Here is a 57,671-nt window from a genome sequence, read left to right as displayed (position 1 = left end):
ACGTTTTTCATCTCGCCCCATCGGTTCAGCGGGCGCCAGATCCCTGGGCGGCTGCGGGCTGCCGGGGAATAACCAGCAGATTAAGCCAATCAGAATCCCCCCTTTGAGAATACCGAGCACCGGCGTGTGCAGCAGCAGATAAGGAACGTAGTTCAGATGAATGCCGTATGATCCTTCTGCCGCGCCGCTCATCACCAGGTTAGGGACGTTGGCAGGCAGGATGGTGGCCGAAAGCTGGAACGTGCCGAACCCGACAGCCAACGCCAGTCCAAACCAGGCGCGTGACCCGTCGGCAATACCGGCGCGTTTTGCCATGGCAGCAACGATGGGCATCAGCAGCGCGATACGCCCCATGTTCGATGGCATCACAAATGCCAGGGCATAGCTCAGCAGAACCACGCTGGCTACCATCAGCACCCAGGAGTCGGTAAGCCTGGCGGAGAGCGCCCGCGCGGCCCTGTCAGCCAGACCGGTTTTGCGGATCGCCACGCCAAGTACAAAGCCGCTGAACACCAGCCAGAAAGCAGACGAGGCAAAACCGCCAAAAATAACCTCCGGCGGGGCTATTCTGGCGGTCATCGCTGCCGTGAAGAACAGCAGCGCGGTGATGAATTCCGGTAGTAGCGACGTCGCCCATAACACAATGGTGACGCCGACTATCGCTGAGGGCACAAACAGAGGGTGGGTTAACCAGAGCGACATGCCTGTCTCCTGTCGTTTTTTTCAGCAAGTCTACGGCGACAGGCAGGACGAGTAAACGCTATTTATGGTGGGGTTACTTGAGGATATCGCATTGATGATCCTGCAATTCCTCAGCCGACGCGCGGTTAAGCGTAAGCAGATTCCGTTCAGTCGCCAGCAACACAAACGAGCCATCCGACTGCTGAGCCATCGCCAGCGCGAAGCGCCCCATATGATCACGCGCTTCCGGTAACTCTTCTGCCAGCATCATAAACGGGCTCCGCTGTACCAGCTCGTTCTCCGTCACCCGGCGGGCGAGATATTCATGCCCTTCCAGTCCGCCAGGAAGTGGCAGCCATTGGGTGCTGATTTGCCCCTGCACGGCATTGAGCTTCTCGCGCACGTCCGGGCGCAGGCAGGAGATGTGAATATGGAAATGGTTCTGCGTGCGGCCCGTGGGTGAGTTGATGGTCAATGATATTGCGCTGTCCGGCACCTCGGATCCATGCTTCATGCTCATAAAGCTCCTGGCCTGCCATGCCAGCCAGAAGAAATTGGGTGTTTGAGGCTGTGTCAGAAGCGGGCTTTCGGTGCCGTTGATGCGGTAGGTCGGCATCAGCAGGTACTGCAGTGGCCCGTTGCGATCCTTGAACACCACATAGCCCGCGTCAGGTTTCACCTGCGCACACGGCGCCGGATGACGATGTTGGATCTGATTGGGTACACACTGGTCGAGCACGATGTGACGCAACGCATTTGGATTACCTGCTTTCATCCAGTACACGCCACCCGCGGCAAGGGCGATAACGATCAGAATCAGTAAGATAATTTTTTTCACAACGCGTTCCCTGTTTTCAATAGAGGCCAAAGAGTAACGCAAAATGATGACCAAATAAAAAACCCGGTGGATTTCTCACACCGGGTCACCGTGTCGTTCGTTACAAAACGTTAGCGTTTGCTGATCTGATCGAAGGTTCCGCCGTTAGAGAAGTGCTCTTTCTGCGCTTTCGTCCAGCCACCGAACACGTCATCAATAGTGAAGAGTTTCAGTTTAGGGAATACGCTTTCGTATTTCTTCGCCACTGCCGGATCGCGTGGACGATAGAAGTTCTTCGCCGCAATTTCCTGGCCTTCTGGCGAGTAGAGATACTTCAGGTAAGCTTCCGCCACCGCTTTGGTCTCTTTTTTCTCAACCACTTTATCCACCACAGAAACGGTCGGCTCCGCGAGGATAGATTCGCTCGGGGTCACGATCTCGAATTTGTCTTTACCCAGTTCGTTGGTCGCCAGCAGGGCTTCGTTTTCCCAGGCAATCAGCACATCGCCAATGCCGCGTTCTACGAAGGTATTGGTTGCGCCACGCGCGCCGGAGTCCAGCACCTCAACGTTTTTATACAGCGCTTTGACAAACTCCTGAGCTTTGGCTTGATCGCCATTGTTGTGATGCAGGGCGTAGCCCCAGGCTGCCAGGTAGTTCCAGCGTGCGCCACCTGAGCTTTTCGGGTTCGGCGTGATGACCGACACGCCGGGTTTCACCAGATCGTTCCAGTCATGAATCTGTTTCGGGTTGCCTTTACGCACCAGGAAAACGATGGTCGAAGTGTATGGCGCGGAGTTATCCGGCAGGCGTTTAATCCAGTTTTTATCAATACGGCCACGTTCGGCAATCGCGTCCACATCGTAGGCCAGCGCCAGCGTCACCACATCCGCTTCAATGCCGTTGATGACGGACGTCGCCTGCTTACCAGAGCCGCCGTGAGACTGGCGAATCACCACATTGTCGCCTGTTTCCTGCTTCCAGTGTGCCGCAAAGGCTTTGTTGTACTGCTCGTACAGCTCACGTGTCGGGTCGTAAGACACGTTCAGTAACTGGATATCCTTAGCCAGAACGCTGGTCGATGCCAGCAATAATGTTAAACCCACGCCCCATTTATTCATCGCCCAGCTCTCATGTGTAGTGTTTTGATGAATGCAGCGTGCCAGAAACGGAATTGATGATTAAAGAATAAAAAAAGATTGGCTATAACTTTGAGGAATAAATAGTGGATGAGTGGCCTGATGCCCTCACTCCAGCCCTCTCCCACGGGAGAGGGAGCAAACATAAAAAAACGGTAACCCAGGGGTTACCGTTTTGCATTTACCCTGGATGCCGATCAGTACAGTTTTTTCGCGCAGTCCAGCCAGTCACCTTTGAACGGACGCTTCATGTTTTCGATGGCGTCGATGATGTCATGGTGAACCAGTTTTTCGTTCTGAATACCGACGCAACGACCGCCGTGGCCCTGCAGCAGCAGTTCAATGGCGTACGCGCCCATACGGGAGGCCAGGATACGGTCGTATGGCCCCGGGGAACCACCACGCTGGATGTGACCCAGAACGGTCGCGCGGGTTTCGCGTTTGGTTTCTGCTTCAATGTACTTCGCCAGCTCATCAACGTCACAGATATGCTCGGTGATCGCGACGATGGCGTGTTTTTTACCTTTGGCGATACCGGCTTTGATTTCAGCGACCAGATCTTCACGGCTGAATTCCACTTCCGGTACCACAACAAACTCACAGCCACCCGCAATAGCCGCAGCCAGGGTCAGATCACCACAGTAACGGCCCATCACTTCAACGATGGAGATACGCTGGTGAGAAGAAGAGGTGTCACGCAGGCGGTCAATCGCTTCCACAACGGTTCCCAGGGCGGTGAAGTAACCGATGGTGTAGTCAGTGCCTTTGATGTCGTTGTCGATGGTGCCAGGCAGACCGATGCACGGGAAGCCCATTTCAGTCAGACGTTTTGCACCCATGTACGAACCATCACCACCGATAACAACCAGTGCGTCGAGGCCGCGTTTTTTCATGTTCTCGATAGCCACTTCACGTACGTGTTCGTCGCGGAATTCCGGGAAGCGCGCAGAACCGAGGAAGGTACCACCACGGTTGATCATGTCGGACACGCTGTAACGGTCGAGCTGAACCATACGGTCTTCATACAGACCCAGATAACCATCATAGATACCAAAAACTTCCAGACCTTCCGTCAGCGCTGCACGAACAACCCCACGAATTGCCGCGTTCATGCCCGGCGCATCACCGCCGCTTGTCAACACACCGATTTTCTTAATCATGACTACCTCTGAACTTAGGAATGCAAAATTGAAATCTGTTGCCGGAAGAAACTTGTCGACCAACGAATACTGCAAATAGTATATCAACCACTTCCAGCTGAATTGATTCAGGTCAGACCAAATGGCGGTAATTTATACACAAAATGCTGGCCTGGCTCACTTTTTTACAACGAATTACGAAAGCCCAACATAACCGGGTACAACCGAGCAGGGATCCTGGTGAATAATGACGTCCGATCCAGGAAAACGCTGCAAAATCGCCTGCTCCACCTGCTCAGCAATAACGTGAGCCTGAACCAATGGCAGGTTGTCTTCCATTTCTATGTGAATCTGAATAAAGCGGGTCGGCCCTGACTGCCGCGTACGAAGATCGTGAGCACCACTGACGCCCGGCCAGGAGGTCACGATAGTATAAATTTCATCGCGTTCTGCGTCGGGAAGCGCACGGTCGAGAAGCGATTGCACCGCGTCATACCCCATCCGCAAGGCGCTATATAAAATATAGATGCCAATCCCTAACGCAAACAACGCATCGGCCCGATGCCAGCCATACCAGGCCAGACCGAGCGCAATAAGAATAGCGCCATTCATCATAACATCAGACTGATAATGAAGCATATCTGCCCGTACGGCCTGGCTTTGGGTTTTGCGAACCACCCAGCGCTGAAATGTTACAAGAACGAGGGTGCATATAAGTGCAACCACTGTCACAATCACGCCCACACCGGGATCGTTCATCGGCGATGGCGAAACAAGATGCTGAATGCCGGTTAAAAACAGGAACAGCGCAGAGCCGGAAATAAACATGCTTTGCGCCAGCGCCGCCAGCGACTCGGCTTTGCCGTGTCCGAAGGTGTGCTCTTCATCCGCCGGTTGCAGTGAGTAACGCACCACCAGCAGGTTGGTCAGCGAGGCGGCAATATCCATCAGCGAGTCCACCAGCGCCGCCAGAATACTGACCGAGCCCGTGTACCACCACGCGAATATTTTGATGACCAGCAAGCTCGATGCCACGACCGTTGCGGCAATGGCGGCCCGGCTGACCAGTCGTCCATAGGATTGATTCATAAATACTCCTGTCATGCCATGCCGCTAGTATAACGGAAGGTTACGGAGTCAAAGGATGAATAAACGGTTAACACATCAGAATGAAGGGCAAAAAAAACCCCCACATCATGTGGGGGAAGACAGGGATGGTGTCTATGGCAAGGAAAACAGGGTTTACTGGTTACTACGGGTACTGCTATTGCTACTGAAAAACGTCGCTTCTGAGCTTCGCTGCATCCGTGCAACCTCACGCAACTGGTCCATTCGTTGCTGATGTTTCTGGTTCAAAACCGCTTGCTGCTCGGGCGATAACAGGTGGAACATCTGGTTGCGGACCTTCGCCATTTCTACCTGGCGGGCAACCTGCTCCTGTGCCATTTTTTCGGCCTGAGCGCGTACAGCGCTTTCGTCAAAATTTTCTGCGGTGACAAGGCGATGCATTATCTCCATTTCGCTAACATTAACAGGGGGCTGATCGTGTCGTGCCCTCTGCATCAGATCTCGCATCTGTTGACGCTGATGTTCGGTTAAACTTATGCCGTCAAACATATGGCTTTGGCTGCTGTGCTGCGTTATGCCCTCTTGTGAGGACTCGTTATCGCCGATGATAGCTACAGCGGCCTGGCTAAAAGCACTGAACGCCAGCGTTGAGGCCATGACGGCAGCGGTAACTTTGCGCATCACTTGCTCCCAAAATCTTTCGTGTCGCGATTCAACGAGAGACAGTCTACGATTCAGGCTGCAAACATGCGTCAGGGGGTGTAAAACAACGTAAAGTCATGGATTAGATAGCCTTGATGTCGTAATTTCTGCCTCGGAGGTATTTAAACAATGAATAAAATCCTGTTAGTTGATGATGACCGAGAGCTCACATCTCTTTTAAAGGAGTTGCTCGACATGGAAGGTTTCAACGTTCTGGTCGCCCATGATGGCGAGCAGGCGCTGAGTCTCCTTGACGACAGCATCGATCTACTTTTGCTCGACGTCATGATGCCGAAGAAAAACGGCATTGATACGCTGAAAGAGCTTCGCCAGACACACCAGACCCCCGTTATCATGCTGACCGCGCGCGGCAGCGAACTAGACCGTGTACTTGGCCTTGAGCTGGGTGCGGATGACTATCTACCGAAGCCGTTTAACGACCGTGAACTGGTCGCCCGTATTCGCGCTATCCTGCGTCGTTCCCACTGGAGCGAACAGCAGCAGAATACTGACAACAGTTCACCAACGCTGGAAGTGGACTCCCTGAGCCTGAATCCGGGCCGTCAGGAAGCGAGCTTTGACGGTGAAACGCTGGAGCTGACCGGCACCGAGTTCACGCTGCTGTATCTGCTGGCGCAACATCTCGGCCAGGTGGTATCGCGTGAACACCTAAGCCAGGAAGTGCTGGGTAAACGCCTCACACCGTTTGACCGCGCTATCGATATGCATATCTCGAACCTGCGTCGCAAGCTGCCGGAGCGTAAAGACGGTCACCCGTGGTTTAAAACCCTGCGTGGTCGCGGCTATCTGATGGTCTCCGCTTCATGATAGGAAGCTTAACCGCCCGCATCTTCGCCATCTTCTGGCTGACGCTGGCCCTGGTTTTAATGCTCGTTTTGATGTTGCCAAAACTCGACTCACGCCAGATGACGGAGCTTCTCGACAGCGAGCAACGTCAGGGCGTGATGATCGAGCAACACGTAGAAGCCGAGCTGGCAAACGATCCGCCAAACGATTTGATGTGGTGGCGCAGGCTGTTTCGCGCTATCGACAAATGGGCACCTCCCGGACAACGCCTGCTGCTGGTGACCAGCGAAGGCCGCGTGATTGGCGCAGATCGCCACGAAATGCAGATTATCCGCAACTTCATTGGCCAGGCGGATAACGCCGATCATCCGCAGAAGAAAAAATATGGTCGGGTTGAGATGGTGGGTCCTTTCTCCGTCAGAGACGGGGAAGATAATTACCAGCTCTACCTGATTCGCCCTGCGAGCAACTCCCAGTCCGATTTTATTAACCTGCTGTTTGACCGTCCGCTTCTGCTGCTGATTGTGACGATGCTGGTCAGTTCACCGCTGCTGTTATGGCTGGCGTGGAGTCTGGCAAAACCGGCGCGTAAGCTGAAAAATGCCGCGGACGAAGTGGCACAGGGCAACCTGCGACAGCACCCTGAGCTGGAAGCCGGACCGCAGGAATTTCTTGCCGCCGGGGCCAGTTTCAACCAGATGGTCACCGCACTTGAGCGCATGATGACCACGCAGCAACGTCTGCTGTCGGATATCTCGCACGAACTGCGTACGCCGCTCACGCGACTCCAGCTGGGCACCGCGCTGCTGCGCCGCCGCAGCGGTGAAAGCAAAGAGCTGGAACGTATCGAAACCGAAGCCCAGCGTCTGGACAGCATGATCAACGATCTGCTGGTGATGTCGCGCAATCAGCAGAAAAACGCGCTGGTGAGTGAAACGGTGAAAGCCAATCATCTGTGGCATGAAGTGTTAGACAACGCGGCGTTTGAAGCGGAGCAGATGGGTAAATCGTTCACCGTCAACTTCCCGCCGGGGCCATGGCCGCTGTACGGTAACCCCAACACGCTGGAGAGCGCGCTGGAGAATATCGTGCGTAACGCCCTGCGCTACTCGCATACAAAGATTGAGGTGGCCTTCTCGGTGGATAAAGACGGCATCACGATCATTGTCGATGATGATGGTCCTGGCGTAAGTCCGGAAGACCGCGAGCAAATTTTCCGTCCGTTCTACCGCACCGACGAGGCGCGGGATCGTGAATCTGGCGGCACCGGGCTGGGTCTGGCGATTGTTGAAACCGCCATGCAGCAGCATCGCGGCTGGGTGAAAGCCGACGACAGTCCGTTGGGCGGGCTGCGGTTAACGCTGTGGTTACCGTTGTATAAGCGCGCGTAATCCCCTCACCCTATCCCTCTCCCCTTTGGGGAGAGGGCCGGGGTCAGGGGCACTATTTCCCCCACAATCTCCGCGAATTATCCTCGATCTGCCGGCTACTGCGGCGTTTCTGCATTGTTCTGGTCCAGCTGGTGGATAACCCTGCCGCCGACAACAGGCGATGATACTGCTCGTCATCAAACGGCATATGCCAGGCAATGGCGCAGGCGTCATACACCGACACATCGCTGAGGCGCGACACCAGCTCCAGCGGCGCATCCACGGATACCTGACCCGCCAGCACCACCCGGTACAACCAGCCCGTTTTGCCGGCGCTCTGCAACCGTGCGGACATGTCGTTGATGCCGAAATGGAAGTTAAGTTTGAAGCACGGTGAGCGTGGCTGCGTCACCTGAATAAGCGCCTCGCCCCAGCGGAAGATATCGCCGATGAAGACATTCTTCTCGGTCAGCCCTTCGGTGGAGAGATTTTCCCCAAACGCGGGGGCAACGAAAAGGTCCGCCTGCTCGGGGAATTCGGTAATCCAGTATTGATAGTGCTCGCGCGGATAGTGGCACAACGCGCGCTCGGGCCCGCCGTGGATTTTCTTCTCGGCCTGCTCGTCCCCCGCAAGCCCAAGATCGGTTAACGTCAGCTCACCGTCAACCTGCACTTTGGCGATGGCGCTCGGGCGGCTGCCGTCGTATTCCCTTACTTTGCCTGTAAACACATTCACCGGGTAATGCATCTCTACTCCTTCAGATACAAAAAAAGCGAGTCATCAGACTCGCTTCTCACAGGCGTCAATGCAACCTTATTTTTTCGCAGCGAAACGTGCTGCTGCTTCGTCCCAGTTCACCACGTCCCAGAAGGCTTTGATGTAGTCCGGGCGACGGTTCTGGAACTTCAGGTAGTAAGCGTGTTCCCACACGTCCAGACCCAGGATTGGGAAACCGGATGCGCCAGAGATCGCTTCACCCATCAGCGGGGAATCCTGGTTAGCGGTAGAAACCACCGCCAGTTTGTCACCTTTCAGTACCAGCCACGCCCAGCCGGAGCCGAAACGGGTTGCAGCGGCTTTCTCAAATTCCGCTTTGAAGTTGTCAACGGAACCGAAGTCACGTTCGATAGCCGCTTTCAGGTCGCCCTGCAGGGTAGTACCGGTTTTCAGGCCTTTCCAGAACAGGCTGTGGTTCGCGTGACCACCTGCGTTTTTACGCAGTACGGTTTTCTTGTCCGCTGGCAGTTGGTCCAGTTTGGTGATCAGCTCTTCAACAGGCAGGCTAGCGAACTCTGGCAGGCTTTCCAGCGCAGCATTCGCGTTGTTCACATAGGTCTGGTGGTGTTTAGTGTGATGGATTTCCATCGTCTGCTTGTCGAAATGCGGTTCCAGTGCGTCATAGGCATACGGCAGGGATGGCAGTGTATAACTCATAATCCTCTCCATTAGTGTCGGGCGGCACAGCTGTTAATGCCGCGTAAGCAGTTGGTTCATTATAGTTAATTAAATGATATTGAAAATGATTATCAATGCCGTAGTTTTTATAAGGTTATTCAGGTTTTGCATGATGACAAAATTGTGAGACTGCTCACCCGGTTAACGTGCTGATTGCCATCCAAAACAGAAGTGCGGCAACCTTCTGAAGGTTCATGAACCGCCTAATTTTTACACTCATCAAGTCGGCGGGAAGCCACCGACTATAAAAACGATGAGGACGTAAAAATGAATCATGCGATTACGATGGGTATCTTCTGGCATTTGATAGGCGCAGCCAGTGCAGCCTGTTTCTATGCCCCGTTTAAAAAGGTGAAAGGGTGGTCGTGGGAAACCATGTGGTCAGTTGGCGGTACCGTGTCCTGGCTGATTTTGCCGTGGACCATTAGCGCCATGCTGCTCCCGGATTTCAGGGGCTACTTCACCTCCTTCAGTGCCTCCACCCTGCTGCCGGTGTTTCTGTTCGGTGCGATGTGGGGCATCGGCAACATCAACTACGGCCTGACCATGCGCTACCTCGGGATGTCGATGGGTATCGGCATCGCGATTGGCATTACCCTGATCGTCGGCACGCTGATGACGCCCATTCTTAACGGCAATGTCGACGTGTTGATCAACACCAAAGGCGGGCAGATGACGCTGCTGGGCGTGCTTGTCGCGGTGATCGGCGTGGGTATCGTCACCCGTGCGGGTCAACTGAAAGAGCGCAAGATGGGCATCAAAGCCGAAGACTTTAACCTGAAGAAAGGGCTATTGCTGGCAGTGATGTGCGGCATCTTCTCGGCGGGCATGTCATTCGCCATGAACGCCGCGAAACCTATGCACGAAGCGGCCGCCGCGCTGGGCGTCGACCCGCTGTACGTGGCGCTGCCAAGCTACGTGGTCATCATGGGCGGCGGTGCGCTGGTCAACCTCGGCTTCTGCTTCATTCGTCTGGCAAAGGTGAAGGATCTGTCGGTAAAGGCCGATTTCTCACTGGCAAAATCCTTAATCCTCACCAATGTACTGCTGTCGATGCTGGGCGGCCTCATGTGGTACCTGCAGTTCTTTTTCTACGCCTGGGGTCACGCCAGCATTCCACCGCAATACGACTACATAAGCTGGATGCTGCACATGAGCTTTTACGTGCTGTGCGGCGGGCTGGTTGGGCTGGTACTGAAGGAGTGGAATAACGCCGGGCGTCGTCCGGTGGGCGTACTGAGCCTGGGCTGCGTGGTGATCATCATTGCCGCTAACATTGTCGGCCTCGGCATGGCGAACTGATTACGCTGCCTTTCGACTACGATGACGCCACTGAACCGGCGTCATCCCCACCTCGCGGTTAAACACCACCGAAAAGTAGTTACTGTCCTCAAATCCACAGCGCATCGCCACTTCACTGACCATCAGCTCCGTATGCTGGAGCAGATACTGGGCGTGGCAGATGCGCAGCTGGCGCAGGTAGTGGTTCACCGTCATCCCCGTCTGGGTGCGGAACTGCTGGCGCAGCGCGCGCTCGCTACACTGCTCCTGCTCGCAGAACTTTTCCAGCACAAAACTTTTGTTAAGGCTGCCCGCAAGCCGGGTGATCAGCTTATCCAGCAGCGCTTCCTGCGCGGTCGCGGAGGGGTTATCGGTGGCATAACGATGGCGTTTGAGGGTCATGACCAGCTGGGCGAAAAGCAGTTCTGACATCGCATTTGCCTCCGGATCGCTCTTCTGACTCTCCTGCTCCAGCTGGGAGATCGTCTGGCGCACCTGAGCCATGCCGTTACTGCTTAAGCGCCAGTGCGGTTCACCTCTGGCATTAAGAAAACCGGGGATATGGGCCGCCCAGTCGACATTCAGTTTGAGTCGGTCCGGGCAGTAGATGACGTTCTGCAATACCAGATCGTTAACCGAGGCGTAGGCGTGTTTATCTTCGGCGCGAATGTAAAACAGATCGCCACGCGTGATGCGGTAGGGTCTGTCGTTGAGGATATGTAAACCATTGCCGCGCCACACCAGCACCAGCTCGCAAAACTCGTGGGTATGCACGGCAAAGACATTTTGCGGGTAGCGGTCGGCCACCGCGACGGCCTGACTCGCGGAGGCAAAAAAATCATCTTTGCGAAGGATTAACTGAGCGGCCACACCCTAACCTCTACGGCGAATAACCGGACATTATTAGCCTTTTTGCGGCAATAAAACGGTGATTGCCTTCGCGTTACTGGAGTGAAGTATCCTTCCCCTGACGGATATCGCGTGGGGACCAGTTAAATTCGCGGCGAAAAAGGGTCGAAAAGTGATTACTGTCGCCAAAACCGCAGCGATAGGCGATATCCGTGACGCTTTCATCGGTGTGACGCAAAAGGTGACGCGCTTTAATCAGGCGCAGGCGGTTGAGGTAGCGCTGCGGCGTCAGCCCCGTGTGCTGCTTGAGCTGACGATGGAGCGTACGCAACGACAGCGAAAAATCATCCGCCAGCGTTTCCCAGCAAATGTCCTCGGCGAAATGGTCCTCCAGCCAGGCCATCAGCTGGTTCAGCCGCGCGTCGTTATTTTCCAGCCCTTCCACCAGGCTACTGCGACGCAGCAGTACCAGCAGCTGCATAAACAGCAGCTCGCGGGTGGCAATGGCATGCATCGCCTGCCCGTCCTCGCTCTGCTCCAGTTGATTCACCAGTTGGCGCACCTGCTGCAACGTGGACTGATTGACCCGCCAGTGCGACGGGTAGTGTCCATCCTGCTCCTGGGGCAGGAGCTTGTTTAACCCCGACAGAAACTGGAATGCGTCCGGCGAACGATAGAGCACGTTGGTCAGGCACAGGTTGTCGGTATGTTCATACAAATGCCTGTCGTGATCGCGCACAAAGCACACCGTACCGCCGCTGATGGTGTACGGCTGGCCGTTAAAGACGTGAATGCCTGTCCCATGATCGACAATCACAATTTCATGAAAATCATGATGATGTTCAGGAAACGCAGCCTGCGGGAGCCGTGGCTCAATCGCGACCGGAGACGTTCCCGACGGGAAAAAATCGACGCTGTGCAGTACGGTCATAACGGCCCCCACCAATGAGAAAAGTTCTCAAAATAGTAATTAAGGCCTTCCACACTCACCTTAAATTTTTGACAGCAAACGTCGCAAAAGCTGTCCATTTTTCAAGAAACAGACGGAAAAATCGGGAAATGCGGTCAGCGTCACATTGCCCGAAAACCCCGCCCTGACTGGAAATTGTGAACTCCCTCACGTTCATCTTTGCTTTCTTGCCAGCGCGAGATTCGGGCTGTCAGTGACGAGAAGGTGGTCTTTTCTTCCCTTTTTTACACTCAACACCAATGACTTAAGAAGGGACCTGACCATGACTTTTCGCCATTGTGTGGCTGTCGATTTAGGCGCATCCAGCGGCCGCGTAATGCTCGCCACCTGGGACTGCGGCCAGCACACACTTACGCTTCGCGAAATGCACCGTTTCGCCAACTGCCTGCAAAAACAGGACGGTTTTGATACCTGGGATATTGATGCCCTGGAAGCGGAGATCCGCACCGGGCTGAACAACGTCTGCAATGACGGCATACGCATCGACAGCATCGGCATTGATACCTGGGGCGTGGACTACGTTTTGCTCGACAGCCACGGCGACCGCGTCGGCCTGCCCGTCTCGTATCGCGACAGCCGCACCGACGGGCTGATGGCACAGGCCATCGCGCAGCTTGGCAAGGACACCATCTATGGCCGCAGCGGCATTCAGTTTCTACCCTTTAACACGCTGTATCAGCTGCGCGCGCTGGTTGAGCAACAGCCGGAGCTGGTCAAAAAGGTGGCGCACGCGCTGCTGATCCCGGACTACTTAAGCTACCGGCTGACCGGCAACATGAACTGGGAATACACCAACGCCACCACCACCCAACTGGTCAATATCAACACCGACAGCTGGGATGAACACCTGCTGGCCTGGACAGGCGCCTCACCGTCCTGGTTCGGCACGCCGACCCATCCGGGTAACGTAATCGGTTACTGGATTTGCCCACAGGGAAATGAAATCCCGGTGGTCGCCGTCGCCAGTCACGACACCGCCAGCGCGGTGATTGCCTCCCCGCTGGTCAGTAAAGATGCGGCTTACCTCTCTTCCGGAACCTGGTCGCTGATGGGCTTTGAGAGCAAAACGCCCTACACCAGCGACGCGGCAATGGCGGCGAACATCACTAACGAAGGCGGTGCCGAAGGACGCTACCGCGTGCTGAAGAACATCATGGGCCTGTGGCTGCTCCAGCGAATGCTGAAAGAGCAGCACATTTCCGACCTGCCGGCGCTTATCGCAGAAACCGAAAAGCTGAAGGCCTGTACGTTCCTGATCAACCCGAACGACGACCGCTTTATTAATCCGGTGCATATGAGCGCTGAAATCCAGGCCGCCTGTTTTGAAGCCGGGCAGCCGGTGCCGTCCAGTCCTGCCGAGCTGGCGCGCTGCATTTTTGACAGCCTCGCCCTGCTCTACGCGGATGTTCTGAGCGAGCTGGCGAACCTTCGCGGTAAACCGTTCAGCCAACTGCATATCGTGGGCGGCGGCTGCCAGAACCAGCTGCTGAACCAGCTCTGCGCCGATGCCTGCGGCATCACCGTGGTGGCGGGTCCGGTGGAGGCGTCCACGCTCGGTAACATCGGCATTCAGCTGATGGCCCTGGACGAACTTTCAGACGTCGACGAATTCCGCTCGGTGGTCACCGCGAATACCCGCCTGACCACCTTCATTCCTAATCCCTGCCATGAAATTGCCCGCTACCGGGCGCAGTTTCAGCAAAAACGACTGACTAAGGAGCTTTGCGCATGACCACTCAACTTGAACAAGCCTGGGACCTGGCTAAACAGCGTTTCGCCGCCGTCGGCGTGGATGTCGACGCGGCGCTGCGCCAGCTCGACCGTCTGCCGGTCTCCATGCACTGCTGGCAGGGCGATGACGTCGCCGGCTTCGAGAACCCGGGCGGTTCCCTGACGGGTGGCATTCAGGCGACGGGTAACTACCCAGGCAAAGCGCGCAACGCCACCGAACTGCGTGCGGATCTGGAGCTGGCGCTGAGCCTGATCCCGGGACCAAAACGCCTGAACCTGCACGCGATCTATCTGGAGTCTGACGAGCCGGTGGCGCGTAACGCAATCAAACCGGAGCATTTCAGGAATTGGGTGGAGTGGGCGAAAGCCAACAAGCTGGGTCTGGACTTTAACCCGTCCTGCTTCTCGCATCCGCTGAGCGCGGACGGGTTTACCCTCGCGCACGCCAACGACGACATTCGTCAGTTCTGGATCGACCACGTCAAAGCCTGCCGCCGCGTCTCGGCCTGGTTTGGCGAGCAGCTTGGCACGCCGTCAGTGATGAACATCTGGATCCCGGACGGCATGAAAGACATCACCGTCGACCGTCTCGCCCCGCGTCAGCGCCTGCTGGCCGCGCTGGATGAGGCCATCAGCGAAAAACTCAATCCGGCGCACCACATCGACGCGGTGGAGAGCAAACTGTTCGGCATTGGCGCGGAGAGCTACACCGTTGGCTCGAACGAGTTCTACATGGGTTACGCCACCAGCCGTCAGACCGCGTTGTGCCTGGACGCCGGTCACTTCCACCCCACAGAAGTGATCTCCGACAAAATCTCCGCCGCCATGCTCTTCGTGCCGCGCCTGCTGCTGCACGTCAGCCGTCCGGTGCGCTGGGACAGCGACCACGTGGTGCTGCTGGATGACGAAACCCAGGCGATTGCCAGCGAAATCATCCGTCATGACCTCTTCGACCGCGTGCACATTGGCCTCGACTTCTTTGACGCCTCCATCAACCGCATCGCAGCGTGGGTGATCGGCACCCGCAATATGAAAAAAGCCTTGCTGCGCGCGCTGCTGGAGCCAACCGCAGCGCTGAAACAGCTGGAAGCAAACGGTGACTACACCGCGCGCCTGGCGCTGCTGGAAGAGCAGAAATCCCTGCCATGGCAGGCCGTGTGGGAGATGTACTGCCAGCGCAACGACGCGCCTGCAGGCAGCCAGTGGCTGGAAAACGTGCGTGCGTATGAGAAAGACGTATTGAGTCAGCGCGGGTAATTTTGCCCTCACCCTACCCCTCTCCCACAGGGAGAGGGAACTTTTACCCCCTCTCCCTGTGGGAGAGGGCTGGGGTGAGGGATTCAACCTCACCGCGATAACTGGAAAAGAAAACTATGCAGACCATCACCACCTCCTGGTTCGTCCAGGGCATGATCAAAGCCACCTCTGACGCCTGGCTGAAGGGCTGGGACGAGCGTAACGGCGGTAACCTCACGCTGCGCCTGGACGACGCGGATATCGAACCCTACACCGCCGATTTCCACCAGACGCCACGCTATATTGCCCTGAGCCAGCCCATGCCGCTGCTCGCCAATACGCCGTTTATCGTCACCGGCTCCGGCAAGTTCTTCCGCAACGTTCAGCTCGATCCGCAGGCCAACCTTGGCGTGGTGAAAGTGGACAGCGACGGCGCGGGCTACCACATCCTGTGGGGCCTGACCGATGAGGCGGTACCCACGTCTGAACTGCCGGCGCACTTCCTCTCGCATTGCGAGCGCATTAAGGCGACCGACGGCAAAGACCGCGTGATCATGCACTGCCACGCTACCAACCTGATCGCCCTGACCTACGTGCTGGAAAACAGCTCTGACTTCATCACCCGCAAGCTGTGGGAAGGCAGCACCGAGTGTCTGGTGGTCTTCCCGGACGGGGTCGGCATTCTGCCGTGGATGGTGCCGGGTACCGACGAAATCGGCCAGGCAACCGCCAAAGATATGCAAAAACATTCGCTGGTGCTGTGGCCATTCCACGGCGTCTTCGGCAGCGGTCCGACGCTGGATGAAACCTTCGGCCTGATCGACACCGCCGAGAAATCCGCGGAAGTGCTGGTAAAGGTTTATTCCATGGGCGGTATGAAGCAGACCATTACCCGCGAAGAGCTTATTGCGCTCGGCAAGCGCTTCGGCGTGAACCCGCTGCGGTCAGCGCTGGAAATATACGCATAAACCCTCGCTGACCGGACGGTACGGGCGATAGTTAAGGAGAATTATCATGAGCTTTATGTTGGCACTTCCAAAAATCAGTCTGCACGGCGCGGGCGCTATAGGCGACATGGTCAAGCGGGTGGCAGACAAACGGTGGGGCAAAGCGCTGATTGTCACCGACGGTCAGCTGGTGAAGCTGGGCATGCTGGACAGCCTGTTTACCGCGCTGGATGCCCATCAGATGTCGTATCACCTGTTCGACGACGTGTTCCCGAACCCGACGGAAGCGCTGGTGCAAAAAGGCTATGCAGCCTATCGGGATGCGGAATGTGATTACCTCATCGCCTTCGGCGGCGGTAGCCCTATTGATACCGCCAAAGCCATTAAGATCCTCACCGCCAACCCCGGCCCATCCACCGATTATTCCGGCGTCGGCAAGGTGACAAACCCGGGCGTACCGCTGGTGGCGATCAACACCACCGCAGGCACAGCGGCGGAGATGACCAGTAACGCGGTGATTATCGATTCTGCGCGTCAGGTGAAAGAGGTGATCATCGACCCGAACATCATTCCGGATATCGCCGTGGATGATGCCAGCGTGATGCTCAATATTCCTGCCTCCGTGACCGCCGCAACGGGGATGGATGCGTTAACCCATGCCATTGAAGCCTATGTCTCCGTTGGCGCGCACCCGCTGACCGATGCCAACGCGCTGGAAGCAATTCGCCTGATTAACCTCTGGCTGCCCAAAGCGGTCGACGACGGCCATAACCTGGAAGCACGCGAGCAGATGGCGTTTGGTCAGTATCTGGCGGGCATGGCGTTTAACAGTGCTGGCCTCGGGCTCGTGCATGCCCTGGCGCACCAGCCGGGCGCGACGCACAACCTGCCGCACGGCGTGTGCAACGCCATCCTGCTGCCGATCATTGAAAACTTTAACCGCCCGAACGCCGTAGCACGGTTTGCTCGCGTGGCGCAGGCGATGGGCGTCGACACGCGCGGCATGAGCGACGAAGCAGCCAGCCTGTCAGCAATTCAGGCAATTCGCGACCTGAGCGCCCGCGTCGGCATTCCGTCCGGCTTCAGCCAGCTCGGCGTAACGAAGGCGGACATTGAAGGCTGGCTGGATAAAGCCCTCGCCGACCCGTGCGCGCCATGCAACCCGCGCACCGCCAGCCGCGACGAGGTGCGCGAGCTGTATCTGGAGGCATTATGATCCGCAAAGCCTTTGTGATGCAGGTAAACCCGGACGCGCACGAGGAGTACGCGCGTCGCCACAACCCCATCTGGCCAGAGCTGGAAGCGGTGCTGAAGGACCACGGCGCGCATCACTACGCCATTTATCTCGACCGGGAACGTAACCTGCTGTTTGCCACCGTAGAGATTGAATCGGAGGAGCGCTGGAATGCGGTCGCGAATACCGACGTCTGCCAGCGCTGGTGGAAACACATGCGTGATGTCATGCCGACGAACCCGGACAACAGCCCGGTGAGTACCGGGCTGGAAGCGGTGTTTTATCTGGACTGACTGGTTAACGCTGCCGCGCCCGCGGCAGCGGCTATCTCCTGCCTGCTGCTCAGCGTAAACGCCGACACCACCGTAATTGCCAGCACGAAGCAGCCCAGCATCAGATACGTCTCCTGGAAGCCGATCCGGTCATACATATTTCCGGCAAAGGCGGAGAGGAAAATGGCCGCTGACTGTTTGGCAAACTGAAAGCCAATCAGATAGATAGTGGCCGAGAGTCGCGTATCAAACACACCGGTGATGTACTTGAATGCCCCCACCAGCAGGAACGGGACTTCCAGCGCGTGCAGCATTTTCAGGGCGATGACCTCCACGGCGGTAGTGGCAAACGACGAGCCGATGATGCGCGTCGCCATAATCAACCCGGCGATCAGCAACGTATTTTTCGCGCCAATGCGGTTAATGATCCACGGCGAGCAGAACATGATAATGGCGTTACAGATCTCCCCCGCCGTCGTCGCGAAACCAAAGGCGCGAGTGCCCTCCTGCGGCGTGGCGAAGAAGGTTTTGAAGAAGGTGGCGAACTGCTGATCAAAAACGTCATAGACGCAGGCCACGCCAATCACGTACAGAATAAACATCCACATTCTGCGCTGACGGAACAGGTTAAAGACCGTTTTCGCGGTGATCTGCGGCTGGTTGGCACCCAGGGCATTCATCACCTGTGCCGTCTGATTGGGCTTCGGCTTCGCGACCACCAGCAGCAGCATCAGCAACAGCGCCGCCGCCGATCCCATCCAGAAAACATACGACGGATCGATGCCAAACAGGATGCCCCCCGTTGAGGCGCACAATCCCCAGCCGAGGCAGCCGAACATGCGCGCCTTGCCGTATTCAAAGGCGCTGTTGCGGCTCACGCGTTCAATATAGGCCTCAATCGCTCCGGACCCCGCCGAAAAAACAAAGCCGATATACAGCCCGCCGCTCAGCGCACCCAGCCAGATGTTGGTTTTCAGCAGCGGCGCGAATACGTACAGGAAGAAAGGAGCAAACAAAAACAGCAGCGCAGAGATAATCCACAGCAGATGTTTTTTCAGCCCCAGCTTGTCGGAAATCACCCCCAGCACCGGCTGGAAGGCAATGGCGGAAAGTGAGATACAGGAGAAAACAATACCGGTATGGGTTTTGTTCAGGCCAATGATATCCGACAGCCAGATCGGCAGGAACGGAAAGCAGGTGGCCATGATGAAGAAGTAGAGAAAGAAGAACAGCCCGAAGATCCAGAAGTTAGGGTTGTCTTTGTGGGTACAGGTTGTTGTGTTCATTATTTTTATCCTCAACGGAGGGCCAGTTTCCCGGCCCGTCACCCTTACACGCGTTCCACACCAATCAGAATGGCGGTTTCCGGGTCGAGAATCGGCAGCGCAATACCCGCCTGCGTCAGCCACTCACCGCTCACCGTTTGCGGTGTCTCCATCCATGCCGGCAGTTTGCGCATGGTGTGCCCGCCCTCTCCCGTAATCTGAATATTCGGGTGATCGAGCAGCGAGATACGGTACTGCGCGCTGGCCTCCAGCCCCGGCATGCGCAGCGGCATCATCAGGGTATAATCCGGCATCGCGAGTTGGCTGATGATAAACAGCCCCTGCGATTTGTCTTCGCTCACGATACCCTGCGCCAGCGTGGTGGCGTCCGGCATATCCACGCGCCACTGGGTGCCGTGGTGGATCACCTCGCGCCACTGCTTGTGCAGCGCAGCGTAACGGCGATAGCCTTCGCGCTCTTTCTCATCCACAGTGAGTGGATCCAGCTCAAGCCCCATATGGCCAAACAGCGCCGTCAAACCGCGGAAGGCAATGCTGTGCTGGCGGAACGTCGCGTGGCATTTATGATGACCGATATGCGCGCCCATCACCTCCGGCGGGAAGAAGTAGCTCATGCCGCGCTGAATGGTGCAGCGCTCCAGCGCGTCGTTGTTGTCGGACGCCCAGAAGCGGTGGCTGCGGGCCAGTACTTCGTAATCGATTCGTCCGCCACCGGAGGAGCAGGATTCAAATTCAATATGCGGGAAACGCTCACCCAGCACATCTAAAAGTCGATAAAACTGGCGGGTCTGCGCGTCGGCGGCGGCTCTGCCGTTATGGCCAGGCTGCACCAACTCGCGGTTCATATCCCACTTCACATAGTCGACTGCGTGCTCGCCCAGCAGCCAGCTCATGCGCTCCACCAGGTAATCAAACGCTTGCGGAATGTTGAGGTTGAGCACCAGCTGATGGCGCCCTGTGGCCTGCGTGTAACCGGGCAACGCCAGCACCCAGTCGGGGTGCGCGCGGTAGAGATCGGAATCCGGGTTGATCATCTCCGGTTCAATCCAGATACCGAACTCCATACCAAGATGTTTGACGTGGTCGATCACGGGTCGCAGGCCGTTCGGGTATTTTTTCTCGTCCAGATACCAGTCGCCCAGCGCGGCATGGTCGTCGTTACGCCCTTTGAACCAGCCGTCATCAATGATAAAGCGCTCTACGCCCAGCGCGGCCGCCTCGTCAGCCATTCGCATGATGTATTCCGGGTCGTGGCTGAAGTAGATCCCCTCCCAGGTGTTGAGATGGATCGGGCGTGGTTTGTTTTCAGGGAAACGGATGATGTTGTCGCGCAGATAGCGGTGAAACTGCTGGCTCATCCCGTTCAGCCCGTGCGCGGAGTAGCTCGCATAAAGGCGTGGCGTCCAGAGCGTTTGTCCCTCTTCCAGCGCCATCTCCCCTGGCAGGTAAAGCGCTTCCGCTTGCAGATAGCGACGGCCATCGGTTTTGGCTTCAGCGCGAAGGCGATGGTTGCCGCTCCAGCCCAGATGCACACCCCAGACGTCGCCGTGCATTTCACTGAACGACGGCGTGCCTGAAATCAGCGCCGGGAAGTGTTCGTGAGACGTTCTACCCCGGCGGTTCTCAATCACGAAGCTGTCATGCTCCAGCCTGACGCGGTGCGGCTGGAACTCACGGATCCAGCGGCCATGAAACGCCATCACCTCCTGGGCGCGTTCCGCCACGGGCAGCGTGACGGCAAAACGGTCAACCTGCCACGCCTGTTCACGCAGGTTGGTCAGGCCATGACGCACCACCAGTACACCGCTCTTATCAAGCGACAGTTCGCTGGTCAGGCGCAGTCCAGCCAGTTCATCTTCCGCCATTATCGTCAGGGTGTGTCCCTGCTGCTGAACGCGTGTGGTTTTAAATACCGGCGAACCATCCAGCCCATGGCGGTGGCCCTCGATGCCCGGCGATCCAAACAAACCATGGCCCAGTTCTGCCATCAGCGTCACCGGCGAATCGACGTCGAGCCTGCCATTTGCCACAGGACGCGCAAGACTTATGACATCTTGCGCCGAAAAGTGCTGAAGATGAGGCCCCCAGTAGAGAATTTCGGCAAACGGGTGGGTTTTTATCACCACGTCTGTCGTGTTGCTTTCAAGTCGTAAAATCGTTTCTTGCATCAGACATCTCCTGTCATCGGGATGATCTGAGTGTTGATCCGAAACGTTTCGGATACAAACCAAAACGTTTCGGATCTGTGATCGGCTTTAGAAATTTAGTGACTTCAGGCCGTCTGGCCTGGGGAGAATTCCGGCTGCCAGAGCACCTGCAGTTGCGCAAGATCGTCGCCGTTTATCAGCTGGCGTACCATATCGGCAATCTGTTTTCCGACACCCTGACGGGTGGACTGAATCACCGCCGCCACGTCGATATCCACGATGCTGTCCTGAGGCAAGCCATCGTAGACCACCAGCGATACCGCATTTTCGCCGGTTAAACGACCAAGCTGTGCCAGCGCCATTGCCGCGCCGTCGCCGTGGGTGTTGCAGTCGGTAATGATGGCCGTGGGGGGGTGCGGCAGAGAGAGTAGCTCTTTCGTAGTGGCATAACCGACCCGGCGAGAAGGCGGCATGGCGCGCAGCCACTCGCTGGAGAGCCCGGCTTCACGCAGCGCATCGAGATAGCCCTGACGGCGCTGAGTAATGAATGCCTGATTATTGCTCTCGCCGAGTAACGCAATGCGCTGATGGCCTTTTCCGATTAACCAGCGGGTGGCATGGTAGGTGCCCGCGTAGTTATCAAAATCAAACCAGGCGTACGGCTGCGGCAGCTGACTGCGTCCGAGAGCCAGGAAAGGGAAACCGGCAGCCTGCAACTGCTCCAGGCGCGGATCGTGATCCAGCGTGTGTGCCACAATCAGCGCATCCACGCGACGGCTTTGCACCATGCGCATATAGCTGTGTTTATCGGCCAGATCGTCATCGGCAATCAGCAGCAGATCGATTTCATGTCGCGCCAGTTCGTGGCTAATTTCGCCGACCATGTCCATAAATACGCTGTTATTGAGCGGAACAGGATGCACAGGGAAAACCAGCCCAACCGCGTCGATCTTGCCCATCTTCAGACGACGGGCAAAGGTATTGGGCCGATAGCCACGGCGTTGGGCTTCTGCTTCCACCCGGGCGCGCGTCTCGCAGGAGACGTCGTCATATCCGTTAAGCGCGCGGCTGACGGTGGTAACAGAGAGTCCGAGTTCTTTGGCGATGGCTTTCAGCGACATGCGTTTGCGTCTCTTCGTTAATTTTGTTCCGCGACCAGTAGCGCGTAGGTGTCTGGCTCCAGGGCCTTGAAAATATGCGGCTGATCGGCGGGATAGCAGATGTAATCCCCTGCCCCCAGCTCTTCTGCATCGTCGAGCAGGCCGACCAGTGCCCGACCCTGAGTCACGATAATATGCTCAATCGAACCCGGGGAATGGGGCTGGGAAATACGATCTGCACCTGGCTGGGTGATGAGAAGGTAGACGTCGCGTCGTGCGCCCGGGGGGCATGCCGCCAGTAAAATGGCTTCATAATTGGCCTGTCCGGCGACCACTTTTGTACCTTCACCGCGGCGGATCACCTGCGTGGTCGGCTGTTGCGGCTCCAGTAAGCGGGCGAAAGGAATATCCAGCGCCACGCAAAGCGACCACAGTGTCTCCAGACTGGGGTTGCCATTGCCGGACTCCAGCTGAGAAAGTGTGGATTTGGCGATGCCGGCACGGCGGGCAATTTCCGCCAGTGAAAGCCCGGTTCGCAGGCGTTCTCGCACTAGGCTTTTGGCGATCACGCTGATTGGCTGCGTCATAAACGGCCTCTTGTTCTATAAATCGAACGATTCGTTCATCTTGTAATACGAATCTGATCCGTTCATTATAATGGATACACGTTCGATATGGCTAAAATTGTATGAAACGTTCTCTCTCTTGCCTGAAAGGCGACACCATCAAAGCAATTATCCTTGTATGCCTCGCCGTTGGCGTGGTGGGGATGTCTTACGGCTCGCTGGCGATGGCCTACGGTTTTCCGCTGTGGGTACCGTTTGTGCTCTCTGTTACCGTGCTGGCGGGCGCCTCGGAGTTCATGTTTATCGGCATCGTGGCAAGTGGCGGTAACCCACTGGCCGCGGCCGCGGCCGGGCTGCTGGTGAACGCCCGCCATGTTCCGTTTGGTGTTACGGTGCGTGAGCTGGTGGGGAAACGCGGTCTGAGCTTCCTCGGCTGCCACATCATGAATGACGAAAGCGTGGTGTTTGGGCTGTCGCAAAAAACCCCCGAGCAGCGAAAAACAGCCTACTGGCTGTGCGGGTTAGGGGTGGCCATCATCTGGCCGCTGGGTACCCTGCTGGGCGCCATGGTCGGTAAATTGTTGCCGGATCCGGAAACCATCGGGCTGGACGCGGTGTTCCCGGCCATTTTGCTGGCCTTAGTGGTTCCGGCGTTTAAAAACCGCACCACGCTTATCCGCGCCTGTAGCGGTGCAGCCTTGTCGCTGGCCGCCGTGCCGTTCGCCCCGGTGGGCTTACCGGTGCTGTTGTCATTACTTGGGCTGGGTGCGAGGAAAAAATAATGGAAAACATGACGCTCTTTATTCTCGGCATCGCCATTCTGTCGGCAGGAACTTATCTGATGCGTCTCGGCGGCGCCAAACTCGGAAACCGGCTGGCGCTGTCAGAGCGCTCACAGGCGCTGCTCTCGGATGCGGCAACGGTGTTACTGTTTTCCGTGGCGCTGGCGACAACCTTCTATGAAGGGGAACACTTCGCCGGGATGGCGCGTGTGCTGGGCGTGGCGTTTGCCGTATTTCTGGCCTGGCGGAAAATGCCATTAATTGTGGTGATCGTGGCGGCGGCGGTCGTCACCGCGCTGCTACGTCTGGCGGGAATGGCGTAAAAAAGCCCGACAGCACGCGTCCGTCGGGCAAGGCGGCGTTTACTGCGCCGCGAGGGTAACGTAATTCACCGTCAGCATCTCTTCGAGCTCCGCCGTGTTGCCCGTCTTAAACGCGTTATCGTTAAGATAGGTGACCACAGAGAGGGTAACGGCCAGCTGTTTGCCCGCCACCTCGCTGCCGTTCACCGCGACAAGTGACATATCCGGCGGTAGCGCGACCTCCGCCGCGCCAGCGGTCACCTGCGCCGATCCGCGCGGCACGGCCGCCAGCTGCACGACACTATTATCCATGCGCGCCTCTTTCGCCGTAATTTTCAGCGCACCGTTGTTGCTAAAGCGATACGCTCTATTTCCCCGGGACGGGCCATCCACCTGCAGACGGATCTTGCGCACAGCCGGGCAGATCACCGACACCTGGATCTCACGTTCTGACGAGGCGTAACCCCGGTACGTTTTTCCGGCAATATCGGTACTGACCGCGCGCATCGTCTCCCGACGCAACAGACCATTGTTGATATTTTTTACTGACGAAACCACCTGACACTCTTCTTCTGCCAGGACGGAGGGAGCATGGCTGAGGGCGACGCAGGCCAGCAGCAGCAGACTCGTGCGATGAAAAATCAGAGACATTTTCCGTTTATCTCCTCGTAGAATTGAGTGGGATCCGCTTCCGGCAAGGTGAAACTCAGCGTGCAACGGCCAGTATCCTGCTTCGCATACAGCGTCTGGCTGGCGGAAATATCATTCAGGAAGATGATGCCGTCTTCCGGTGCAGAGGTGATGTACTCCCCTTTGCCATTCACCACAGAAACCCCTTTCGGTAACGGCGTACCGTCCGCACGCGTAATGTTCAGCAGCACGCGCCGCTGGCTCAGCGTTGAGAACTTCCAGTGTGCAAATGCCCCATGAGCGGCCTTCAGCGACGCATGGCCGTTGCTGATGTCCAGGTTGCCCGGCAGGCTTTGCGTATCTATTTCAACCGTGCTTTCACTGAACGGTGTCAGGGCGGGGACAACTGCTCTGCCCCATTTGTCCGTCCAGACGTTACCGCGCGGGGTACCTATCGCCACCCCGGCAACGGGCTTGTCCAGCGCCACTACCGCATAGGTATCTGTTACCGGATAAGGTGAGAAGGTGACGCCATCATCGTGCGCGACAATGCCTCCGCTCAGCGCGATCGAGGCGTTACTGTTGCTTTCATTGTCACCGCCAATCCCCACCGCCAGCGTGGTGTAGTGCAGGTTACTGTTCAGCGAACTGTCCCAGTTGGTTACGCTGTCATCGTGATCCTGAGAGACGCCCACCGTGTAGGTGTTGTCGTCGTTAAGTGAACCCATTGCACGGGTGCCGTAAGAGGCTTTGCCCTCGTTTTCGCGGTACCAGCTGTTGGTGGAAACGCCGGAGCGACCCAGAGGCACAGAGACGTTCACATAAAACATATCGCTGTCGCTGGTGCTCTTATCACCGTGGCTGATGTCTGATTCCCAGTTTACGCTGACGCTCAAATAGCGGAACGACCGGGACCATGACGAAATGATACGACGGCTATCGTATTCGCTGTTCCAGGTCTGGTTGTTGTAGTAGCTCAGGGAGAAACGGCCCAGCGTCGTGTTCGACCAGCTCATACCAACGCTGGTGTCGTATTTGGTGGTCGAGTAATCATCGTCGTCGCTGTACAGCTCCTGCATTTCGCGGTACTTCGGCGTACCGTAGCTCCCACCCAGCGACAGGCCGAGCCCCCACGGTAATGAATAACCGAGATCCAGCGTGGTTTTATTGCCATCAGTTTGTGAAAGGTTATCAATCGAGCCGAGAAAACCCAGCGAGGCATACATATGCTGCATCGGCACGGTGTCAATGTTGGCTGAAAAACCGTAGTAGTGGTTATCTGCCATCACCATGCCGGCGAGAAAGTTCATCCGGTTGTTGATGGACCAACCGTTTGACGCGGCGACAATCCAGGGCTGCGTAAAGTTTGTCTCCATATCCTCCGCACGCCCGACGGCCAGTGAAAATCCCGGCGCGCGGCCAACATGGTTGCTACGGAAGGTGCTGGCGGCAACCGTAAAATGGCTTTCGCTGCCGTCGGTTTCCGTCACCGTGACGTTTAAATCCGTGTTCAGATTTGCAACAGGTACATCGCTTAAGGTGAACGGCCCGGCGGGCACCAGCGTGGAGAAGATCAGCTGTCCGCCCTGGCGAATATCCACACGCGCCTGGGCGTTGCGGGCAATACCGCTAACCTCAATACCGCTGCTATAACCCGGCAGGAGAGCGTTATCCGGCATCATCTGTACGCCATAAATCCCGGGGATACTGAAGCGGCTGTTGGCGATGTTAATTTGCCCCCCCTGCACCATCACGCCGTAGTCGGTAAAGGTACGCTGTGCGTAGGTGTATAGCGATTCGCTCCCGAACGCCATGCCGCTGCCGTCGCTGATAAACTGCGAACTGCGCACAATCCAGTCGCCTGCGTTAAAACCAAACTCAAACGAAGACTGGAAGCGATCGGATTTATCATCATCAAAGTCGTAATGGGTGCCAAACATGGAGTAGTTCAGCATAGCCGCGCGTCCGCCACGGACATCAGCCACCTGGCGACCGCTTTCCGGGTTAATGGCCTCTGGCGGAACAACCAGTGAAATTTCCTCTACGTCCGGTGAAGTGACCACCGTCGCGTTTTTCCAGTACTGATGAATGAAGGGGCAGGTCCCACGCTTGAGCTTTTTATATAACCCGGCCGCGTCCAGGAATTCGCCATCAATACAAGGAAGACCTTCATCATTAAATTTCACGGGCATAATGCCGCGCTTTTTGCCGTTAATAAGCACGGTAACATTATGATAGCCAGGCATAAATCGCGGGGCGACGGCATAATAGTCAGCAATTGCCGGGTCAAGGCCATTCTCTTTTAACACATCGGTGTCGAATAACGCTCTTGCCAGCTCCATAGTGGGTGCTGCAGTGGGAAGAATTTCTGCGCGAATGCCGAACGCCACCGAGCTCAGGCAAAAGACCAGCACACCTGTTTTACAGGAGGACATTATCATGACCACTCCATCTGATATTATTATTGTAATTCGGCAACGTAAGAACTGGCTTTATAGCCAAAGCGGGTAGCAGGGTATATCTCCACCTTGTTATTCAGTCCAGAGAGCTTATTTTCTGGCGTCGCTATCATCGTCTGGCCGGGAAGAATATAGCTTTTTTCAAATTTCACCTGAGTTTCGGAGGGTAATAATTTTGCTTTTTGTTCCATACGCACCACATAAGGCGTATCGTTTAACACCGTCAGGTTGCCGTTTTTAATCTGCCAGCGTAGCCCTTTCCAGGGTTCCATATTCACGTCGAGCCCTGCCGGGCGAATAATGACGGGCAGATTCTGGCTGAACACCATTTTGACTTTATTTTGCTCGCGTTGCGGAATAGTGGAAAAAATGACGCGTTTTAGGTGTTCTGTTTTTAATTTTTCCGCGCTGTCTTTTAAGACAAAGCGAACACGCTGCGTTTTACCGGCATTTACACGTACCACCGGTTGAGTGACAATAACACCGGGTGTAGGATCGTCCGGTAAATCGATAATGCGGGTATAGAGAAGCTGGGCGTTATCGTCGCTATTTTTCACATCCATGCTCGCGCCTCGTTCGTCTTCGTTAATTAACAGCAGGGAAGTATCGGGCACCATACCGGCGGCAAACGTCTGCAACGACGAGAAAAGGCAAACGCAGAGCAGCGTTTTTTTAGAAATAATCATAATATTAGTCCGTTAATATTGATGGGCACTGCTCCCCTAATCTGAGGAGCAGTGAATTATCAGCTGTGTGATAATTAAAGATAAACCAGCTCAATGTTGGTTAAACCGTCCAGTGTCAATTCATCCGTAACATTTAAATCATTGGTTGGGTTAATAGTGGCACTCACAGCAACTTTAAAGTTGATCTTGCTTTCTGGAGAAGGTATGCCATTCGCTGTATCTAAAGTAAAGGCATATATTTCAGAATTGTCGCTGTTAATTTGCATGTAGTCGGTGCCTTTAACAAGCCAGGTTTCCCCACCATCTATACTCAACAATGGATAAAGTGAGTCACCATTGCCGTTAGTGTTTGCACCCTGATTGCGGAATAACGCTAGTGTATAGGCACCAATTTTTTTATCGTTATACATTCCCAGACCAAACATATTAAATGGTGAACCCGAAAAACCATTACCCATTTTGACACTTTCTGTTGGGGATGAGTCGTCACGCGCATCGGTAAATTTCACCGCAACACGTGTGGCTTCTTCACAATTAATGGTAACGGGAATTTCTTTCAAATCCGCCAGCGGAGTCATGCTGGTCGAGTTGAGCGAGGCCACTTTCATGGTACCGAAGTCAGCAATACCGCCGCCGCTTGGAAAGGAAGGGGTACAGGAAGAGGGAAGGATCTTACCGGTTACTTTAATATCAATGCTTTGTGCAGCCATAGCTGTATTAACCGACATCGCTAACACTGTGGCCAGCATTCCTTTTTTGATAAGCGCGTTCATTCAATTTCCTTATTAAGGTGATAGACAAAACAAAGCCAAATATCGACATTTGACCGAAGAAAGAGAAAACCAATATTTGTACGAAAAATACCAGCATTAATAATCCCTATCAATTGTCTAAATCATCTTTAGGATTTACACCTGAGGATTGCCTTAACAGTTCAGATGAATTATTTGAAATGTGAATATAAAAAGGCAGCAGTACGCTCAAGCGACTTAAAAGTATTTAAAAAAATAATGTTATCGCAAGACTGACCAGACACGTTATTTCAGAGAGTTATTTTACGACGAATGCTAAAACAGGGGGATGACAAAGAAAGGAGGCGCAGAGGTAAAGCCTTTACACGCGAGAAGAGGAATAGTTTTTTAATTACACCTGTCCCCGCTCCGAAGAGCAAGGGACAGTGGCAACACAGCTTATTTGGTCAGTTCTGCGGTCATGTGTACGCGGTTACCCGAGAACGCCTGGGTAATTTTGTAGGATGACGCGCCTGCTTCCTGAGCCTGAGCGGCAATTTTCGCTTCAGCACCATCCAGCGTAGAGGCAGAGGCGGTAACAGTTTGTGCAGCGAAAGAACCGAATGAAGCAGCCAGAGCGATTACAGCGACAAAAGTTTTGATGCTTTTCATGAGATAAACCCTTTCGTTAAGTTGTTTAGGTAAGGCACCGTGCCTTGATGAGATAAATACTAGACCTCATAACCCACAACTGAAAGCGGAAGGATTTGCTATTATCATTCAAAATTACTGATCAACCATTAATCGCTGCGGATGGGTATAAATTGTCGCCCTTCCCGGCTTGCAGAACCCCACCAGCGTCAGGTTGCAGCGCTCCGCCACCTCCACCGCCAGCGTGGTTGCAGCCGACACCGCAAACAGGATCTCCACTCCGCACATCGCAGACTTCTGTACCATTTCGTAGCTCGCGCGGCTGGAAACCAGCGCTGCGCCCTGCTGCCAGAGATCGCTTTCCCGCGCCCGACGGCCCATCAGTTTATCGAGTGCCACATGCCGCCCCACGTCTTCATGTCCCCCGGCGATGTCGCCTGATGGCAGAACCCATGCCGCTGCATGCGTACAACCGCTCAACTGACCGATGGGCTGCACGTCGTTGAGATGGGCAAGCGCGCGGTCGAGGTTGGCCAGATTGAAGGTCTGGGTAAAAGGTAGCGGCGCAACAGGTTTGCCGATATCGTTCAGTTGCTCAACGCCACAGACGCCGCACCCCGTTCGTCCGGCCAACGCGCGACGACGCTCCTTCAGCCCCATAAAACGACGACTGGAAAGTTCGATCTGCACTTCCAGACCATTGCAGGCCTGAACCACATCCATGCCATAAATGTCCTGCGGATGCGCAATGATGCCTTCCGAGAGCGAAAACCCGATGGCGAACAGTTCAAGGTCTTTAGGCGACGCCATCATTACAACGTGCGAGATGCCGTTGTACACCAGGGCGACAGGGACTTCTTCCGCCAGAAAATCAGGCGTGGCGTGGGTAATGTGAGGGGGTCGATGTACCGACAGCGCCACAATGCCTGTTGGCAGTGGCGACGAGTGGGTAGCACGGTTTTGTTTAGACACAACGGTTTTCCTGAACAACCACGAAGGTGAGCCTGCTATTGCAGCATAAACCACAGGCCTTACGCATAGTATGGATCAACTTTTCAGCACCCAACCGCATCAAGTTTACCTACTCATTCTGGAGAGGTGCAACCGGCACCATGCTACACCCCTGTAACATGCGGGGTTAATAGTGTGATTGATATCACACTTTATAATCAACACGGTGATAATACGTTCACTTTGTTTTAACGCCATTGGAACAGGCGTACCGACATTGTGGTATTCTGGTGATATCCCCCGGAGAAATGAGGGATTAACGCAAATTTTTCTCCTTTGCGGTCATTATTCAACCGCGAAGTCAAAACTACATATGTAAGCAATGTCGAAACAAGGAGTGACCCATGCAGGTCAGCAGAAGGCAGTTCTTTAAGATCTGCGCTGGCGGTATGGCAGGCACCACGGCAGCGGCACTGGGCTTTGCGCCCGGCGTAGCGCTGGCGGAAACGCGGCAGTATAAACTGCTGCGCACCCGTGAAACCCGTAATACCTGTACGTACTGCTCTGTCGGTTGCGGGCTGTTAATGTATAGCCTCGGCGACGGTGCTAAAAACGCCAAAGCGTCTATCTTCCACATCGAAGGCGACCCGGACCACCCGGTCAACCGCGGCGCGCTGTGCCCGAAAGGGGCCGGTCTGGTGGACTTTATCCACTCCGAAAGCCGCCTGAAATTCCCGGAATATCGCGCGCCAGGCTCCGATAAATGGCAGCAAATTAGCTGGGAAGAGGCATTTGACCGCATCGCTAAACTGATTAAAGAAGACCGCGATGCCAACTTTGTTGAGAAGAACGCCGACGGCGTCACGGTCAATCGCTGGCTCTCCACCGGGATGCTGTGTGCCTCTGCTTCCAGCAACGAAACCGGTTATTTAACCCAGAAATTTACGCGCGCACTCGGTATGCTCGCGGTCGACAACCAGGCGCGTGTCTGACACGGACCAACGGTAGCAAGTCTTGCTCCAACATTTGGTCGCGGTGCGATGACCAACCACTGGGTCGACATCAAGAACGCCAACCTCATTGTGGTGATGGGCGGTAACGCCGCTGAAGCGCACCCTGTCGGGTTCCGCTGGGCGATGGAAGCCAAAATCCACAACGGTGCGAAACTGATTGTGATCGATCCCCGCTTTACGCGTACGGCGTCAGTGGCGGATTTCTACACCCCTATTCGTTCAGGTACTGACATCACTTTCCTGTCAGGCGTATTGCTGTACCTGATGACCAACGAAAAATATAACCGCGAATACACCGAAGCCTATACCAACGCCAGCCTGATCGTGCGTGAGGATTACCACTTCGAAGATGGCCTGTTCAGCGGTTACGACGCCGAAAAACGCAAGTACGACAAAACCAGCTGGAACTACGAGCTGGACGAGAAAGGCTTTGCGAAGCGCGACACCACCCTGCAACACCCGCGCTGCGTATGGAACCTGCTGAAAGAGCACGTTTCCCGCTATACGCCGGACGTTGTTGAAAACATCTGTGGTACCCCAAAGGCTGACTTCCTGAAGGTCTGCGAGCTTATCGCCGAAACCAGCGCCAAAGACAAAACCGCGTCGTTCCTGTATGCCCTCGGCTGGACGCAACACTCCATTGGTGCGCAGAACATTCGTACCATGGCGATGGTGCAGCTGTTGCTCGGCAACATGGGGATGGCAGGCGGCGGCGTGAACGCCCTGCGCGGTCACTCCAACATTCAGGGTCTGACCGACCTTGGTCTGCTGTCTCAAAGCCTGCCGGGTTATATGAACCTGCCAAGCGAGAAACAACCGGACCTGCAAACCTACCTGACAGCCAGCACGCCTAAACCGCTACTCGAAGGCCAGGTGAACTACTGGGGCAACTATCCGAAGTTCTTCGTCTCGATGATGAAAGCCTTCTTCGGCGACAAAGCGACGGCAGAAAACAGCTGGGGCTTTGACTGGCTGCCGAAGTGGGACAAAGGTTACGACGTTCTGCAATATTTCGAGATGATGCATCAGGGCAAAGTGAACGGCTATCTGTGCCAGGGCTTCAACCCGGTGGCCTCGTTCCCGAACAAGAACAAGGTTGTTGAGTCGCTGTCGAAACTGAAGTTCCTGGTGACGATTGACCCGCTCAATACCGAGACCTCGACCTTCTGGCAGAACCATGGCGAATCGAACGACGTCGATCCGTCGAAGATTCAGACCGAAGTGTTCCGTCTGCCATCCACCTGCTTCGCGGAAGAGAACGGTTCTATCGTCAACTCCGGACGCTGGCTGCAGTGGCACTGGAAAGGTGCGGACGCCCCGGGCATCGCCATGAACGACGGCGAGATCCTGGCCGGTATCTTCTTACGCCTGCGTAAGATGTACGCGGCAGAAGGCGGTGCGAACCCGGAACCGGTTCTGAACATGACCTGGAACTACTCGACGCCAGAAAATCCAGCGCCTGAAGAAGTGGCGATGGAGAGCAACGGTAAGGCGCTGGCGGACGTTATCGACCCGGCCACCGGTACCGTGCTGGCGAAGAAAGGCGATCAGCTCAGCACCTTCGCGCACCTGCGTGATGACGGCACCACCTCAAGTGGCTGCTGGATCTTCGCCGGTAGCTGGACGCCGAAAGGCAACCAGATGGCCAACCGCGACAACGCTGACCCATCGGGCCTCGGCAATACGCTGGGCTGGGCATGGGCATGGCCGCTGAACCGTCGCATTCTCTATAACCGTGCGTCTGCAGACCCGCAGGGCAACCCGTGGGATCCGAAGCGTCAGCTGCTGAAATGGGACGGCGCAAAATGGGGCGGCGTGGATATTCCGGACTACAGTACTGCCGCACCAGGCAGCGACGTTGGGCCGTTTATCATGCAGCCTGAAGGGATGGGACGTCTGTTTGCTATCGACAAGATGGCGGAAGGGCCGTTCCCGGAACACTATGAGCCGTTTGAAACGCCGCTGGGCACTAACCCGCTGCACCCGAACGTGGTCTCTAACCCGGCTGCCCGTATCTTCAAGGGCGACTTTGAAGCGCTGGGTAAAAAGGACAAGTTCCCGTACGTGGGCACCACTTACCGTCTGACCGAACACTTCCACTACTGGACCAAGCACGCGCTGCTTAACGCCATCGCGCAGCCGGAACAGTTTGTGGAGATTGGCGAGAAGCTGGCGAACAAGCTCGGCATTGCCCATGGCGATACCGTGAAGGTCTCCTCCAACCGTGGCTATATCAAGGCCAAGGCGGTAGTGACCAAGCGTATTCGCACGCTGAACGTTCACGGTCAGCAGGTGGATACCATCGGTATTCCGATTCACTGGGGTTATGAGGGCGTGGCGAAGAAAGGGTTTATCGCTAACACCCTGACGCCATTCGTCGGTGATGCGAACACGCAGACGCCGGAGTTTAAGGCCTTCCTCGTGAATGTGGAAAAGGTGTAACGGAGACGACTTATGGCTTATCAATCTCAGGACATTATTCGTCGTTCCGCGACTAACGGTTTCACCCCCGCGCCTCAGGCGCGGGACCACCAGCAGGAAGTGGCGAAGCTTATCGACGTGACTACCTGTATCGGCTGTAAAGCCTGTCAGGTGGCCTGTTCCGAGTGGAACGACCTCCGTGACGAAGTGGGTCACAACGTCGGGGTGTACGACAACCCGGCGGACCTGACCGCGAAGTCCTGGACGGTGATGCGTTTCTCGGAAGTGGAGCAGAACGACAAACTGGAATGGCTTATCCGCAAAGACGGCTGTATGCACTGTGCGGATCCGGGCTGCCTGAAGGCGTGTCCGTCAGAAGGGGCTATCATTCAGTATGCCAACGGTATCGTCGACTTCCAGTCCGAGCAGTGCATTGGCTGCGGCTACTGCATCGCGGGCTGCCCGTTCGACGTACCGCGTCTGAACCCGGAAGACAACCGCGTCTACAAATGTACGCTGTGCGTTGACCGCGTGAACGTCGGCCAGGAGCCTGCGTGCGTGAAGACCTGTCCAACCGGCGCTATCCACTTTGGCTCCAAAGAGGATATGAAAACGCTGGCGGCCGAACGCGTGGGCGAACTGAAAACCCGTGGTTACGATAACGCTGGCTTGTACGATCCGGCCGGCGTGGGTGGTACGCACGTCATGTACGTATTGCACCATGCCGACAAACCGAATCTGTATCACGGCCTGCCGGAGAACCCGGAAATCAGCGCGACAGTGAAATTCTGGAAAGGCATCTGGAAACCGCTGGCGGCGGTGGGCTTTGCTGCCACCTTCGCGGCGAGCATCTTCCATTACGTCGGTGTCGGTCCGAACCGCGCGGAAGAGGAAGACGATAACCTGCATGAAGAGAAAGACGAGGTGCGCAAATGAAAAAACGTGACACCATCGTGCGCTACACCGCGCCGGAACGCATCAACCACTGGGTCACCGCCTTCTGCTTCATGCTGGCGGCGATAAGCGGGCTGGGGTTCTTCTTCCCGTCCTTCAACTGGCTGATGCAAATCCTGGGGACACCGCAGCTGGCGCGTATCCTGCACCCGTTTGTTGGCGTCATCATGTTCGCGTCGTTCATCATCATGTTTTTCCGTTACTGGCACCATAACCTAATCAATCGGGATGATATCTTTTGGGCGAAGAATATTCGTAAGATCGTCGTCAACGAGGAAGTGGGTGATACCGGGCGTTATAACTTCGGCCAGAAGTGCGTATTCTGGGCGGCGATTATCTTCCTGGTCCTGTTGCTGGTCAGCGGCGTGATCATCTGGCGTCCGTATTTTGCGCCTGCTTTCTCAATCCCGGTGATCCGATTCGCGCTGATGCTGCATTCATTTGCCGCAGTGGCGTTAATTGTGGTTATCATGGTGCATATTTACGCCGCCCTCTGGGTGAAAGGCACCATTACCGCGATGGTGGAAGGCTGGGTCACCAGCACGTGGGCGAAGAAACATCACCCGCGCTGGTACCGTGAAGTCCGCCAGAAACAGGAAAAGTCATCTGAATGAGTATTCGCATAATCCCGCAAGATGAGCTGGGGTCGAGCGAGAAACGTACGGCGGAATATATTCCGCCGTTGTTATTCCCCAGACTCAAGAACCTCTACAACCGCCGCGCAGAGCGTCTGCGCGAGCTGGCAGAGAACAACCCGCTGGGCGATTTTCTGCGTTTTGCCGCGCTGGTTGCCCATGCGCAGGAAGTGGTGCTGTACGACCACCCGCTGCAAATGGACCTGACGGCGCGCATCAAAGAAGCCAGTAAGCAGGGCAAACCGCCGCTGGATATTCATGTGCTGCCACGTGATAAGCACTGGCACAAACTGCTGCATTCGCTGATTGCCGAACTGAAGCCCGAGATGAGCGGCACCGCGCTGGCGGTGATTGAAAATCTCGAAAAAGCCTCCGATCTGGAACTGGAAGAGATGGCAAGTGCGCTGTTTGCTTCTGATTTCTCGCAGGTCAGCAGTGATAAAGCGCCGTTTATCTGGGCGGCGCTGTCGCTCTACTGGGCACAAATGGCCAGCCTGATCCCCGGCAAAGCGCGCGCCGAATACGGTGAAGCACGTCAGTTCTGCCCGGTGTGTGGCTCAATGCCGGTCTCCAGCATGGTACAAATCGGCACCACTCAGGGCCTGCGCTACCTGCATTGCAACCTGTGTGAAACCGAGTGGCACGTGGTGCGTGTGAAGTGCAGCAACTGCGAGCAGACCCGCGATCTCAACTACTGGTCGCTGGAAAATGAAGACGCGGCGGTGAAAGCCGAAAGCTGCGGCGACTGCGGCACGTACCTGAAGATTCTGTATCAGGAAAAAGACCCGAAAGTTGAAGCGGTGGCCGACGATCTCGCCTCGCTGATTCTTGACGCGAAGATGGAGCAGGAGGGCTTTGCCCGTAGCTCGATTAACCCGTTCCTGTTCCCGGGTGAAGGGGAGTAATCTCCTGTGAGAGTGCCGGGCGGCGCGAGCTTGCCCGGCCTACACCTCGACAGCAATACCAGCCGTCTGATATGCCAGATGCTCTTCAGTCCGTAGTCCAGGTTCCGTCTAAAGACGCGTTATCGCTTAGCATCGCTTCCACGGCCAATCTCAGGCAACATCCGCACTTTATGTCTGTGACAAAAGCAGATAATAAAAAAGCGCTCGCCTTTGCGAGCAGCTTTCAAGATTTTTCCCCTCAACAATATTCTTGTTTTCTTTTGAAACAAACCAGGCTATAAAACTGTTCATCCATACAGTAAAAGGGAATTTTCATGGCGCTGGAACAGGGTATTGCACAACTGGTTCAGGGGTTTATCGCTGCAGGTCGGCCCTCTTCACGTCGCCAGAGCATTGAGGTGCGACGAGCAGGCTATATTGCCAGCACGAGACTTGCCGGGGAGACCGAAACGCGCGTTCAGGTGGAGACGCTTGTTCTTGAGGGTCTTACCATTCGGGTATTTTCACCTCTCAATGCGCCTGAAATATTGCCTGCTGCCATCTACTACCACGGCGGTTGTTTTGTCAGCGGTGGGTTTGAAACCCATGACAATCAGCTTCGCCAGCTGGCGTTCTACGGTCATTGTCGGGTGATTGCGGTTCAGTACAAGCTCGCACCGGAGCATACGTTCCCCGCCGCGCATGACGACGCAGAGAGAGCGGCGGATCTTGTCTGGCAAAATGCAGAAAAAGTCGGTGTGGATAAAAACCGGATGACGCTGTGTGGAGACAGTGCAGGAGGCCATCTGGCGCTGGTAACGGCGCTGCGGCTCAAGGCTAAAGGCTTCTGGAACCCGGCGCAGCTCATTCTTATCTACCCCATGCTTGATGCCACGGCGAGTTTCGAAAGCTATACCCTCAATGGCCTGGACTACGTTATCACGCGCGATACGCTGCTGAGTGGTTATGAGATGTACCTGGCAGAGACAGACCGCCTGCATCCTGAAGCCAGTCCACTCTGGCGGGATGATTTTAACGGCCTGCCGCCGGTACACATTATTACCGCCGAGTACGATCCGCTATGCGACGAGGGTCAGGCGCTTTATCAACATATGACAGAACAAGGCGTTATTTGCACGGCTCAGCATTGGCTGGGTGTCATCCACGGCTTCTTCCAGCTTGGCGGCGTTAGTCCATCGGCGCGAGACGTTCTTCGGGACATCGCCTGGCGGATCAACTCCGCCCGGCGATAACAAAGGGGAACCTTATTCCTCCTCGTTCCCGCCCTCTTCATACGCGCCAAAGGGCTTCGCAGGGAGAACGATATAGGTGCCTTCAAACACCGCGCCTGGGGCTTCATCGCCAAAGAGTTCAACCTGCATCTGTACACGGGCTTTGCGGCCGCGCGCCAGACGGTCAAGATCGCCGCCCAGGGAACCGAGATCGGCTACGGCACTGGGCTTGCCGCTTATCGGTGCGCTGTAGCGAATATGGGCATCTGCCAGGATGATCGTGCCGCCAAGGTGACGTTCACGCAGCATCAGCCAGATAAGCCCCCAGCCGGTGAGTGTGGCCAGCGAAAACAGGCTGCCAGCAAACAGCGTGTGGTGCGGGTTCTGGTTGCCGGTTTCCGGCATGGTGGTAATGAATTTTTGCCCGGTGTACTGCTGAATTCGCACCCCCATCTTTTCACTCAGAGGGATGTGCTGATACCAGGCTTGCTGTAACTGCCCGCACCAGTCGGCGCGATGGAGAATGTCATCCAGCGTGGCGATGGGTTTGATCATCAGAAAGTGACGAATCGGCGTGGTTTGCGGGGTCGTAATTTCGCCCTGGTTAACAAAACCGAGTTTAGCGAAGAACTCAACGGCATCTTCGCGGGCGCTACAGGTCACGCGTTTGACACCTTCCTGACGAGCCACAGACTCCAGGGTCATCGCCATCAGCGTGCCTAGCCCTTTATCCTGCACGGAGGGATGAACCGCCATAAAACGAATAGAGGCTTCGTTATCGGCGTTAATATACAGACGCCCGACGGCAACGAGGTTACCCTCTTCGTCCATCACCATCTGGTGATGTGCCATGGCGTCCCAGGCGTCGCGCTCAGACCCTTTAGGCTGATGTAATGGCTTGCGCAGCATTTCCCAGCGGAACTGGTAATAAGCTTCTAACTCTTCTTCCGTTTGCGGTACTCGAAGGTGATACATAGCTGTACTCTCTCTTGTTACCCGCGGCCACGCCGCCAGTTGGCTCATACCTGGAGCCAGAATGTGACGGGGCCATCGTTCACCAGCGATACCTGCATATCTGCAGCAAATCGTCCGGTTTGCGTATTCATTTCCTGTTGGCGACAACGCTCAACAAAGTAGTCGTAAAGCGCTTCTGCCCGATCCGGGGCCGCACCTTTTGAGAAACTCGGGCGCATGCCGCGTTCGGTATCGGCGGCCAGCGTGAACTGGGAAACCACCAGCACGCTCCCGCCCGATTGCTGAACGTTGAGGTTCATCTTGCCTTCCGCATCGCTAAAGATACGGTAGCCCAGCACGCGTTCACATAAGCGGTTGGCTTTTTGTTCGTCGTCATCCTTTTCGACACCTAACAACACCAAAAGTCCTGGGCCAATTTCACCCGTCACCTCTCCCTCCACGGTGACGCTGGCACGGGTTACGCGCTGTATCAATGCAATCATGGTTGGTCTGCTTCTTGTTGTTTTTCAGCTTCTGCTGCTTTTTTAAGTTCGCGGTATACGCCGAGAGTGACAGTTATTTCCGCACCAAGCAAGACGATACACCAGGTCCAGTAAACCCAGACAAACAAAATGGGGATCACCGCCAGCACGCCATAAATCAGCTGATAGGAGGGGAACATGGTGATGTAAAGGGCAAACCCCTTCTTGCCCAGTTCGAAGAGCACTGCAGCCACCAGCGCCCCGACAACCGCATCACGGTTCGGCACGCGCGTGGTCGGCACCACACTGTAGAGCAGCCAGAAAGAGAGCCACGATAAAATCAGCGGGAAAATACGTAAAACGTTATCAATGGCACCATTGAGATCGCTGGCCCAACGCAGCGAAAGCAGATAGGAGCTGATCGCGAGGCTCGCCCCCGCCAGCAACGGGCCGAGGGTTAAAATCATCCAGTAAACAGCAAAGGAATAGACCTTCGGGCGGATTTTTTTGCTCCGCCAGATAGTATTAAGCGCACTGTCGATGGAATACATCAGCAGCAGCGCCGTGACGATAAGGCCGCACGTCCCCACAGCCGTCATCTTGCTGGAGTTGGCAACGAACTGCTCAATGTAGTTCTGGATAACATCCCCGGTTGCAGGGATAAAATTCGCAAAGACAAAATGACGCAGTTGCAGGCTGACGTCCGCAAACATCGGAAAGGCGGAAAAAAGCGCAAAAATAACCGCCACCAGCGGTACCAGGGAGAGCAACGACACGTAGGCGAGGTTACCCGCCAACGTGGTCATGTTGTCCTCATCAATACGGTGCCAGAGGAGTTTTAGCCATGCCCTGAGCGGGCGAGTATGGTGCGTGGCTTTTTGATGAACGGTTTTTAGCATAACTGCTTCGCAAAGTAGTTCGGTATCGTCTCTTTTCCGGTCACCAGAATTGACGTAATACCCAACTGGTTAGCTCCCTCTATATTATCGGCATTGTCATCGAAAAAGACCGCATCGGACGCGGAGAATCCTTCCGCTTGCAGAACAGCCTGATAAATTCGCGCTTCGGGTTTACGCATCCCCATCTCCTGAGAGAGATAGATTTTGTCTGCCGCAGCCTTAACTTCAGGGTATTCTTCAGGCCAGAACGTGGTGTGCAGGCGGTTGGTATTCGACAGCACGACGACCCGGTGACCCTGCTCGCGAAGTTTATGCATGATGTCGATAACCTCAGGGCGGATAGCGACAAATACAGCCTGCCAGCCGTGGGAGAACTGTTCGTAGCTTAACGGCAGATCCATTTCCTGGCACAGACGTTCAGCAAACACTTCATCGCTGATCTCACCCCGTTCATGCTGATGGAATGTCTCGCCCATGGCGAAACTCTGTTTTAACGTCGCCAGCGGGACACGGCTAAAATCGCTCCATGCGCCCAGCACCCGATTGAAATCGATATCGACGATTACATTTCCTAAGTCAAAGATATAAAGCATGTTTATCTCCTGCTCGCCGTGGAAAAGTAACTGTAGCGGGAAAGATAAGCTTTGGCTATGAAGTACGCACAGGGTAGAAAAAGAAAAACCCCGCCACAAGGACGGGGTTTTGTTGACCAGAGAGGAGTGTATTACTCTTCTTTCGCACCGCGCATTGCACGTTTACGATCGTTCTCGGTCAGGTGACGTTTACGGATACGGATAGACAGTGGAGTCACTTCTACCAGTTCGTCGTCATCGATGAATTCCAGAGCCTGCTCCAGCGTCATCTTGATCGGTGGAACCAGAACCGTTGCTTCGTCAGTACCGGACGCACGCATGTTGGTCAGTTTCTTACCGGTCAGGCAGTTTACAGTCAGGTCGTTAGAACGACTGTGAATACCGATGATCTGGCCTTCATACACTTCAGCACCGTGACCCAGGAACAGCTTACCGCGATCCTGCAGACCGAACAGCGCAAACGCAACCGCTTTACCCTGACCGTTGGAGATCAGCACGCCGTTGTTACGCTGGCCCACTTCGCCCGGACGTACGTCGTCGTAGTGGCTGAAGGTGGAGTACAGCAGACCGGTACCGGAAGTCATGGTCATGAACTCAGAACGGAAGCCGATCAGGCCACGGCTTGGGATCACGTAGTCGAGACGTACGCGGCCTTTGCCATCTGGATTCATGTTTTTCAGGTCGCCTTTACGCTCACCCAGAGCCTGCATCACAGAACCCTGGTGCTGCTCTTCAACGTCCAGCGTTACGTTTTCGAACGGCTCTTGTTTACGGCCGTCGATCTCGCGGAAGATAACTTTCGGACGGGAAACCGCCATTTCGAAACCTTCACGACGCATGTTTTCGATCAGAACAGACAGGTGCAGCTCACCACGACCGGAAACGCGGAATGCATCAGCGTCTTCGGTTTCTTCAACGCGCAGCGCAACGTTATGCACCAGCTCTTTGTTCAGGCGGTCAAGGATCTGACGAGAGGTAACGAATTTACCTTCTTTACCACAGAACGGAGAGGTGTTGACGTTGAAGAACATGGTTACCGTCGGTTCATCAACAGACAGGGCTGGCAGCGCTTCCACGTTCTGCGGGTCGCAGATGGTGTCAGAGATGTTCAGCTCGCCCAGACCGGTGATCGCGATGATGTCGCCCGCTTCAGCCAGATCGCTGTCGATACGCTCCAGACCCAGGTGAGTCAGCACTTTGCCCACTTTACCGTTACGGGTTTTGCCTTCGCTATCGATGATAGTAACCTGCTGGTTCGGCTTCACTTTACCGCGCTTGATGCGGCCGATACCGATAACGCCAACGTAGTTGTTGTAGTCCAGCTGGGAGATCTGCATCTGCAGTGGACCATCGAGATCAACATCCGGAGCCGGTACGTGATCGACAATCGCCTGATACAGCGGGGTCATGTCTTCCGCCATATTTTCGTGATCCAGACCCGCAATACCATTCAGCGCCGAAGCGTAGATGATAGGGAAGTCCAGCTGCTCGTCGGTCGCATCAAGGTTAACGAACAGGTCGAACACCTGATCAACAACCCAGTCAGGACGTGCGCCAGGACGGTCAACCTTGTTGATAACAACAATAGGCTTCAGGCCATGGGCAAATGCTTTTTTGGTCACGAAACGCGTTTGCGGCATTGGGCCGTCAAAGGCGTCAACCACCAGCAGCACGGAATCCACCATGGACATCACGCGCTCAACTTCACCACCGAAGTCGGCGTGCCCTGGGGTATCAACGATGTTGATACGGTAGTCATTCCATTTGATAGCGGTGTTTTTCGCGAGGATGGTAATCCCACGCTCTTTCTCCAAATCGTTGGAGTCCATCACACGCTCTTGAGTTTCGGCACGAGCATCAAACGTACCGGATTGCTGCAGCAGCTTATCAACCAGGGTAGTTTTACCATGGTCAACGTGCGCGATGATGGCGATGTTACGCAAATTTTCGATCACAACTTTGCCTCAGGCATTAGAAATAGCGCGTTATTGTACACGGATTAATCGCACTACAAAACAGGATCACAAACATCCCCCGCAAACAAGTATTGCAGAGATGCTTTGTGATCGCTTTCACGGAGCGTAAAAAGGGCACTTTAACGAAAATTGCACCAATATGGTGCTCAGTGTTCACACTGAAGCACTATACTGGTGCAACATAACCATTGTGGTGCAGCACTTTTGCACTATGGTGCGCATGATAACGCCTTTTTGGGGTGTTTTAAAAGTTGGCACAGATTTCGCTTTATAAAAATACGGCAAAAAGATGGCCTCATAGCCACCTTGATAGAAGTTGAAGACCTCGTTACCACGACGACAATGACCAATCTGGAGAGTTAAGTATGTCCGCTGAACACGTTTTGACGATGCTGAACGAACATGAAGTGAAGTTTGTTGATCTGCGCTTCACTGATACCAAAGGTAAAGAACAGCACGTCACAATTCCTGCTCATCAGGTAAACGCCGAATTCTTTGAAGAAGGCAAAATGTTTGACGGCTCCTCCATTGGTGGCTGGAAAGGCATTAACGAATCTGACATGGTTCTGATGCCAGACGCGACCACGGCGGTCATTGATCCATTCTTCGAAGAGCCAACCCTGATCATCCGTTGTGATATCCTCGAGCCAGGCACGCTGCAGGGCTACGACCGCGACCCACGCTCCATCGCTAAACGCGCTGAAGAGTACCTGCGTTCTACTGGCATCGCAGACACCGTTCTGTTCGGACCAGAACCAGAATTCTTCCTGTTCGATGACATTCGTTTCGGTGCCTCTATCTCTGGCTCCCACGTGGCTATCGACGACATCGAAGGTGCATGGAACTCCTCCACCAAATACGAAGGTGGTAACAAAGGTCACCGTCCTGGCGTGAAAGGCGGTTACTTCCCGGTTCCTCCGGTCGATTCCGCACAGGACATTCGTTCCACCATGTGTCTGGTGATGGAAGAGATGGGCCTGGTGGTAGAAGCTCACCACCACGAAGTGGCGACTGCGGGTCAGAACGAAGTGGCAACCCGCTTCAACACCATGACCAAAAAAGCGGACGAAATTCAGATCTACAAATACGTTGTGCACAACGTTGCGCACCGTTTCGGTAAAACCGCGACCTTCATGCCAAAACCAATGTTTGGCGACAACGGTTCCGGTATGCACTGCCACATGTCCCTGTCCAAGAACGGTACCAACCTGTTCTCTGGTGACAAATATGCAGGTCTGTCTGAGCAGGCGCTGTACTACATTGGCGGCGTAATCAAACACGCTAAAGCGATCAACGCCCTGGCGAACCCAACCACCAACTCTTACAAGCGTCTGGTCCCAGGCTACGAAGCACCTGTTATGCTGGCTTACTCTGCACGTAACCGTTCTGCTTCTATCCGTATCCCGGTGGTGGCTTCTCCTAAAGCGCGTCGTATCGAAGTGCGCTTCCCGGATCCAGCGGCTAACCCATACCTGTGCTTCGCAGCACTGCTGATGGCCGGTCTGGACGGTATCAAGAACAAGATCCACCCAGGCGAAGCGATGGACAAAAACCTGTACGACCTGCCACCAGAAGAAGCGAAAGAGATCCCACAGGTTGCTGGCTCTCTGGAAGAAGCCCTGCAGGCGCTGGACGCAGACCGCGAGTTCCTGACTGCGGGTGGCGTATTCACTGATGACGCTATCGATGCCTACATCGCCCTGCGTACTGAAGAGAACGACCGCGTGCGCATGACTCCGCATCCGGTTGAATTCGAACTGTACTACAGCGTTTAAGTTACAACGGGTTTCGCGCCACTCTTCAGGCGCGGCCCCGAAAGCTTTTTTTTGTTGCCGTGGAAACTTTCAGCCCATCTCCGGATGGGCTTTTTTCTCCACCAACAACCTGATCTCACGCGCTTTTTACGACGAAAAAGCTATACTGCACTAAATTAGTGCAACCAACTCCAGGAGACTGCTGAATGGCAACTGGCACGCTGCCCGATGCTGGGCAGATCCTCAATTCGTTAATTAACAGCATTTTGCTGGTCGACGACGAGCTGGCTGTTCATTACGCCAACCCGGCGGCGCAGCAACTGCTCGCCCAAAGCGCACGCAAACTGTTTGGCACTCCGCTGCCAGAATTATTGAGTTATTTTTCGCTGAACATTGGCCTGATGCAGGAAAGTCTGCAGGCCGGTCAGGGGTTCACCGATAACGAAGTGACGCTGGTCATCGACGGGCGCTCGCATATTTTGTCGCTTACCGCGCAACGTCTTCCTGAAGGGCTGATCCTGCTCGAAATGGCGCCGATGGACAATCAGCGCCGACTGAGCCAGGAGCAACTTCAACATGCGCAGCAAATTGCCGCCCGCGATCTGGTGCGGGGCCTGGCGCATGAAATCAAAAATCCGCTGGGCGGATTACGCGGGGCGGCGCAGCTGTTAACCAAAGCGCTGCCGGACCCTGCGCTGGCGGAGTATACCAACGTCATCATTGAGCAGGCCGACCGTCTGCGCAACCTGGTTGACCGCCTCCTCGGGCCGCAACAGCCAGGCATGCACGTTTCAGAAAGCATTCATAAAGTCGCTGAGCGGGTGGTGAAACTCGTTTCGATGGAGCTGCCGGAGAACGTCACCCTGGTGCGGGATTATGACCCCAGCCTGCCGGAACTGGCGCACGATCCGGACCAGATTGAGCAGGTCCTGTTGAATATTGTGCGTAATGCGCTGCAGGCTCTGGGACCGGAAGGCGGCGAAATCATTTTGCGTACCCGTACCGCTTTCCAGCTCACCTTGCATGGCGTGCGCTATCGGCTGGCGGCACGCATCGACGTTGAGGATAACGGGCCGGGGATCCCGTCTCATCTGCAGGACACCCTGTTCTACCCGATGGTCAGCGGTCGCGAAGGCGGTACCGGGCTGGGGTTATCCATTGCCCGCAGTTTGATCGATCAACACTCTGGAAAAATTGAATTTACCAGTTGGCCGGGACATACCGAGTTTTCGGTTTTCCTGCCGATTAAAAAATAAAGGTGACGTTTATGCAACGAGGGATAGTCTGGGTAGTCGATGACGATAGCTCCATCCGTTGGGTGCTTGAACGCGCGCTCACAGGAGCGGGATTAAGCTGCACGACGTTTGAGAGCGGCAGCGAAGTGCTCGACGCACTCACCACCAAAACGCCGGATGTTCTGCTGTCGGATATTCGTATGCCGGGTATGGACGGGCTGGCGCTTTTAAAGCAGATCAAACAACGCCACCCGATGCTTCCGGTCATCATAATGACGGCACACTCCGATCTGGATGCCGCCGTGAGCGCCTATCAGCAAGGGGCATTCGATTACCTGCCCAAACCGTTTGATATCGACGAAGCGGTCGCGCTGGTTGAGCGTGCCATTAGCCATTACCAGGAGCAGCAACAGCCCCGTAATGCCCCCGATTTCGGCCCTACCACGGACATCATTGGCGAAGCACCGGCCATGCAGGATGTGTTTCGCATTATTGGCCGTCTGTCGCGTTCGTCCATCAGCGTACTGATCAATGGTGAATCGGGAACCGGGAAAGAGCTGGTCGCGCACGCCCTACATCGCCACAGCCCGCGGGCAAAAGCGCCGTTTATCGCCCTCAATATGGCGGCGATCCCGAAGGATTTGATTGAATCCGAACTGTTCGGCCACGAGAAAGGCGCCTTTACCGGGGCAAATACTATTCGTCAGGGCCGCTTCGAACAGGCAGATGGGGGAACGTTGTTCCTGGATGAAATTGGTGATATGCCTCTGGATGTTCAGACCCGCCTTCTGCGTGTGCTGGCCGACGGACAGTTTTATCGCGTAGGCGGTTATGCGCCAGTAAAAGTGGATGTGCGCATTATTGCCGCGACACACCAGAATCTGGAGCAGCGCGTGCAGGAGGGTAAATTCCGTGAGGATTTATTCCATCGCCTGAACGTTATTCGCGTCCATCTGCCGCCATTACGTGAACGCCGTGAAGATATCCCTCGCCTGGCACGTCACTTCCTGCAGGTTGCCGCGCGTGAACTGGGTGTAGAAGCTAAACTGCTTCACCCGGAAACCGATGCCGCCCTCACCCGCCTGGCCTGGCCGGGGAACGTGCGTCAGCTGGAAAACACCTGCCGCTGGCTCACCGTCATGGCCGCCGGACAGGAGGTATTGATTCAGGATTTACCGGCTGAGCTGTTTGAAGCGACCGCGCCCGAAAGCAGCACAGGCCATGCGCTGCCGGACAGCTGGGCGACGCTGCTGGCACAGTGGGCCGACCGCGCACTGCGTTCCGGTCATCAAAATTTGCTTTCTGAGGCGCAGCCGGAGATGGAACGCACGTTGTTAACCACCGCGCTCCGTCATACGCAGGGCCATAAACAGGAAGCAGCCCGCCTGCTGGGATGGGGACGTAATACCCTGACACGCAAGCTTAAAGAGCTGGGAATGGAGTGATTTTCACTTCTGTGTAAAGATTATTAATTGAGCGCAAATTGCCGTTATTTTGCGCTTTACTGTGTCGATGAGTTTTGTATGATCGTGCCCGGAAATTGGGGGTGAACATCATGCTGGAAACATTAGTCAATATGCTCTCTAGCGGAGCAGCTGAAAGCCACACGCCGCAAACCGCAGTTGCTGCTGTGTTGTGTGCGGCGCTGGTTGGGCTGTTTAGCTAGCGGGTAAAAATGTAAAAGCCGGGTGGCGGCTTCGCCTTACCCGGCCTACGTTTCGCGCTTTTGCGGCTTAAATCACCCGCGAGAACTGCTGCAGACGCGCTTTCTGGCGAAGGTAAGCGTCAAAGCACATGCAGATATTACGAATCAACAAACGCCCTTTCGGCGTGACCTCAATCGCTCTCTCCGACACATCCACCAGCCCGTCTTTCGCCAGCGGCGCCAGGAGCTTCAGGTCTTCTGCAAAATAATCGCTGAAGTGCAGATCCCACAGCGACTCAACGTCGCTGAAATCGAGACGGAAGTTGCAGATAAGCGCCTTAATCACATCACGACGAATGCAGTCGTCACGTGTTAACGCGATGCCGCGCCACAGCGCGTTGCCCTTTTCATCCACCTGCTGATAGTAGAGCTTCAACTCTTTCTGGTTCTGCGCGTAGCAGTCACCAATCATGCTGATGGCGGAAACGCCCATCCCCAGCAAATCGGTATCGCCCTGGGTGGTGTAACCCTGGAAGTTACGATGCAGTACCCCTTCGCGCTGAGCAATGGCCAGCTCGTCATCCGGACGGGCAAAGTGATCCATGCCAATAAACTGATAGCCGGTTTCGGTCAGCGAGGTAATGGTTTCCTGCAGAATATCCAGCTTCTGTTGAGCAGAAGGCAGATCGGCATCTTTGATTTTGCGCTGCGCGGCAAAGAGCGTCGGCAGATGCGCATAGTTAAATACGCTCAGGCGGTCCGGGTTGAGTTCGGCTACGCGTTTAAGCGTGAAAGCAAAGCTGTCCGGCGTCTGCTTTGGCAGGCCGTATATCAGGTCGATATTGGTTGAGGTGAAACCAATTTCACGCGCATGGTTGAGTAAGGCAAAGATAAATTCTTCGTCCTGCTCGCGGTTCACCAGACGCTGGACCTCTTTATTGAAGTCCTGCACGCCCATACTCAGGCGATTGAAGCCTTCGGCACGTAAATGATCCAGCACATCCAGCTCGATTTCTCGCGGATCGACCTCGATCGAGATTTCTGCATCTTCCTTAAAATTGAAGTTGCCGCGTAAAAGCGCCATCAAGCGGCTGATCTGTGCTTTATTCAGATAGGTTGGCGTACCGCCGCCCCAGTGAAGCTGGCTGACGTGACGACCAGTAAACAACGGCGCGCGGTGCAAAATTTCCTGCTCCAGCGCATCCAGATACTGATCGGCTTTATGTTGCTGACGGGTGACGATTTTATTGCAGCCACAGAAGTAGCAGAGTTTATGGCAGAACGGAATATGGACGTAGAGCGACAGCGGGCGCTCTGGATAGCGCGCGATAGCCTGCTGAAACTCCCCCTCGCCGAAGGCATCAGAGAATTCCAGCGCGGTAGGGTATGACGTATAACGCGGCCCGGAATAGTTATACTTCTGGATCAGGGCCAAATCCCAGTCGATAGATGGTACAGACATGCTCACTCCTTCCGTTGGTGTCGCGTTCGTATACGGCGGCCCGTTCTGGCCCCATTGCGGACCATCATTCGGGTGCGCAGCCACTTCTGTCGCCGCGACAACCGCCGTAGTTTAACGAATAACCACACCAGATAACATATAACCGGAAGGGTTATAAGCAGGACTATCGTTCCTGCCGGGTGCAAATGTTAGTTTCCACCCTTCAGAAGACGCATCATATCTTCCTGCTTTTCGTCTTCTTCTTCGTCTTCGTCATCGTCGTATGACAGGCCCAGCTTCTGCATCAGTTCATCGATGCGATCCAGTTTGGCATCCACCCATGACTGCTCTTCGGCGGTCAGGGTTTCACCCTCTTCAAGACGTTCCAGCAGCGCGTCCAGGCGCTCATCGTTCTCCAGCAAATCCAGCTCAGCCTGCGGTGAAAGCATAGGTTTCTCGCTCTTTGGTTTGTGCTGCTTAGTGACCGGGGTGTCTGTCACGCCCAGTGGAATGGGAGTTTTACTGCCGATACGCGGATCTTTCTGCGGCTTATTTTTCGCAGAAGCGCCAGATGCACCGCCACCGTTTGCACGGCTACCCGCAGCATGACCGCGATGTTTTTTATCGCGTTTGCGATCGCGCGCTTCCTGGTTCAGTTCTTCGCGCGTTTTGCGGCGTGCTTTGGCAGGGCGTTTAGCGCCCGCTGCAGAGGTCGGTTTTTTCATGATATTTTATCTTTAAGTCGTTTTCTTCAGTATAGAATTGCGGCGAAATCTAGCAGAAAGCAAGCAAAGAAAAAAGGCGACAGAGCAATCTGTCGCCTTTTTTCCTGACTCACAACCCTTAACGGGTCAGACATTCCGTGTTTGCCTACAACAAACCCTGTTTATCCTTTGGCTGATACCGTCCGTGTACGGTTCCCTTTCCTGTTAAAACGCCTCCAGGCGCTGGTCATCCTGACAATCCTGCGTCTTCGCCTCCTGGCGCTCCTGACCCTTATCCCTAAGTCCTTATCCTGTTGGCACCCCCGCCTTGACGCACACTTTACCTTGTTCAGTTAAACTAACAAGCAACGAAAGAGTACAAAAACGGATTTTCAGATAATGACTCAATATTAATCCTATGATTTAAAACAGTTTGTATTTTTTTACACCTGCGATTTCTCTGAAATCTCCCATAGTATTAATAGCCGATCTCTCACATCGGCCAGGGCTTAAGCCTACAGGCCAGGTACAATGAAAAAAGCCTTTTGCCCGCATTCAGGTATAATCCCCCGCAGATTACGATTTTTGGAGACGACCACGTGACTACCTGGAACTACCAACAGACGCATTTTGTCACCAGTGCGCCCGATATTCGCCACCTGCCTTCTGATACCGGCATCGAAGTGGCCTTTGCTGGCCGCTCGAATGCGGGTAAATCCAGCGCGCTGAATACGCTGACCAATCAGAAGAGCCTGGCGCGTACCTCAAAAACACCTGGCCGAACTCAGCTCATTAACCTGTTTGAAGTGGCTGAAGGCAAACGCCTGGTCGACTTACCGGGGTACGGTTACGCGCAGGTACCGGAAGAGATGAAGATCAAGTGGCAGCGTGCGCTGGGTGAATACCTGGAAAAACGCATGTGCCTGAAAGGTCTGGTCGTGCTGATGGATATCCGTCACCCGCTGAAAGACCTTGATCAGCAGATGATCGACTGGGCTGTCGCAAGTGATATTGCTGTTCTGGTGCTGCTGACAAAAGCGGATAAGCTGGCGAGCGGCGCGCGTAAAGCGCAGGTGAATATGGTTCGCGAAGCAGTACTGGCCTTCAATGGTGACGTGCAGGTTGAGCCGTTCTCCTCGCTGAAAAAGCAGGGGGTGGATAAGCTGCGTCAGAAGCTCGATAGCTGGTTCAACGAGCTGGAACCCGCGACAGAAGCGGAAGAAGAGTAATACCCGGCGCGGAAATGTCCGCGCTTTTTTTTATCTGAAATTTTCTTTGCCGCAATAAAAAACGCCCCAGTCATTACTGACTGGGGCGGCTAAAATATTCAGCCAAATCCGATTACGTGAAGTAAAAGGTCTGAAAGATAGAACATCTTACCTCTGTACCCTACGCCGCTAACTCTACCCCTTTTTTTGCTGTAGAAAAAGCACTTTTTGTAGTTTTTTTTCATTCTTTACATAGGGAATTCTAATGATCGTCACAAAACGCACGTCGTTATGTTGCTAACTTACATAAAAAGCGCGTTATTCGCCGAACCGTTAGTGAGCCTGATCCCAGTTTTCACCACTCCCCACTTCCACCAGCAACGGCACATCAAGTTTCATGCTGCTTTCCATCAGTTCGTGGATCTTCTTCGACACGCTAACGAGATCGTCTTTGTGCACTTCGAACACCAGTTCATCGTGTACCTGCATGATCATTTTTACACGCGGTTTCTCTTTTTCCAGCCAGGCATCCACGGCAATCATTGCGCGTTTGATAATGTCAGCAGCGGTTCCTTGCATCGGGGCGTTGATTGCGGCACGTTCTGCGCCCGCACGCCGCGCCGCATTGCTGGATTTGATGTCAGGTAGGTAGAGACGACGACCGTCCAGGGTTTCAACGTAGCCTTTCTCCTTCGCCTGAGCGCGGGTGCGTTCCATATACTCCAGTACACCCGGATAACGCTCGAAGTAGAGATCCATATACTTCTGCGACTCTTTACGCGGAATATTGAGCTGGCGTGAAAGACCGAAGGCGCTCATGCCGTAAATCAGGCCGAAGTTGATTGCTTTCGCACTGCGGCGTTGTTCGTTTGTCACGCTGTCCAGCGGCAGACCGAAGACTTCAGCGGCGGTTGCCCGGTGGATATCCTTCCCTTCGGCAAATGCTGTCAGCAGCCCCTTATCACGCGAGAGGTGCGCCATAATGCGCAGCTCGATTTGCGAGTAGTCAGCAGAGACAATCAGATAGTCATCAGGCGCAATAAACGCCTGACGAATGCGTCGCCCTTCTTCATTTCGTACCGGGATGTTCTGCAGGTTTGGATCGGTCGAGGAGAGTCGACCAGTAGCCGCCACCGCCTGATGGTATGAGGTATGCACACGACCCGTTTTCGGGTTGATCATCAGCGGCAGCTTATCGGTGTAAGTCGATTTCAGCTTTGCCAGACCACGGTACTCCAGAATGACTTTTGGCAGTGGATAATCCAGCGCCAGCTCCTCCAGCACCTCTTCCGAGGTGGATGGTGCACCGCCTGGCGTTTTCTTCAGCGGTTTGATCCCCTGCTTTTCAAACAGGATGGTTTGCAGCTGTTTTGGCGATGAGAGGTTAAACGGCTCACCGGCAAGCTCATGCGCCTTTTGCTCAAGTTCGGTCAGACGCTGGGCAAGTTCACCCGAGTGGTTATGCAGTACCGTCGGGTCGATTTTTACGCCGTTACGCTCGATGCGTGAAAGGACAGGTACCAGCGGCATCTCGATGTTCTGAAACACATTCAGCGGCCCTTCGTGCTTCTGCAGTTTTGGCCACATTTTCAGATGCAACTGCAGCGTGACGTCGGCATCTTCTGCCGCGTAGCGTCCTGCCTCTTCCAGCGCAACCTGGTTAAAGGTGAGCTGATTTTTGCCTTTTCCGGCAATCTCTTCGAAGGTGATGGTTTTGTGCTTCAGCCAGCGGTCAGACAGGGAGTCCATATCATGACGACCCGCTACGCTGTCCAGAATGTAGGATTCCAGCATGGTATCAAACGCGATACCGCGCAGCTCAATACCATAGTTTTGCAGAATACCGCGGTCGTATTTGAGGTTTTGCCCTACCTTCAACGCCTTGTCGTTTTCCAGAATCGGCTTAAGCAGCTCAAGCACGCGTTCGCGCGAGAGTTGCTCCGGAGCGTCCAGGTAATCATGTGCAACGGGAACATAAGCAGCGATACCCGGCTCTGTCGCAAAGGACAGGCCCACCATATTGGCGGTAATGTTATCCAGACTGTCGGTTTCCGTGTCGAAAGCAAACACCGGCGCTTTTTTCAGTTTCTCGATCCAGGCAACCAGCTGTGACTCTTCAAGAACGGTTTCGTAGTGCTCAAAAGAGAGCGCAGCGGCTTCCTCTTCTGCCTGATCGTCGGCATCGATGACAATCGTCTCTTTTGGCTTCGCTGCAGGTTTGGCGCCTTTTGCCTGCAGCCATTTACCGGCTTCCACGTCGGTGGTCCAGCGCTTAAATTCATATTTTTTAAACAAACCCAGCAGATCGTCAGCTGATGGCTGTTGCACTTCTAGCTGTTCACATCCCAGTTCCAGCTCAACATCGGTTTTAATCGTCGCCAGCTTATAGGAGAGATAAGCCACCTCTTTATTCTCTTCCAGCTTCCCGGCCATAGTTTTTGCGCCACGGAAGGAGAGCCCGGCGATTTTGTCAGACTCCGCATACAGCGTATCCAGCCCACCCAGTCCCTGAAGGAGCGCCTGTGCCGTTTTTTCGCCAACGCCCGGCACGCCCGGGATGTTATCTGATGAATCGCCCATCAATGCGAGGAAGTCGATAATCAGCTCTGGCGGCACGCCATATTTTGCGACCACCTCTTCAGGGCCGAGGATGGTGTTGGTCATGGTGTTAATCAGGGTGATCCCTGGCGTCACCAGCTGCGCCATATCTTTATCACCAGTACTGATGAGAACCGGACGGCCCATTTTTTCGGCTTCACGGGCCAGAGTGCCAATGACGTCATCCGCTTCCACACCTGAAACCGCCAGCAGTGGCAGACCCATCGCTTTCACCATCGCATGCAGCGGCTCAATCTGCGCACGCAGATCGTCAGGCATTGGCGGACGGTGGGATTTGTAATGCTCAAACAGCTCATCGCGGAAGGTTTTGCCTTTCGCATCAAATACGACTGCCGCGTGGGTTGGCTGATACTGAAGGATCAGGCTGCGCAGCATGTTAAGCACACCGTACATCGCGCCGGTAGGTTCCCCTGCGCTATTGGTCAGAGGAGGAAACGCATGATACGCCCGATACAGGTAAGAAGAGCCGTCGACGAGAATAAGAGGGTTTTCTGGGATCTGAACCATAATGTCCGTGCCTTTAATCAATTTATGGGTAAAGGATGCCACAGAAGGATGAAAACATCAGTTATTAGCGCCTGATACAGGAAAAGATTTTGCGATCGTGAGGATCGCTCGCAAAAACAAATCTGTGGATAACTTTGTGAATACTTTCACTTCATATGAATAACAAACGCTACAATCTCACAGGGCTATATAATTTACACTTAATTATCATGCTGTTATATGCAACCCCTGATTTATATTGCCTGATGATGAAAATATAGCATATGTGGATATATACCCCGTTTGCGGCGTAATTGTAGTGAAATCTTCTGCGGCGGGAGATAAGCCATCATGTCACAGTATGAAAGCGCCATTATTTTGTCTGATTTCTGATAAAATCAGCGCCCTGCACCGAATAATCGGTCGCTTAATTACAGCTAACTATTTGAAAAAGCTCATCATGTCGAGATTGCTCGCTGCAATAACATTACTGTTAAGCATCATTTTAACTATTCTGGTGACGATCGCCTGTTCTGTACCGATCATTATCGCCGGGATAATTAAATTGCTGTTACCTTTGCCTACGGTTTGGCGAGCCGTGTCGGCGTTTTGTAATTTCATGATGTACTGCTGGTGCGAAGGGTTAGCCACCCTGCTGTACCTGAACCCCCATCTTAAGTGGGACGTTGAGGGTCTCGAAAGACTCAATAAAAAGAACTGGTATCTGCTGATCTGCAATCACCACAGCTGGGCCGACATCGTGGTGCTATGCGTGCTGTTCCGTAAGCATATCCCGATGAATAAATACTTCCTGAAGCAACAGCTGGCCTGGGTACCTTTTATCGGCCTGGCCTGCTGGGCGCTGGATATGCCATTTATGAAACGCTATTCGCGCAGCTATTTGATTCGTCACCCGGAGCGTCGTGGTAAAGATGTGGAAACGACGCGACGTTCGTGCGAGAAATTTCGCGCTCATCCAACGACAATTGTGAACTTTGTCGAAGGCTCACGGTTTACAGACGAGAAGCGTCTCCAGACTCGCTCTCCATACCAGAACCTGCTGCCGCCCAAGGCGGCGGGAATTGCAATGGCGCTTAACGTGCTGGGGGCGCAGTTCGATAAATTACTGAACGTGACGCTCTGCTATCCGGAAAACGATAAGACGCCTTTCTTCGATATGCTCAGCGGCAAGCTGACGCGTATTGTTGTTCGTGTCGATCTGGTGCCAATTGATACCGAACTGCATGGGGATTACGTTAACGATAAGAACTTCAAACGTCGTTTCCAGCTTTGGCTTAATACGCTCTGGAAAGAGAAAGATGAGCAGATAGAGAACATCAAAGCTTCAAACAAAAACGCCGGTCAATGACCGGCGTTTTTATATCATTGGGTTTACTTCTTCTCGACCAGGTATTTCACGGTGTCTGCGTACTGCTGTACGAAGATATCCATGCTGCTGGTGTCCATGCCCTGCATGTTCAGCTGATATTTGCCGTTAACATACATCGCCGGAACGCCCTGCAGTTGCAGATCGGCAGCAGCTTTTTCCTGTTGAGCCACCAGAGATTTCACGACAAAGCTGTTCCACGCAGCGTCATAGTCTTCACCTTTCACACCAGCGTCAACGAACACTTTACGGATATCAGCCGTGGTCTGAACGGTCTGGGTTTTCTGAACGGCTTCAAACATTGGAGAAGTGATCTTATCTTCCACACCCAGTGCAATGGCAACAGCCCACGCCTGAGTCAGGTCTTTACCCAATGGACCCAGGAATTCTACGTGGTATTTAGTCATTTTGGTGCCTTCCGGCAGCTTTTTCTTCACGTTGTCAGAAACATGCAGCACCTGCTCGAACTGGTAGCAATGTGGGCAATAGAACGAAAAGAACTCCAGAACCTGTGGCTCGCCAGCAACGGGCTTTTCCAGTGTGATGTACTGTTTGCCGTCGGTAAACTGCGCTGCAGAAGCGCTAAATGCCAGAATCATACCTGCCAGCGCCAGCCAAATTTTTTTCATGATTAACTCTCTCCTGGGTGTGTCCAATTAATACATCGGCGTTAATTGCAGAGGGGGCTCCTGAAGAACCTTAACCTGCTCAGTAAATGTGGATATCTGGCTACGCCAGTAATCCTCTCCGGTAAGCCACGGGAAATTACGAGGAAATGCGGGGTCATCCCAACGCCTGATTAACCATGCGAGATAATAAACAAAACGCATCGCGCGTAAAGGCTCTATCAGGGCAATTTCGTCTGAATTAAAAGGGCTAAACTCTTCATAGGCTTCAATAATCGTTTCAAGCTGCATACGTTGCTCGGCTTTGTCGCCGTTGAGCAGCATCCACAAATCCTGCACGGCCGGCCCCATCCGCGCATCATCGAGGTCAACAAACAAAGGGCCATCGCGCCAGAGAATATTCCCGGCATGACAATCACCATGCAGACGCAGAACGGAAATATCATCGCGCCAGCAGGCTTTTACCGCCCCAATAAGTTTATCCGTCGCGCTGAGAAACGCGTCCTTCAACGCAGAGGGGATAAGCGCTGAGGTTTCGAAGACCTGACGGGGTTCAATAAGGTATTCCTGAGTACCTATAGTCGGACGGGCAATAAACGGCGTTTTGCGTCCCGTCTGATGCATGCGCCCCAGATAGCGGGCAACCCACTCCATTTGGTCGATATTGTCCGCTTCAAACTGGCGGCCCCCCAGACTGGGAAATACGGCGTAGTAAAACCCTTCGTGCATAAGCAGCGTTTGGTTATTGAATTTTATCGGGGCGGCAACAGGAACTTCATCATTCAGCAGATCGTGAGCAAACTGATGCTCTTCCTGAATTTGTTCAGCGGACCAGCGCTTGGGACGATAGAACTTCACAACGAAGCGCTGACGATCCTCGTCCTGGAATTGATAGACGCGGTTTTCGTAGCTATTTAATGGGGTTAGCCCGGAATCCACCCGAATACCCTGCTCAAACAGCGCATCCATAATGGTATCCGGGTGTAATGTCTGGAAAGTGAAAGCCTGGTCGTTCATCCGATCATCCGGAAATTATACGAATGATTCAGGATATCATCTTGTGGCGATTTCGGTGCCGCCGCTTACAAGCTTTTACTCTTTAATTACGCCTCGGGCGCGCAGCAATGCGGTTTTAAAATCTTCCTCATAATCTTTCTGAATACCAGGAATAACAGCATCTTTGGCAGAGTCACGCATTTTGAGGTGATAGATCAGGATATCGTCAGAAAGGTCTGTCAGTTCACCTTCAAAACCTGACTCTTTCGCCAGTTTCTGTAAAAATTGCATCAGATTCAGCTCTGGCTCTTTTTGCCAGGCTGGCTGGAGGAGTTCAATGACTTCATTCAGACGTTTACATTTCATGGTGGTGCTCCTTTCATTTAGAGTGACACGTTAGCAGGGTCAATCCCACAATAAAAGAGGCGATATTTGTGAATCCGGGTCAGGAAATCATCGGAGTGGTTCTGGCGGGTGGCAGAGCAACGCGCATGGGGGGACAAGATAAGGGGCTTCTGCACCTTAACGGTAAGCCATTATGGCAACATGTTGCTGATACGCTTGCAGATCAGGTTACGGCAATGGCTATCAGTGCCAACCGCCATATCGATATTTATCAACGCAGCGGATACCCCGTATATCAGGATACTCTTGGGAATTACCCCGGACCGTTGGCCGGCATGCTCTCGGTTATGCAGCAGTCTCTGGCAGAGTGGTTTGTTTTCTGCCCGTGCGATACGCCGTTTATTCCCTCTTGTCTTGTCGAGCGTCTGATGACGTTTCGTGGCGTAGCGCCGGTTGTGTGGGTACATGACGGTGAGCGTGATCATCCTGCTATTACGTTGATTCATCGAACATTAATTCCAGCGCTGCAGGATTATCTGACAGCTGGAGAGCGAAGAGTGATGGTGTTTATGCGTCAGTCAGGCGGCCATTCCATTGATTTTAGCGACTGGAAATCTGCATTTGTGAACGTGAATACGACGGAAGATTTACAGACCATGCAGGAGAAAAAATGACGCCTGTTTTAGCTATTGCAGCCTGGAGTGGTACCGGGAAAACGACGTTGCTTAAAAAGCTGATACCCGCACTTTGTGCCAGAGGCATTCGCCCCGGACTGATCAAACATACCCACCACAATATGGATGTCGATAAACCGGGAAAAGACAGCTATGAACTGCGTAAGGCAGGTGCCGCGCAAACCATGGTGGCAAGTGATCAGCGCTGGGCATTGATGACGGAAACGCCTGATGAAGCACCGCTGGATCTCGCGTATCTGGTCAGTCGGATGGATCATTCCACGCTGGATCTGGTGCTGGTTGAGGGGTTTAAGCATGAAGCAGTTGCAAAGATCCTGCTGTTCAGAAGTGATGCCGGGCACGATGTTAGTGAGTTAACGCTGGATGAGCATGTGATTGCGGTGGCCAGCGATGTCGCTCTCGATGTTGAGGTTCCGGTGCTGGATTTAAATGATGAGGATAGGATTGCTGAGTTTATTGTGGGATGGTGTGCGGTCTGATGCCCTCTCCCGCAGAGT

54 protein-coding genes (1 of these 54 running past the window's edge) are annotated in these 57,671 nt (G+C 54.6%); 23 read left to right on the top strand and 31 right to left on the bottom strand.

The window, feature by feature from the left end; all coding sequences use genetic code 11:
* The 6 genes from EKN38_RS20675 to cpxP all read right to left on the bottom strand — a co-directional run.
* Positions 1–702 carry the 5' portion of an SLC13 family permease gene (locus EKN38_RS20675; protein ID WP_014833765.1) on the bottom strand. 603 nt of this gene lie to the left of the window's left edge, so 702 of the gene's 1,305 nt are visible here — the first part of the coding sequence; it begins with the start codon at positions 700–702; its stop codon lies beyond the left edge, outside the window.
* Positions 703–775: 73 nt separating this feature from the next.
* On the bottom strand, positions 776–1,519 hold the full coding sequence (locus EKN38_RS20670) for a CDP-diacylglycerol diphosphatase (RefSeq protein ID WP_014833766.1): 744 nt from the start codon (positions 1,517–1,519) through the stop codon (positions 776–778).
* Between the two features lie 110 nt (positions 1,520–1,629).
* Entirely contained in the window at positions 1,630–2,619 is a 990-nt protein-coding gene (locus tag EKN38_RS20665) for a sulfate ABC transporter substrate-binding protein (protein WP_014833767.1), read from the bottom strand.
* Positions 2,620–2,834: 215 nt separating this feature from the next.
* Positions 2,835–3,797, bottom strand: a complete 963-nt coding sequence (gene pfkA, locus EKN38_RS20660; protein ID WP_013099327.1) for a 6-phosphofructokinase — start codon at positions 3,795–3,797, stop codon at positions 2,835–2,837.
* 174 nt (positions 3,798–3,971) lie between these two features.
* Positions 3,972–4,865: a CDF family cation-efflux transporter FieF gene (fieF, locus tag EKN38_RS20655; RefSeq protein ID WP_014833768.1), complete on the bottom strand. Its 894-nt coding sequence runs from the start codon at positions 4,863–4,865 to the stop codon at positions 3,972–3,974.
* Positions 4,866–5,018: 153 nt separating this feature from the next.
* Positions 5,019–5,525: a cell-envelope stress modulator CpxP gene (cpxP, locus tag EKN38_RS20650; protein ID WP_014833769.1), complete on the bottom strand. Its 507-nt coding sequence runs from the start codon at positions 5,523–5,525 to the stop codon at positions 5,019–5,021.
* 150 nt (positions 5,526–5,675) lie between these two features.
* On the opposite strand from cpxP, the gene cpxR reads away from it, so the two are divergent.
* Both cpxR and cpxA read left to right on the top strand, forming a co-directional pair.
* Positions 5,676–6,374, top strand: a complete 699-nt coding sequence (gene cpxR, locus EKN38_RS20645) for an envelope stress response regulator transcription factor CpxR (RefSeq protein ID WP_003862004.1) — start codon at positions 5,676–5,678, stop codon at positions 6,372–6,374.
* The gene (gene cpxA / locus EKN38_RS20640) at positions 6,371–7,744 is read left to right on the top strand and encodes an envelope stress sensor histidine kinase CpxA (RefSeq protein ID WP_014833770.1); all 1,374 of its coding nucleotides are present in this window, start codon (positions 6,371–6,373) and stop codon (positions 7,742–7,744) included. The genes cpxR and cpxA overlap by 4 nt, the downstream gene beginning before the upstream one ends.
* A 52-nt stretch (positions 7,745–7,796) precedes the next feature.
* Here cpxA and yiiM read toward each other — a convergent pair whose 3' ends face one another.
* Positions 7,797–8,471: a 6-hydroxyaminopurine reductase gene (yiiM, locus tag EKN38_RS20635; RefSeq protein WP_014833771.1), complete on the bottom strand. Its 675-nt coding sequence runs from the start codon at positions 8,469–8,471 to the stop codon at positions 7,797–7,799.
* A gap of 66 nt (positions 8,472–8,537) precedes the next feature.
* A complete protein-coding gene (gene sodA, locus EKN38_RS20630) occupies positions 8,538–9,158 on the bottom strand; it encodes a superoxide dismutase [Mn] (protein ID WP_126522580.1) in 621 nt (206 codons plus the stop codon).
* 288 nt (positions 9,159–9,446) lie between these two features.
* On the opposite strand from sodA, the gene rhaT reads away from it, so the two are divergent.
* Positions 9,447–10,481, top strand: a complete 1,035-nt coding sequence (gene rhaT, locus EKN38_RS20625; protein WP_126522577.1) for an L-rhamnose/proton symporter RhaT — start codon at positions 9,447–9,449, stop codon at positions 10,479–10,481.
* Here the strand turns inward: rhaT and rhaR are convergent, their stop codons facing one another.
* Positions 10,482–11,330, bottom strand: coding sequence for an HTH-type transcriptional activator RhaR (rhaR, locus tag EKN38_RS20620; protein WP_014833774.1), 849 nt, complete (start codon positions 11,328–11,330; stop codon positions 10,482–10,484).
* A 73-nt stretch (positions 11,331–11,403) separates the two neighbouring features.
* Positions 11,404–12,240 carry an HTH-type transcriptional activator RhaS gene (gene rhaS / locus EKN38_RS20615; protein ID WP_014833775.1) on the bottom strand — a complete coding sequence of 279 codons (837 nt, stop codon included), beginning with the start codon at positions 12,238–12,240 and terminating at the stop codon, positions 11,404–11,406.
* Between the two features lie 301 nt (positions 12,241–12,541).
* On the opposite strand from rhaS, the gene rhaB reads away from it, so the two are divergent.
* From rhaB to rhaM, 5 genes are all read left to right on the top strand, one after another.
* Positions 12,542–14,011 (top strand): rhamnulokinase, encoded by a 1,470-nt coding sequence (rhaB, locus tag EKN38_RS20610; RefSeq protein ID WP_014833776.1) that lies wholly within the window; start codon positions 12,542–12,544, stop codon positions 14,009–14,011.
* Positions 14,008–15,267, top strand: a complete 1,260-nt coding sequence (rhaA, locus tag EKN38_RS20605; protein ID WP_014833777.1) for an L-rhamnose isomerase — start codon at positions 14,008–14,010, stop codon at positions 15,265–15,267. Before rhaB ends, rhaA begins: the two co-directional genes overlap by 4 nt.
* A gap of 116 nt (positions 15,268–15,383) precedes the next feature.
* Positions 15,384–16,214: a rhamnulose-1-phosphate aldolase gene (gene rhaD, locus EKN38_RS20600; protein WP_014833778.1), complete on the top strand. Its 831-nt coding sequence runs from the start codon at positions 15,384–15,386 to the stop codon at positions 16,212–16,214.
* Between the two features lie 46 nt (positions 16,215–16,260).
* Complete coding sequence (fucO, locus tag EKN38_RS20595) at positions 16,261–17,409, top strand: lactaldehyde reductase (protein ID WP_014833779.1); 1,149 nt, start codon at positions 16,261–16,263, stop codon at positions 17,407–17,409.
* On the top strand, positions 17,406–17,720 hold the full coding sequence (rhaM, locus tag EKN38_RS20590; RefSeq protein WP_014833780.1) for an L-rhamnose mutarotase: 315 nt from the start codon (positions 17,406–17,408) through the stop codon (positions 17,718–17,720). The genes fucO and rhaM overlap by 4 nt, the downstream gene beginning before the upstream one ends.
* Here the strand turns inward: rhaM and EKN38_RS20585 are convergent.
* From EKN38_RS20585 to EKN38_RS20570, 4 genes are all read right to left on the bottom strand, one after another.
* Entirely contained in the window at positions 17,708–18,985 is a 1,278-nt protein-coding gene (locus EKN38_RS20585; RefSeq protein WP_014833781.1) for an MFS transporter, read from the bottom strand. The two genes, rhaM and EKN38_RS20585, sit on opposite strands and share 13 nt — an antisense overlap.
* 44 nt (positions 18,986–19,029) lie before the next feature.
* On the bottom strand, positions 19,030–21,153 hold the full coding sequence (locus tag EKN38_RS20580) for an alpha-galactosidase (RefSeq protein WP_014833782.1): 2,124 nt from the start codon (positions 21,151–21,153) through the stop codon (positions 19,030–19,032).
* A gap of 104 nt (positions 21,154–21,257) precedes the next feature.
* Complete coding sequence (locus EKN38_RS20575; protein WP_014833783.1) at positions 21,258–22,253, bottom strand: LacI family DNA-binding transcriptional regulator; 996 nt, start codon at positions 22,251–22,253, stop codon at positions 21,258–21,260.
* Positions 22,254–22,270: 17 nt separating this feature from the next.
* Entirely contained in the window at positions 22,271–22,819 is a 549-nt protein-coding gene (locus EKN38_RS20570) for a helix-turn-helix domain-containing protein (protein ID WP_014833784.1), read from the bottom strand.
* Between the two features lie 101 nt (positions 22,820–22,920).
* On the opposite strand from EKN38_RS20570, the gene EKN38_RS20565 reads away from it, so the two are divergent.
* Positions 22,921–23,580 carry an AzlC family ABC transporter permease gene (locus tag EKN38_RS20565; RefSeq protein ID WP_014833785.1) on the top strand — a complete coding sequence of 220 codons (660 nt, stop codon included), beginning with the start codon at positions 22,921–22,923 and terminating at the stop codon, positions 23,578–23,580.
* Positions 23,580–23,903 carry an AzlD domain-containing protein gene (locus EKN38_RS20560; RefSeq protein ID WP_014833786.1) on the top strand — a complete coding sequence of 108 codons (324 nt, stop codon included), beginning with the start codon at positions 23,580–23,582 and terminating at the stop codon, positions 23,901–23,903. Before EKN38_RS20565 ends, EKN38_RS20560 begins: the two co-directional genes overlap by 1 nt.
* Before the next feature lie 39 nt (positions 23,904–23,942).
* On the opposite strand, the gene EKN38_RS20555 is transcribed toward EKN38_RS20560, so the two are convergent.
* The 6 genes from EKN38_RS20555 to fdhD all read right to left on the bottom strand — a co-directional run bounded on the left by EKN38_RS20555 (position 23,943) and on the right by fdhD (position 30,011).
* The gene (locus tag EKN38_RS20555; RefSeq protein WP_014833787.1) at positions 23,943–24,533 is read right to left on the bottom strand and encodes a hypothetical protein; all 591 of its coding nucleotides are present in this window, start codon (positions 24,531–24,533) and stop codon (positions 23,943–23,945) included.
* Positions 24,524–26,953, bottom strand: coding sequence for a fimbrial biogenesis outer membrane usher protein (locus EKN38_RS20550; RefSeq protein WP_043951721.1), 2,430 nt, complete (start codon positions 26,951–26,953; stop codon positions 24,524–24,526). Before EKN38_RS20550 ends, EKN38_RS20555 begins: the two co-directional genes overlap by 10 nt.
* Before the next feature lie 20 nt (positions 26,954–26,973).
* Positions 26,974–27,657, bottom strand: coding sequence for a fimbria/pilus chaperone family protein (locus EKN38_RS20545; protein ID WP_014833789.1), 684 nt, complete (start codon positions 27,655–27,657; stop codon positions 26,974–26,976).
* 74 nt (positions 27,658–27,731) lie between these two features.
* The gene (locus EKN38_RS20540) at positions 27,732–28,430 is read right to left on the bottom strand and encodes a DUF1120 domain-containing protein (protein WP_014833790.1); all 699 of its coding nucleotides are present in this window, start codon (positions 28,428–28,430) and stop codon (positions 27,732–27,734) included.
* 417 nt (positions 28,431–28,847) lie between these two features.
* Positions 28,848–29,060, bottom strand: a complete 213-nt coding sequence (locus tag EKN38_RS20535; RefSeq protein ID WP_010436865.1) for a DUF1471 domain-containing protein — start codon at positions 29,058–29,060, stop codon at positions 28,848–28,850.
* A 114-nt stretch (positions 29,061–29,174) separates the two neighbouring features.
* Complete coding sequence (gene fdhD, locus EKN38_RS20530; RefSeq protein WP_014833791.1) at positions 29,175–30,011, bottom strand: formate dehydrogenase accessory sulfurtransferase FdhD; 837 nt, start codon at positions 30,009–30,011, stop codon at positions 29,175–29,177.
* A gap of 383 nt (positions 30,012–30,394) precedes the next feature.
* Here fdhD and fdnG point away from each other — a divergent pair, with 383 nt between their 5' ends.
* From fdnG to EKN38_RS20505, 5 genes are all read left to right on the top strand, one after another.
* Positions 30,395–33,445 (top strand): formate dehydrogenase-N subunit alpha, encoded by a 3,051-nt coding sequence (fdnG, locus tag EKN38_RS20525; protein WP_118284020.1) that lies wholly within the window; start codon positions 30,395–30,397, stop codon positions 33,443–33,445.
* 12 nt (positions 33,446–33,457) lie between these two features.
* On the top strand, positions 33,458–34,360 hold the full coding sequence (gene fdxH, locus EKN38_RS20520) for a formate dehydrogenase subunit beta (protein ID WP_014833793.1): 903 nt from the start codon (positions 33,458–33,460) through the stop codon (positions 34,358–34,360).
* Positions 34,357–34,992 carry a formate dehydrogenase cytochrome b556 subunit gene (fdoI, locus tag EKN38_RS20515; protein WP_014833794.1) on the top strand — a complete coding sequence of 212 codons (636 nt, stop codon included), beginning with the start codon at positions 34,357–34,359 and terminating at the stop codon, positions 34,990–34,992. The genes fdxH and fdoI overlap by 4 nt, the downstream gene beginning before the upstream one ends.
* The gene (gene fdhE, locus EKN38_RS20510) at positions 34,989–35,918 is read left to right on the top strand and encodes a formate dehydrogenase accessory protein FdhE (RefSeq protein ID WP_014833795.1); all 930 of its coding nucleotides are present in this window, start codon (positions 34,989–34,991) and stop codon (positions 35,916–35,918) included. Before fdoI ends, fdhE begins: the two co-directional genes overlap by 4 nt.
* Before the next feature lie 314 nt (positions 35,919–36,232).
* Positions 36,233–37,150, top strand: coding sequence for an alpha/beta hydrolase (locus EKN38_RS20505; protein WP_014833796.1), 918 nt, complete (start codon positions 36,233–36,235; stop codon positions 37,148–37,150).
* 12 nt (positions 37,151–37,162) lie between these two features.
* Here the strand turns inward: EKN38_RS20505 and fabY are convergent, their stop codons facing one another.
* The 5 genes from fabY to typA all read right to left on the bottom strand — a co-directional run bounded on the left by fabY (position 37,163) and on the right by typA (position 42,012).
* Positions 37,163–38,104 carry a fatty acid biosynthesis protein FabY gene (gene fabY / locus EKN38_RS20500; RefSeq protein WP_043951722.1) on the bottom strand — a complete coding sequence of 314 codons (942 nt, stop codon included), beginning with the start codon at positions 38,102–38,104 and terminating at the stop codon, positions 37,163–37,165.
* A gap of 44 nt (positions 38,105–38,148) precedes the next feature.
* Positions 38,149–38,586: a D-aminoacyl-tRNA deacylase gene (gene dtd / locus EKN38_RS20495; protein WP_014833798.1), complete on the bottom strand. Its 438-nt coding sequence runs from the start codon at positions 38,584–38,586 to the stop codon at positions 38,149–38,151.
* The gene (locus tag EKN38_RS20490; protein ID WP_126522575.1) at positions 38,583–39,464 is read right to left on the bottom strand and encodes a virulence factor BrkB family protein; all 882 of its coding nucleotides are present in this window, start codon (positions 39,462–39,464) and stop codon (positions 38,583–38,585) included. Before EKN38_RS20490 ends, dtd begins: the two co-directional genes overlap by 4 nt.
* Positions 39,458–40,057, bottom strand: a complete 600-nt coding sequence (gene yihX / locus EKN38_RS20485; protein WP_014833800.1) for a glucose-1-phosphatase — start codon at positions 40,055–40,057, stop codon at positions 39,458–39,460. Before yihX ends, EKN38_RS20490 begins: the two co-directional genes overlap by 7 nt.
* A 131-nt stretch (positions 40,058–40,188) precedes the next feature.
* A complete protein-coding gene (typA, locus tag EKN38_RS20480; RefSeq protein ID WP_014833801.1) occupies positions 40,189–42,012 on the bottom strand; it encodes a ribosome-dependent GTPase TypA in 1,824 nt (607 codons plus the stop codon).
* Positions 42,013–42,398: 386 nt separating this feature from the next.
* Between typA and glnA the strand changes: the two genes are divergently transcribed.
* The 4 genes from glnA to EKN38_RS20455 all read left to right on the top strand — a co-directional run bounded on the left by glnA (position 42,399) and on the right by EKN38_RS20455 (position 46,688).
* The gene (gene glnA / locus EKN38_RS20475; RefSeq protein ID WP_008501856.1) at positions 42,399–43,808 is read left to right on the top strand and encodes a glutamate--ammonia ligase; all 1,410 of its coding nucleotides are present in this window, start codon (positions 42,399–42,401) and stop codon (positions 43,806–43,808) included.
* A gap of 185 nt (positions 43,809–43,993) precedes the next feature.
* A complete protein-coding gene (glnL, locus tag EKN38_RS20465; protein WP_014833802.1) occupies positions 43,994–45,043 on the top strand; it encodes a nitrogen regulation protein NR(II) in 1,050 nt (349 codons plus the stop codon).
* An 11-nt stretch (positions 45,044–45,054) separates the two neighbouring features.
* Complete coding sequence (gene glnG, locus EKN38_RS20460; RefSeq protein ID WP_014833803.1) at positions 45,055–46,467, top strand: nitrogen regulation protein NR(I); 1,413 nt, start codon at positions 45,055–45,057, stop codon at positions 46,465–46,467.
* Between the two features lie 110 nt (positions 46,468–46,577).
* Complete coding sequence (locus tag EKN38_RS20455; protein ID WP_032670298.1) at positions 46,578–46,688, top strand: YshB family small membrane protein; 111 nt, start codon at positions 46,578–46,580, stop codon at positions 46,686–46,688.
* A 67-nt stretch (positions 46,689–46,755) separates the two neighbouring features.
* Here the strand turns inward: EKN38_RS20455 and hemN are convergent, their stop codons facing one another.
* On the bottom strand, positions 46,756–48,129 hold the full coding sequence (gene hemN / locus EKN38_RS20450) for an oxygen-independent coproporphyrinogen III oxidase (RefSeq protein WP_014833804.1): 1,374 nt from the start codon (positions 48,127–48,129) through the stop codon (positions 46,756–46,758).
* A 188-nt stretch (positions 48,130–48,317) separates the two neighbouring features.
* The gene (yihI, locus tag EKN38_RS20445; protein WP_014833805.1) at positions 48,318–48,833 is read right to left on the bottom strand and encodes a Der GTPase-activating protein YihI; all 516 of its coding nucleotides are present in this window, start codon (positions 48,831–48,833) and stop codon (positions 48,318–48,320) included.
* 578 nt (positions 48,834–49,411) lie between these two features.
* Here yihI and yihA point away from each other — a divergent pair.
* Positions 49,412–50,041: a ribosome biogenesis GTP-binding protein YihA/YsxC gene (gene yihA, locus EKN38_RS20440; protein ID WP_014833806.1), complete on the top strand. Its 630-nt coding sequence runs from the start codon at positions 49,412–49,414 to the stop codon at positions 50,039–50,041.
* A 312-nt stretch (positions 50,042–50,353) separates the two neighbouring features.
* On the opposite strand, the gene polA is transcribed toward yihA, so the two are convergent.
* Positions 50,354–53,146 carry a DNA polymerase I gene (gene polA, locus EKN38_RS20435; protein WP_014833807.1) on the bottom strand — a complete coding sequence of 931 codons (2,793 nt, stop codon included), beginning with the start codon at positions 53,144–53,146 and terminating at the stop codon, positions 50,354–50,356.
* A gap of 439 nt (positions 53,147–53,585) precedes the next feature.
* Between polA and EKN38_RS20430 the strand changes: the two genes are divergently transcribed.
* The gene (locus EKN38_RS20430) at positions 53,586–54,494 is read left to right on the top strand and encodes an acyltransferase (protein ID WP_014833808.1); all 909 of its coding nucleotides are present in this window, start codon (positions 53,586–53,588) and stop codon (positions 54,492–54,494) included.
* Positions 54,495–54,517: 23 nt separating this feature from the next.
* Here EKN38_RS20430 and dsbA read toward each other — a convergent pair whose 3' ends face one another.
* The 3 genes from dsbA to EKN38_RS20415 form a co-directional block, all read right to left on the bottom strand.
* On the bottom strand, positions 54,518–55,141 hold the full coding sequence (gene dsbA / locus EKN38_RS20425) for a thiol:disulfide interchange protein DsbA (RefSeq protein WP_014833809.1): 624 nt from the start codon (positions 55,139–55,141) through the stop codon (positions 54,518–54,520).
* Positions 55,142–55,168: 27 nt separating this feature from the next.
* Complete coding sequence (locus EKN38_RS20420; RefSeq protein WP_014833810.1) at positions 55,169–56,155, bottom strand: serine/threonine protein kinase; 987 nt, start codon at positions 56,153–56,155, stop codon at positions 55,169–55,171.
* Positions 56,156–56,230: 75 nt separating this feature from the next.
* Positions 56,231–56,500, bottom strand: a complete 270-nt coding sequence (locus tag EKN38_RS20415; RefSeq protein ID WP_013099387.1) for a YihD family protein — start codon at positions 56,498–56,500, stop codon at positions 56,231–56,233.
* Between the two features lie 68 nt (positions 56,501–56,568).
* Here EKN38_RS20415 and mobA point away from each other — a divergent pair, with 68 nt between their 5' ends.
* Entirely contained in the window at positions 56,569–57,153 is a 585-nt protein-coding gene (mobA, locus tag EKN38_RS20410; protein WP_014833811.1) for a molybdenum cofactor guanylyltransferase MobA, read from the top strand.
* A complete protein-coding gene (gene mobB, locus EKN38_RS20405) occupies positions 57,150–57,653 on the top strand; it encodes a molybdopterin-guanine dinucleotide biosynthesis protein MobB (protein WP_063411865.1) in 504 nt (167 codons plus the stop codon). Before mobA ends, mobB begins: the two co-directional genes overlap by 4 nt.
* Positions 57,654–57,671: the final 18 nt, after the last annotated feature.

The sequence above is a fragment of the Enterobacter sp. WCHEn045836 genome, from assembly GCF_003965585.1.
In the GTDB taxonomy this organism is placed as follows: domain Bacteria; phylum Pseudomonadota; class Gammaproteobacteria; order Enterobacterales; family Enterobacteriaceae; genus Enterobacter; species Enterobacter dissolvens.
Note: the sequence above shows the minus strand (reverse complement) of the source record. Positions and strands in the feature narration are given on the sequence as shown.

Bases quoted from the DNA above. Each gene is read 5' to 3' on its own strand.
- yiiM (WP_014833771.1), bottom strand. From the start codon at position 8,471: ATGCATTACCCGGTGAATGTGTTTACAGGCAAAGTAAGGGAATACGAC.
- yihI (WP_014833805.1), bottom strand. From the start codon at position 48,833: ATGAAAAAACCGACCTCTGCAGCGGGCGCTAAACGCCCTGCCAAAGCA.
- fdxH (WP_014833793.1), top strand. From the start codon at position 33,458: ATGGCTTATCAATCTCAGGACATTATTCGTCGTTCCGCGACTAACGGT.
- cpxP (WP_014833769.1), bottom strand. From the start codon at position 5,525: ATGCGCAAAGTTACCGCTGCCGTCATGGCCTCAACGCTGGCGTTCAGT.
- EKN38_RS20415 (WP_013099387.1), bottom strand. From the start codon at position 56,500: ATGAAATGTAAACGTCTGAATGAAGTCATTGAACTCCTCCAGCCAGCC.
- EKN38_RS20550 (WP_043951721.1), bottom strand. From the start codon at position 26,953: ATGATAATGTCCTCCTGTAAAACAGGTGTGCTGGTCTTTTGCCTGAGC.
- rhaB (WP_014833776.1), top strand. From the start codon at position 12,542: ATGACTTTTCGCCATTGTGTGGCTGTCGATTTAGGCGCATCCAGCGGC.
- sodA (WP_126522580.1), bottom strand. From the start codon at position 9,158: ATGAGTTATACACTGCCATCCCTGCCGTATGCCTATGACGCACTGGAA.
- EKN38_RS20420 (WP_014833810.1), bottom strand. From the start codon at position 56,155: ATGAACGACCAGGCTTTCACTTTCCAGACATTACACCCGGATACCATT.
- cpxR (WP_003862004.1), top strand. From the start codon at position 5,676: ATGAATAAAATCCTGTTAGTTGATGATGACCGAGAGCTCACATCTCTT.
- mobB (WP_063411865.1), top strand. From the start codon at position 57,150: ATGACGCCTGTTTTAGCTATTGCAGCCTGGAGTGGTACCGGGAAAACG.
- EKN38_RS20545 (WP_014833789.1), bottom strand. From the start codon at position 27,657: ATGATTATTTCTAAAAAAACGCTGCTCTGCGTTTGCCTTTTCTCGTCG.
- hemN (WP_014833804.1), bottom strand. From the start codon at position 48,129: ATGTCTGTACCATCTATCGACTGGGATTTGGCCCTGATCCAGAAGTAT.
- fieF (WP_014833768.1), bottom strand. From the start codon at position 4,865: ATGAATCAATCCTATGGACGACTGGTCAGCCGGGCCGCCATTGCCGCA.
- EKN38_RS20555 (WP_014833787.1), bottom strand. From the start codon at position 24,533: ATGTCTCTGATTTTTCATCGCACGAGTCTGCTGCTGCTGGCCTGCGTC.
- fucO (WP_014833779.1), top strand. From the start codon at position 16,261: ATGAGCTTTATGTTGGCACTTCCAAAAATCAGTCTGCACGGCGCGGGC.
- EKN38_RS20455 (WP_032670298.1), top strand. From the start codon at position 46,578: ATGCTGGAAACATTAGTCAATATGCTCTCTAGCGGAGCAGCTGAAAGC.
- EKN38_RS20570 (WP_014833784.1), bottom strand. From the start codon at position 22,819: ATGACGCAGCCAATCAGCGTGATCGCCAAAAGCCTAGTGCGAGAACGC.
- EKN38_RS20575 (WP_014833783.1), bottom strand. From the start codon at position 22,253: ATGTCGCTGAAAGCCATCGCCAAAGAACTCGGACTCTCTGTTACCACC.
- cpxA (WP_014833770.1), top strand. From the start codon at position 6,371: ATGATAGGAAGCTTAACCGCCCGCATCTTCGCCATCTTCTGGCTGACG.
- EKN38_RS20585 (WP_014833781.1), bottom strand. From the start codon at position 18,985: ATGAACACAACAACCTGTACCCACAAAGACAACCCTAACTTCTGGATC.
- rhaA (WP_014833777.1), top strand. From the start codon at position 14,008: ATGACCACTCAACTTGAACAAGCCTGGGACCTGGCTAAACAGCGTTTC.
- fdhE (WP_014833795.1), top strand. From the start codon at position 34,989: ATGAGTATTCGCATAATCCCGCAAGATGAGCTGGGGTCGAGCGAGAAA.
- EKN38_RS20560 (WP_014833786.1), top strand. From the start codon at position 23,580: ATGGAAAACATGACGCTCTTTATTCTCGGCATCGCCATTCTGTCGGCA.
- rhaT (WP_126522577.1), top strand. From the start codon at position 9,447: ATGAATCATGCGATTACGATGGGTATCTTCTGGCATTTGATAGGCGCA.
- EKN38_RS20580 (WP_014833782.1), bottom strand. From the start codon at position 21,153: ATGCAAGAAACGATTTTACGACTTGAAAGCAACACGACAGACGTGGTG.
- rhaS (WP_014833775.1), bottom strand. From the start codon at position 12,240: ATGACCGTACTGCACAGCGTCGATTTTTTCCCGTCGGGAACGTCTCCG.
- EKN38_RS20665 (WP_014833767.1), bottom strand. From the start codon at position 2,619: ATGAATAAATGGGGCGTGGGTTTAACATTATTGCTGGCATCGACCAGC.
- glnG (WP_014833803.1), top strand. From the start codon at position 45,055: ATGCAACGAGGGATAGTCTGGGTAGTCGATGACGATAGCTCCATCCGT.
- EKN38_RS20430 (WP_014833808.1), top strand. From the start codon at position 53,586: ATGTCGAGATTGCTCGCTGCAATAACATTACTGTTAAGCATCATTTTA.
- rhaD (WP_014833778.1), top strand. From the start codon at position 15,384: ATGCAGACCATCACCACCTCCTGGTTCGTCCAGGGCATGATCAAAGCC.
- fabY (WP_043951722.1), bottom strand. From the start codon at position 38,104: ATGTATCACCTTCGAGTACCGCAAACGGAAGAAGAGTTAGAAGCTTAT.
- EKN38_RS20505 (WP_014833796.1), top strand. From the start codon at position 36,233: ATGGCGCTGGAACAGGGTATTGCACAACTGGTTCAGGGGTTTATCGCT.
- glnL (WP_014833802.1), top strand. From the start codon at position 43,994: ATGGCAACTGGCACGCTGCCCGATGCTGGGCAGATCCTCAATTCGTTA.
- EKN38_RS20565 (WP_014833785.1), top strand. From the start codon at position 22,921: ATGAAACGTTCTCTCTCTTGCCTGAAAGGCGACACCATCAAAGCAATT.
- dsbA (WP_014833809.1), bottom strand. From the start codon at position 55,141: ATGAAAAAAATTTGGCTGGCGCTGGCAGGTATGATTCTGGCATTTAGC.
- EKN38_RS20490 (WP_126522575.1), bottom strand. From the start codon at position 39,464: ATGCTAAAAACCGTTCATCAAAAAGCCACGCACCATACTCGCCCGCTC.
- fdoI (WP_014833794.1), top strand. From the start codon at position 34,357: ATGAAAAAACGTGACACCATCGTGCGCTACACCGCGCCGGAACGCATC.
- pfkA (WP_013099327.1), bottom strand. From the start codon at position 3,797: ATGATTAAGAAAATCGGTGTGTTGACAAGCGGCGGTGATGCGCCGGGC.
- yihX (WP_014833800.1), bottom strand. From the start codon at position 40,057: ATGCTTTATATCTTTGACTTAGGAAATGTAATCGTCGATATCGATTTC.
- glnA (WP_008501856.1), top strand. From the start codon at position 42,399: ATGTCCGCTGAACACGTTTTGACGATGCTGAACGAACATGAAGTGAAG.
- rhaM (WP_014833780.1), top strand. From the start codon at position 17,406: ATGATCCGCAAAGCCTTTGTGATGCAGGTAAACCCGGACGCGCACGAG.
- EKN38_RS20540 (WP_014833790.1), bottom strand. From the start codon at position 28,430: ATGAACGCGCTTATCAAAAAAGGAATGCTGGCCACAGTGTTAGCGATG.
- polA (WP_014833807.1), bottom strand. From the start codon at position 53,146: ATGGTTCAGATCCCAGAAAACCCTCTTATTCTCGTCGACGGCTCTTCT.
- EKN38_RS20535 (WP_010436865.1), bottom strand. From the start codon at position 29,060: ATGAAAAGCATCAAAACTTTTGTCGCTGTAATCGCTCTGGCTGCTTCA.
- dtd (WP_014833798.1), bottom strand. From the start codon at position 38,586: ATGATTGCATTGATACAGCGCGTAACCCGTGCCAGCGTCACCGTGGAG.